The organism is Pedobacter sp. GQ55 (assembly GCF_059758925.1).
This window is the reverse complement of record NZ_JCAXEI010000001.1, coordinates 922,744-979,534: the sequence shown is the minus strand read 5'-3', so window position 1 is coordinate 979,534 and position 56,791 is coordinate 922,744. Positions and strand designations below refer to the sequence as shown.

Genomic DNA, 56,791 nt, shown 5'->3' with positions numbered 1-56,791 from the left:
CTACCAAGATTATTGACCAGAATGTCAAGTCTGCCAAACCGACTCAATACTTCCTCAACCACTTTTTGCGTTCCAGTTGGGGTACTTAGGTCAGCTGCAATAAAATGTAGGTTTTGGTTGGGTTCCTCCGGATCATTTCTTGCACTGATAACAACTGTTGCTCCTGCCCTAAGCAAACGTTCTGCTATAGCTTTACCTGCCCCTTTTGTGCCACCAGTCACCAAGGCGATTTTATCTGACAACTCATTCTCGAAATTAAATTGTTCCATACTTCATTTATTTAGGACAAATTTCAGGTATACAGACAGCCCTTGCAAGTACGGAAAAGCGAATCAGATAGGGATAAATTCATCCCTTATTTGCCATTTTGTTACATAGCGTTACATTTGTCTTATGTACGAAAGGAAAATTGCAATGAACCTCAACTGTGGGCTGGATCTAATTGGGGAGGTACTATATGGAAAATGGAAAATCCGTTTGCTCTGGTTTATCAATGAAGGTTACCAGCGTCCAAGCGAATTACAACGCAAAATCCCTGAAGCTTCAAGAAGGGTTCTGAATGTGCAGTTAAATGAACTTGAGTCTCACGAATTGGTGACAAAGGTTATTTTTCCTGTATTGCCACCAAAGGTTGAGTATAGCCTAACCGAATTTGGTAAAACATTGATTCCTGTTATAGCAGCCTTGGGCAAGTGGGGTGATGACAACGACCATCACCTGCGGGAGGTGATTACGAAAAGGATGGAATCCATGTCTGCTCAGAGGGTTTCAAAGGATAATTCATCATTTACGCATAAGATAGACTAACTATTAAAAAGGTTAAGTTTTAACTTCCCCCCCTATTTCTGCAATCAGTTCTTCTTCTGTAGGTAGATAAGGTATGTATTTAGTAGCGAAGAGTCTGGGATTATCATTGATAACTGAATACGTAACTACTGTTTCACTTTTTTCAGTACAAAGAATAATACCTATTGTTGGATTGTCTACTTCTGGTTTTTTTTAGAATTTGACCCACATGCTGATGGGCAAGTTACCAACTTTTAGATCAATTAAAATGAAAGCCTTCCAAATTCCAATTTAGTGTTCTAATATCTCCTTTAAATTTTGCAGATCCTTTGTCACAGCTTTTGCGTCTTCATTGAATTCACTATCTGTTCTGCCTGGCATCCTAAACAGCATAAAAGTGAACTCGCAACCGCTGTTATTAGCAATGACCCGCATTGGATTGTCGACTGTTTCTCCATTGGGAAATGTGACCTGGTGATCTATAATTCCAAAATCATTTGAGGAGGCAAATTTTATTGTCATGGTGCCAATCTTAGTTTTTGCCAGCCAAAGCTCTCCCTGTTTGTTTATCGAATCAATAAAATCTACCCATTTTGGGAAATTTTCAGGATTTGAAGCAAATTGGTATACCTCCCTGGCGGACTTGTTTATGGAAATGCTAATGATTTTTACCGGATAAGTCATGGTATTTGTATTTATCGTTTGTAACGTTGAAGACTTTATAGGGTTGGACGAATCTTGACAAGCGGTTAAGAGTAAACAGCCCAAAGTTATGATGGTAATTATTCTTTTCATTTTACTTGAATTTAGTGGTTTATTCAGACCAAACCGCCAGTTCATTACCATCAGGATCGATGAAGTGGAAACGCCTTCCACCTGGAAAACTAAAAATATCCTGCGCTATTATACCACCGGCATTCATAACTTTTTCTTTGGTAGTTTCAATATCCTTTGAATAAAGGATAACCAATATGCTTCCCTTTACAGGAATGCCTGAAGTAAAGCCGCCATCAATATAGTCACCTTCAAAAGCTGTGTAATCAGGGCCATAGTCCGTAAAAATCCAATCAAAACATGCGGTATAAAATCTTTTGATCTGCTGAATGTCTTTAGAGAGAAATTCCAGGTATTGGATTTGTTCGTGCTTAAGTTTGTTCTGTGCGGGTGTACTGGTCATGATGTTGTTAGATTATAGCTGCAAATGTAATTGATAATGCTAATCCGGACTTTGGAAAAATGCGACAAAATTTATAGTTCCTTAGGTGTAACTCCCGTATAAGCCTTTATGGCATTGGCCAAATGGGCATGGTCATAATAACCATGTTCAAAAGCAATTTCCAACAGACTTTTCTTTGATGATTGTTTCTCGATAGCAGTATGCACAAACTGAAAGCGGGTTATATTAATAAATTCTTTTGGACTGATCCCAATATGCAGTTTGAAATATCGTTCTAGCTGTCTTACAGTTATGATGGAAAGACCATCACGGACTTTTATAGTAAAGAGGGTCAGAAAAAATATATCATAGATACAAAGCAAAGTGCTGTAATATGGAAAGGCTCTATGCTACTAGGTTCATGGGAAGGTTCTAAGTTTCTTGGTGATGGTTCCGGTACAGGGGACGTCGATATATTAAAAGGAGAATTGTTGATCGAAAGCCGTCGCCTGGTGGAAGGTACAATTGAAGTCGACATGAATACAATTGAACAAAAATTTGATCATCCGGGTCCCCACAATAAATTACCTGCATTTTTTGATGTCAAAAAATTCACTGTTTCTACATTCTCAATTACCAAAGTTGAAACAGTGAATGATGGAAAAACTGAAGGGAGGAACGGGAACATGACCATTGAAGGGATCGCGAAAATAAAAGTTACAGGGAACCTGACCATGGAAGGGATCACGAAGGCAGTTACTTTTCCAGCCAGCATGCTTTTTAAGGAAGGAATGGACGGAACTGTCGTGATGATTGGCACGCTGATCATTGATCGAACAGAATGGGGTATCGATTCTGCATCAGAAAAGCACTTTGACAAGTCTGGTGATGGAACTATTTCGGACGACGTTAAACTCTTTATGAAAATCGTAGCAAAAAAATATAGCAGATAATTTGAGATTCAGGTCTGTAATTAATTCTACATCACTTAAAAAAGTTTCGACATCGCCGCTCGGTCTGTGTTGATTATCTCTATCATGAATTAAAGTTATATAATGTTCCGAGTAATATTCAAATTTAATTTGAATATTACTCGGAACATTATATAAAAATACGAAAAGATACCGCCCATAAGAAATGCATACTCTTCTATTTGTCCAATTTATGTTGAACCTTTTGGAGTAGATCGTGTGGATAGCCCATTTCAATGGCACTAACCTTTTCCAGTCTTTGTAATTGATTTGGAGATAGTATTACCTTTAGTGCTTGAAGACTTTCTTCTAGGTGAGATAGCTTTCTGGCCCCTATTATCGGAAAAGCATTTTTAGTCATGGTCCATGCAAATGCTATCTGGCCTACTGTTGCATTGAGTTCGATTGCAATCAGTTCCAACTCATCAATGATAGCTTTGGTTTTAGGATCTTCTACATATTCGTTAGAGGAACCGATATTCAAGCGTCCAGAAGCTCCCTTACGATATTTTGCAGTCAGCAACCCGCCAGCCAGTGGAGAATAGAGCATTCTGCCCAATCCAAAATGAGCAGATACGTCCATTAGCTCGCGGTCAGCAGTTCGCTGAACTAAATTATATTCCATTTGTAATGCTGTAAGAGAGAAAGTATTGGCAATCGTCGCTACTTTCCACGCAGGAAAATTAGCTAGGCCTGTATATAGAATTTTCCCCGATTTGACCAGGTCTTCCAGGCCACGGACAATTTCATCGATTGGGGTAAGCCCATCATCATAATGCGGCATAAAAATGTCTATGTAATCTGTTTTAAGCCTTTTTAAACTGGCCTCCACACCTTGCCTCATTGCTTTGCGATGATTCCCTGAATTCAATGGTGAGGGCTCGTTTTCTGCGCTTCGGGTATATTTGGTGCTGATGATAAAATTGTGACGCTGAGTTTCAATGAACCTTCCAACAACCTCTTCCGCCTCACCAAGCTGGTATTGATCTGCCACATCAATAAAATTACCGCCAGCATCTGCATAGGTGGTCAAGATTTTTTCAATATCTTTCTGGTCAGCACCGTATCCACGGCGACTACCCAAATTTGCCGCCCCAAGTACAAGTTCACTAGCAGGTAGTCCTGTATATGTTCCAAATAATTTATTCTTCATGTGCTAAAGGTCGAAAAGCCTTATAAAAAAATCAAGTACGGCTAAATTTAGCCATATCGGAAAAGACAAGCTGATGACCTATATTTGCATGATGTATGAAAGAAAGCTACCCATTGATCTTGAATGTGGTCTTCATCTTTTTATGGAGGTAATGAATGGCAAATGGAAGATTGCACTAATCTGGTGCATTCATCTGGGTATTAAAAGGCCCGGTGAATTACATCGCCGCATACCAAAAGCATCACGACGCCTTTTAGATACCCAATTGAAACAGCTAACTACTTTGGGCATAATCTCCAAGACGGTTTTTGATCAGTTACCTTTAAAGGTGGAATATGAACTCACAGCACTGGGTGAAACCTTGATACCTGTAATCGAAACTACGGCGCATTGGGGAGAGAAACATAGGGAAATACTTGAACCCTTCTTTTTAAATCCCACCATAAAATGAGATTTGCCGCCTAATAGAATTCATTTAATAAAGCGATCTTCCAATCCCCCTTAGATGCAAAAGCCTTTAGTAGAAATACGTTGAACAAGGTTAACAAAGACTATTCTAGTTCACCAAAAGGTCACCTAAAAAATAGTCTGCTAGGTCAGATAAATTTCAAACTTAGAGTTTTCACCAAAAGGTAACGAAGAACCACTGTCTCCGAAATACACAGTTGTTAAACTAAAGAGGCCTATCATGGCTACTTTTCCCGAAGCATATACATCGGTAAACTCGATGCGATTGACACGCCCTATTGGGCACCGTGTGTGATTGTTGGTTATATTTGCAGCAGACATTTACCTTAATATAACATGATTGATATCTCTCTTTTAACAGGAACCAGTTCGCAGGATGGACTGGGCATTTATCGTAAACATCATCTGTACGCGGTTTTACTTGAAACACTGGCAGATCGCCAATACTGTTTGCCGGATGACTTTTTTGAAAGAATTGTTCGGCACATGAATGAAGAAATCAAATGGAACGCAACGGCACCGGATATCAGCGCCGCTTTGCTGTACCTGAACTGTATCGGAATGATTGAAGCTCGTGAAGAGGATAATGGTGTACGAATCACGGTCAAAGGAATGCGTGCATTAGAGGATTGCCGATTTCAGCAATTGGCCTCGTCCGCTTTTTTTAACTATAGAGGGATGAAGAACAATGAACTGGGGATTATTTTTGCTTCGTTTTCCCTGATCGTATCCCTGGCAGCTTTCATTGTGAGTGCCTTGAAATAGAAGAGTCGTCTTGGAATGTTTTTTTTCGACAAGAAAATAAAAAAATCCTGCCGAAAATCCAGCAGGATTTTACCCAAAACAGTTATTTCCTGCCATTTACTTTCGTTGTTTTTTAGTTCCTGAACTTCGGTACGGCCTTCGGCTGCCAGGTTCTTGAGATCTAAATAAGCTTTACGCAAGCGTGTGCCAGCGGCTTTGTTATCTTTTATAGAAGATCAGGCAATTGGGGAGACGTTAGCCTCCCTAGCTCAATGGTCAATTCAGAGGATTATTTAAATTTGACGCCCTTTAAAAAATCCTGAAGTACAGCTTCCCCTTGCGCGAGATCTTTCTTTTTAAACTCAATACGTCCTTTTAACCCCTTTTTATTTTTATCCTCAGACATAAAATAGTAAAAATATTCGTCACCCTTGTTGCGTTTGCGAATAAGATATTTTGTGCCGTTGAGCGTTACGATATCTACCTTATCATTGGTCCCAGCTGCAAGTATTTCCTCTCCTTCTCCCAAGATTCGATCCCTACGCTCTTCAAGAGTGGTGTTGTAACCTGCGGGATGTTCAAAGTCTTCGAAGCCTATCAATACGTCTCCTACTTTATAAATGTTTTTTAATCCTTTAATTGCAGCACGTTTAAAGTTCTCTTTCTCATACGATAAGATTACTTCCTTGCTTTTCTTCTCCACATTACCAGGAGCTTTAACAGACGCTACCTTACTTAAAGGTTCCTGTAAATTTATAAGTGCTAGAAAGGAGATTAGGCTGATTATTATAATTGTTTTCATACCTGTATAGTTTAATATTTAATTAATTACGGGCAAGGTATTAACTCTACTGCGCCGCTTGAATTAAGTCTTAATGCTTCATAGTCTGAACTATTTGGGTTAGACTTAAACAAATTTGAAAAGGCACCAAATTTTGTTAAGAATCTAACTCCGGGAGGCTGATTGGTTCCAGTACCCCCAATTGCAAGATAGGAGTTATTATAAGCATCTCGTCCCATATTTTTATAATTAGTATATTCCGCGAGAAATGCTGGCCAGTCTTTCACCGTCGCAACATAATTTCCATATTGAGTTACCCCCGTTATTGATACGTTGTCCTTTTAAAATTAACGCCAGTAATGCCGCTGGCGATTACATCCGGATGAGTAAGATTTTTTGCCATGTCAAATATTTTCTAATTCTATCATTCAAATCGTAAAATATTTCTCCTGAGCAGGCAGCGTCAAAGCCGATCAGTTTCCCATCAAGAGGTAAATTAAAGGTGATTTCGGAATCGAAAAGCTCAAAGCTCGCTATTTTTCCGGAAATGATCCGAACACCTGCGTCTTTTTGCGCAGAAGCGGAATTAAATGTCCCCGAAAATAATGCAATAATAGCAAGAGTAAATATGGCGTTTTTCAATATTCCATAATTAGATAGTTCGCTAGGAATATACAAATTTGTTATTTACAGATAGCTTGCATTCGGTATATATTTCAGTGAAATTCCGAAATATACAAGGCTTAGTACGAAACTTGATAAACCCTGATAGTATTAATTATTGTTTGCCGGAATTTAACCCTGATCGACTTCGGTTCGCTTAAGGTATGCTGTTCTCTCTGCTAGGCATAGCAATTTTAAATTCTGTCCATTCTCCAATAGTTTGCAAAGAAAATTTAAAATTATGATTATAAAGAATCTCTCTTGTTAACATCAGTCCAATACCCTGCCCGTTTTTTGTCGTACTAAAGAATGGGGAGAATAGCTGCCGGCTCACCTCATTTGAGATTCCGGGTCCGGTGTTGGAAATTGAAATCATCTGCTCTGCAAATAACGTTTTGATGCGTATCGTCCCCAACGGGTCTGCGGCCTCAATCGCATTTTTCAGTATATTGATGAAGACTTGTTCTAGTTGCTGGGCATCCGCAAAAGTTTCAAATACAAGTGCATCCAGATCCCATAACCAGTTCAGCTGTTTTTTCTTCGCGCCGGCTTCCATAAGCAAAACGACAGAACGAAGCAAGGAGACCAATTCAACAGTATGCTTAATGGGCTCAGGAACACGGACGACTCTGGCAAAATTCGACATCAGCTCGCTCAAACTGTGGTTGCGGTTAATGGAAGTGTTTAAGGCCGCATCATAATCTTCCTGATCTTCCTCGTTCAGCTGATGCTTGTAATTTAAGCAACTGTTGAGCATTGAATTGATGGCACCGATCGAATTGTTCACCTCATGAGACATCATTTTGATCACCTTCTCGTAAGCATTTTTTTCCTTTAGATAAATCTCACTGGTTAGCTCTTCAATTGTAATAAATGCCCGGGAATATCCCAGGTCAGTAAAGGTCGCGCTGTGGCATTTGTAAGATTTTATCCCATCCAGGTTAATTACTTTGGCTTCATTTGCTTCTAACATTAATAGTTCCTCAGCAAGTCTTCCGCCGATTTGGCCTAATGACTTTCTTAGAACCTCATCTTGCTGCAGGTCAAATATGCTGGCTGCAGCAGGATTTATAGAAGCGATAAGTCGATCAAAATCGAATATGATGATCCCGGAAGGAGATGCCTCAATCAGTTTTCCCAGAAAAGAACTTTTTTCCACCTGCAGTAAGCGCTCATGTCGCAACTGTTGGATCATCAGGTTGTAGACATGGATCAGTTCATCCGTTTCCGGGTGACCAATTTCGCTTAACCGGGCACTGAAATCCTTGTCTTTTAGGCTTTCAATTCCCGAGGAGATGATATCGAAGGTCCGGCTTATCGACTGATAGAGCCAATAAGAAAGCAGCAATGAAACAAAAAGCGCGATTTCCCCGATAAAAAATGCAGTGCGATCTGCCGTATAAAGTTTCGTGAGTAGATAGATAAATACCGCATGAACAGCAATTACTCCCAGTAAGACTTTAGCTTTGAGTTTCATAGGGTATATGGTATTTTTCCAGTTTGCGATACAACGTCCCTCTGCTTAAACCCAGTGCTTTAGCCACCCTGCTGATGTTGTTTTGATGAAAATCCATCGCATTCCTGATCATGGAAAGCTCCATTTCATCAATCGACAATGTCCCCACAGCTGGCAAGGTCATGGAGGTATTTGATAATCGTTGCACTTCCAGGTGCTGTTCAAAATCCTTGATATCGAGGTCATCCCCCTCACTGAGCAATACTGTACGTTCAATCAGGTTTTTAAGTTCGCGGATATTGCCAGGGAGTGAAAGTGATTTCAACCAGTTCGAGGCTTTGTTATCAATTTGCAACCTGGGCCGTTGATAAATTTCCTTAAGATTACGGAGAAAGTAATTGGCTAGAATCGGAATATCCTCTGCACGTTCCCGCAGGGGTGGTAAACGGATAATGATCAGGTTGATGCGGTAGTAAAGGTCTTCTCTAAAATTTCCCGCAACGATCATCTCCCGCAGATCACGGTTGGTCGCACAAACCACACGAAGATCCACCGCCCGGGTCCGGCTGTCCCCCAGCACCTCGTATTTACGATCTTGTAGTACCCGTAATAGCTTTACCTGGCTGTTTAAGTCCAAATCCCCTATTTCATCTAAAAAAATAGTGCCTTTGTCCGCCAGCTCAAAGCGGCCTACCCTATCATTGCGTGCATCGGTAAAAGCACCGCGTTTATGGCCGAACATCTCACTTTCAAACAAGCTGGAAGAAATGCCTCCAAGGTTCACCTTAACAAAGGCCTTATTCCTGCGGGAACTGTTCTGGTGAATGGCTTCAGCGATGAGTTCCTTCCCCGTGCCACTTTCTCCGATAATCAGTACTGATGCGTCAGTGTCGGCAACCCTCGCAATGGTCTGGAGGATCTCTAAAAGCTGCGGATCTTCTCCGACAATGTTTTCAAAACCATATTTATCATTCAGCTTCTTTCGGGTCATTGCACCAGGGCTATCCTGTTCGGTAGATAAATCCAGGGCCGTTCTTAAGGCGCGCATCAGGTGGTCATTGTCCCATGGTTTATTGATGAAATCTGCTGCCCCGAGTTTCATCCCCTCCACCGCCAGTTTGATCGAGCCCCAGCCAGTCATTAAAATGACTGGCAGCAGGGGCCTTGATTTTTTGATCTGCCGCAGCATCGCCAGTCCGTCTTCTCCCGAGGTTTCCATGGAAAAATTCATATCCAGCAAGACAGCAGCTATTGGTTTCTCTTTAAGATGTTCGAGTGCTTCTTCCTTGCCATTTGCCTTGATGGACTTGAATCCGTTCTGTTTCAACAACAGGTTCAATGAAGTACATACCGCAATATCATCATCAATAATCAAAATCATAGGAACAAATTAAAAAGTTTATTCTTCATGTAAAGCATCCGAAGGGTTAAGCCGCGCTGCTTTCAGACTCGGATAGAAAGCACAACTGAGCATCAGCAAATACAAAAATAACGCAGACCCTAAAATACTCAAAGTTCCATAATAGAGGTCTAAGTATTGCATAATTAATAGCTGACCCGCGATCAGTACACCAGGTAAAATACCTAAGGTCGTCAGTACCATGGCTTCCAGGAGAAATTGTTTCAATACATCCCCCGGACTTGCTCCCATGGTCACCCGCAGACCAACTTCGGCTTTACGCTTTGAAAGATTATAGCTAAATACCCCCGAGATTCCCAGAAAGACATTGATCAGCAAAAATGCAAACACCAGTAAAGTGATACTCAACTGAATGTAATCTGTTTTCTGTGCATACTTTTTGACCAGGGTCAAAGAAATGTTCTGCTTGATCAGGATTTGTGAAGCGTCAACCGAGTTGACAGTTTTCCTGATCTGTTCCTCCAGTGGCTGGAAGTTGTTCGTGTTTTTTGATTTCAGCAAATAAGTTGTCGCAGCGGTTTTCAATGGAAGAAAAAATCCTGGACTCAGATCAGCTCCTGTATTTTCTCTGAACGCCTCTGATACGCCGACGATCCTGGCGGATTTGGCACCGACCAAAATCGTCTTTCCAATAGGGCTTCCCTCCTTGAAATCACGTTCAGCGAGATCTTCAGTAATGACAATCGGAATCGCATTTAACACCTCATCTTTAGCTGTAAACCATCGTCCTTCGATTAACTTAATGCCCAGCAGCTTCGAATAATCCTCATCCACTCCAAATCCCAGGGCTTTGCTGGTTTGGCTGTTATAGGTGATCTTTTCTTCATCGCCCCATTGTAGAAAGGGAATTACCTGGGTACCACTTACCAGTTCGATCTCCTTAATGGCCTGTAGCTTTTGCTTAATCAGTGCACTATAGGTCAGTTTCTTTTCCTCCGGCATCTGTTGAAAATCAAGTGAGACTAGCCAGGCATCTTCATACTGATAACCCAGTGGCCTGAAATAGTTACCTAACTTCTTCAAATTCAATCCCAAACACAGAAATAAAGCGGTAAAGGTGACAAACAACTGCAGTAACAGGAAGAAATTCGCTTTTTTCCTGTGCATGATCATTTTAAACAAGTGCAAAATCATAAGCTATTCCCTCCTTTCAGTGCATAGGTGACATCCATTCGGGACATTTTCCAGGCTGGATAAATCCCGGAGACCAGTCCAAGTAACAGGCAACTAAAGAGACAGAAGCCAAATACCCGCCAACTGATGATAAAACTGTCGGTCGGCATTTTGAATAAAGGGTCGAAAGTATTGATAAACTGGACCAATAACTGCGAAGCGTAAATAGATAAACCAAGCCCGATCAATCCACCTATTAGGGTGATGATAATGTTTTCAGTCACCAGTTGACCTACCAGGGTACCGGAAGTCGCCCCAAACGATTTACGGATGCCAATTTCTTCTGCCCGTTCGCCGATTCGGGTAACATTGATGTTCACCAGACTAATTGCGGGGATCAGCAGAAAAAGGATCAGTACGATGCTGATGATGATTGCCGTCTTTCCATACTCGGGTTCATCATCATTAAAAGAGCTGCTTTTAGCAAATTGTTCCAATGCACTGAATGCATGTACCTTTACCGAATCTGCACCGGAAACCGGATTTGCCTTCCTCAGGAGCCCTCTTAACTCCGCACGTACCTTTTTCAGGTCATTCGTTTTTGCCAGCAACATGGCATTATAAGTACCTTCCAATGCTCTATCCGTCCGTTGGATATTGATGTCCGTAGTAAAAGGAACATACACATCCGCATAAATTCTACTGAAAGGCGTTGCAGGCTTCACCACACCGATCACTTGATAAGAAATTCCGTGTATCGGAAATATCTTACCAAGCGCAGTGCCATCCTTAAAGAAATAACTTCTGGTTTTTTCATTGATCACCGCAACCCGTGCACCTTTTTTGACTTCGCTGTTATGAAAAGGTTTTCCCTCCAAAAAATCAAAATCGGTGATCTTCCAGAAATTTGCATCGGAAAACTTGAGCACATGACCGGCAGTCTTTCCATTAAGAAAAGAAATAAACTGCCTGGTGGTAAAATAGGAAATGGCCTCGGTGCTTTCCAAATCGTGTATGTTTTTTTGAAGAAAGCCGATGCTGGGTACCGCATCTGTTTTTTTACCGCCCTTATATACCGATACCTTATCCAGTATCAGGGTCCTTTCCCGGCGGACTTCCGGTGCATTGGCACTGACGATCTGATCGAGAAAGGAGGCAAATACCGTGATTACCATAATGGTCAGGCTAATGCCAATCAGGGTGAGTGCTGTATAATACTTCTTGCGAAGCATCACTTTAAAAGTGAGTTTTATATAATTTTTTAACATGATTTCTAGGTTATACCGGTTAACTGACCTGCTGGCCATCAAAGAAATGAATGATCCGCTGCGTTTTTTTTGCCATGTGCTGATCATGGGTGACCATAACGATCGTTGTCCCATCGGTTTTATTCAGGTGCAGCATTAAATTCATCACCTCTTCTCCCATAGCGCTGTCCAGGTTCCCTGTGGGCTCATCTGCAAGCAGGATTTCCGGATTGCCAATAATGGCGCGAGCAATAGCAACACGCTGACGTTGTCCGCCCGAAAGCTGATTGGGGTAATGCTTGCTACGGGCGCTCAGGCCCACTTTCTCTAAAGCCGCCAGCGCCCTTTTGCGTCTTTCTGCACCGGAAATACCTCTACGGTACAGCAGCGGCAGTTCTACATTGTCAATGACCGAAAGGTCATTGATCAGGTGGTAGCTTTGAAAAACAAATCCCAGTTTAAGATTTCTGAATGCAGCCAGGCCTTTGCGGCTCAGCGAATTCACCGGTTTCTGATCGATCGCGATGGATCCCGCAGTTGGTGTATCCAATAGCCCCATGATATTCAGCAGGGTACTTTTACCACAGCCCGAAGGTCCCATGATGGCCACAAACTCACCTTTATTGATGTTAAGGTTGATCTGATTAAGGGCCGTTGTTTCAATGGTTTTGGTACGGTAAATTTTTTCTATGTTAGATAATTGTATCATTTCAATTTGAGTTAATAGTTGTTATTCTATGATTTTACATTCAGTAATGAGAAATTGAAGTTCCGCTCCTGGTGGTTTAAAAGTTACCATTAATTTTCCATTTTCACCCGTCAAAATGAGCATTGATTTGTCCCTGGGCTCGCCCGGAATTTTGCTACTCAACAGGCTGTAGCTGCTCATACCGTTTTGAATTTCCCTGTCCCATGCGCATGCGGAAATAGAATCAATCGTACTTCCAATCACCCTGTCCTCCCCGTTTACCTTAGAACTGATCAGGATGCTGTCCTGACTAAAGCGGATGATCCCCTCGGTTTTGACAAGAGTACGGCTTCATCCCTGATTTCCGTGACCTGGCTAAATTTCAAAAACAGGTTTTTAGGGCATTGTCCGGCACAAAGGCTACAAGTTAGCGTACTGAGCATTAAAATAATAAAGTGTTTCATATGATTCCGTTTTTTATGTTGTGAGCTGATAGAATGGTAGGTTTATATTTTTTTATTCGTGGCAAAATCATAAAGTGTCAGCAGCCGGAGGTTGAAATAAGCATTCCAGAAGCTTTTTAAGGAATAGATGTAATCACGGCGTGCCTGATCCTTTTCCTGCAGTGCAATATTCAGGTCGGTGATGCTCAGATCGTTCAGAAAGTACCTCTTTTTTGCGATTTCATAACGTTCATTTGCGGTGACATCTGCTTCCGCATTGGTTTGCATTTGTTCCTTGATCATGGAAAACTGTCTCAGGGTGGTAAAGATCTCCTGCTCAAAATTTATTTGTGCCTGCTTAATGGTAGCGGTTATCAGTTTGCGGTTGGACTGTGCTGTTTTGACCCTTGAGGCGGATCGGCCCCAGTCCAGAATGGGAATCTGAAAACCAAGCCGTATTTCCTGCTGGTCTTTGGCATTGCTATAAATTCCCGGAAGCTGATCTGCGACATTGGTCAATCCAAAAGTACCGAACAGGTTTACTTTTAAGCCATTTTCGCCCTTTGCCTTAGCCACCTCCCGATCTGCTTCTAGCAGGGCCCTTTTAAACTCTATCACTTTCTGGCGGTTCTCTTTTGCCTGCGCAATGGCAACTGCACCATCGACCTTGAAAGTCAATAAGTTTTCAGGAAGGAGGAGCTGGATCTGATTGGTAGCAGACAAGCCGATAAAAGATTTCAATTGCAGGTCAGCGGTTTCTGCATCTACATTTGCCTGTGCTACCGCTTTCCTGCCATTCAATACTCCCAGCTTCAAGCGAAGTAATTCATCTTTTGATAATTTTCCCAGGGCAGCCTTCCCCTCGCCAATTTTATAAATGGTCTCGTTGTTCGACAGGTTCTTAGCTGCAATATCCTTGTTAATCTGCGCGATCAGTAGACCGAAGAAGAGTTCTGAGGCGTCCCGGCCCACCACTTCCATATCTTCCCTGTACTTTTTCTGAGATTCTTCATACCGCAGCGGCTCAATCTTCTGATCCCAGGACAGCGAGTTGAATGCAAACAATGGCTGGTTCAGCCCTATGATCAGTGGATTCCCATTGTAACGGGTTTGCTTGCGGTCAAAATCTGAGAACCTCAATACATTGGAACCCAGGAATACCTGTCCGCCAGTCAGGCCGATATTTTGTGTCAGCCCCAGATTGAGTTGTGAATTATCGTTAATCACCGGTTTAAATTCTACCGTTCCATCCGGCTGGATCACCGGGATATTCGTTTTACTGAACTGAGGCAATGTTCCGTCGAGCGTTAACTGTGGATTATAATTTGATTTGAACGTTCGATATTGCCAGTATTGGTTCTCCCGAATGGTTACTGCCTGCACTGCCGCAGTGGAATGCACCTTTGCAATCCCGATCACTTCAGTCAGGTTTAGTTTTAGCGTATCACTGATGCCCTGGCTTTTTCCAGGTATAGTGATGAGGAATCCCGCAAGTAATAAGATGGGCTTGAACATAGACTTGTAGCTTATTTAAGTTTAATTACTTGATCTTTATTTTGTCAAGGTGGATAAAGTCCTGCATCTCTGAGATAATGACTTTTTCTCCTACTTTTATGCCCGAAAGGATCTCGATATAGTCGGTACTGCTTTCCCCCACTTTCACTTTACGGGACAGCGCATGATCACCTTCAACCACAAACACCTTTTGTTCTTCCGACCCGGTAAATGCAGCACCATTCGTTACCCTTAACGCATGTTCTTTATAGGAAGTGACCACGAAAACATCGGCTTTTAAATTGGCGCGGAGTAGCTTTGAGTTTTTGTCGCTTAAATTGATGGCAAATTTTACCGTTCCGTCCTCCACTGCCGGCTGTACATTGCTGATCGTACCACGCAGGTCACTTTTATCGATCCTAACCAAGGCGGTCCTGCCCGATTTGACCTGGTCTGCATACGTATCAGAAATGCTCGCTTCCACTTTAAAACTGGTTAAGTCGGCAATACGTACCAGTTCTTCCCCTTCATTGATTTCTGAACCGATCTTGCTGTTGACCCAGGTGATTACCCCATTTCGGGGCGAGGAGATGGAGGCATTTTTCAGTTTATCACTGATCCCTTTAATGTCCTTTTCACGGATGTTTATTTCATAGCCCAGGCTCCTCAGGTCTGCCTGCATCGTGGCCTTCTGGTTATCCATCTGTTTTTTGATTTGCTGTAGTTCCAGTTTCGCTACATTTAAAGTCAAACGAGCCTGTTTGACATTTTCATCTGTACTTCCACCAATCGCTAAAAGCGATTGTTCATGCTCCAATGCTGTTTCCAGGCTACTGATTTTCATCCGCTTAATGGCATACTGTGTCTTCAGTTCATCAAGACTCTTCTCCAGACCCAGGGACAATTGGTTTATTTTATTACGGTTGACATGCTGTTCCTCGTTCAGTTTTTCAAAGGCCAGCAAGGAAGCTTCCTTGTTCAGGCGCAGAATCGACTGCCCAGTTAAGACCTTTTCACCAGCGTTAAAAAGTACCTGTTCAATTCTCGCATTAACCGGAGAACTGATGGAGAATTCATATTCCGGTGTGATGACGCCCGATGCGGGCACCGTTGCTTCCATCCTACCTGTTTCCGCAATTGACGTAGTCAGGGAGCTGAGTTTCACCGCCGGTTCAAGTATATTTTTAAATTGAATAAATCCGAAAGCGATTGCCACAACGACAATGGTAACGACAACGTATATCCTGGTTCTTCTCCAGGCTTGTTCTTTGGATGAAATTTCACGGTCCATATTTACAATAATTTGAACCCAGTATTCCAATAGAAATGCCAGAGACAAACACATGTAAATGAAATAGTTACAGTAACTAAACAAAACTTAACTGTCTCATTGTGGACAGTGTGTCTTAAAGTGAACAGGAAACCTAAAGGATATTTTTTTCAGAAAGGAACCGTTAAGTATAACTTTAACTCACGATAGTTGGAAGAACAAGGGAAGCTGTTCCAATTGTTCTACTCTAAAATCCCGAATAGTAGTCCCAAATAATTGAGCGATCGCCTTAAATGCATTGTTTTTTAGTTCTCCAAGGTTCATTTGTTTTTTTTGCAAAAAATAGTTAAACATTTAGGCATAGCAAAAATAAAATATTAGCTATTTAAATCTACCAACCCCCATAGCAACATAATATATTATCTCCTCCTTATTGGCTCATTTAGCGTGTCCAGTTTTGGCGATACCGCTTGATTCCTTAACTTCAAGATATGAAAGTCAAGGAATCAAGCGCTTATGTAAAAGCTAGATGTAAGCTTTTATCTGTTTACTTTGCAAAACGCGGATGGGGCATGTCTGATGGAAAGAATAATAATATACTAATTTACGTTTCTTCAGAGCAACCTTTCTTGTACACCACTAACCAATTTGCAAATATTACTGCTAAAGCTGATTTGCATATTGAGCCGACTGGGCTTAAAATGAGCAGCGTCACCTATTTATTCTATCATCAAGGAGAGCTTGTCAATGAGGTTATGGTTTGGCCTTGTATTGAGTTTGACAATTAATCACCCAAAATAGAACTGTATATAATACTGTATTATTGAAAAAATAAAAGCCAATAAGTATTTAATTTATAAGCTTTTATAAAAATCGTACTCCTAAATTCTTATTTAACGAACAGTTTCATTGAAGACATGAAGAAAATCAGGGATATTCATAAGTTCCAGACCTACTGGTAAACTGGCAAGGATTCAAATATCGTATCGATCATTTTTAATTATTTTTTTGGTATATTTACTTAATGGAAAATAACGAACTCAACAATAAGCAATTCAATTTATCTAAACCACTTTCTCTTATTGGACTATTGGTATTTCATCTTTTACTTTATTACATGATTTTTAACTAACATGATTGAGATAAATAAATACTTTGACCGCAAAGCAAGAAGCAAGGTCTACAGGTTATTAAGCCTTATTACACTTCTCAATTTGGTAGGTGCAGTGGTATATGTAATTATCACGGGATAAGGTTTGGTTTGATTACACCGCTCCCTCCTCAAATAATGACAATCCTCTGTCTACAGGCTGAAAAAATTGTTGAAGCTAAAATCAAAAACAGATTGTATCGGACTAAAAATCATCTCGCAACTTTCGTATTTGTTCAAGTGCGGCTACGTCAATCTGATCTTTTGGGCGATTAACAATCTTCTTATTCTCAATTAGTTGATTAATGTGCGAAAAAGGAACATTTACGTTGTCAATATCCGCAATAGAGGCCATTTCCAAACATTCGTCAAAGGTATATCCCTCAAGCCCCTTCATTTCAATGAGTATATCCAAACGGAGACCATTGTTAAGGTGAAAATCGGTCCAGTCAAGTATAAATTGCATGGTTTCGATTAGTGGATAATCTCCCATATTACATTTTACAAATGCTTTTCTCAACTGCTTTCTATTTTCTAAGGTGTCTTTTAACCAGATAGCTAAGTCACCTGTAAAACGTTGGTAGCCGTGTAAATTGGTCACCTAACCACCGACCATAATATATTGCACATTATACTCTTGAAATGCTCTCCAAAAATTGAGTATCTCTTCATCAAAGATGTCCACAAATTATTTACTGATAAATGGTTTATGTGATATAGAGGCCTTACCCATGGTCTGTTGTATTTTATACAAACGCGTAGCCATTTCAAAACGGTCTTTATAGCTTCGTTTGAGGCCTTCTTTTAAAAGTTCCAATTCGGCCTGATCAAATGTTTGTTTCCTTGTGTCCATGAAATGTTGACCTTAAAATTATATCAAGTTTACATAAAATGCTTGTCATTAACAAGGGGGGCTGCAGATTATGTTTGCAGCCCCCCTTTAATAATTCTCAGAAGAAACTTTAACACCATGCTAACACAGTGTTAAAAATATGTACTCGTCGAAAACCTTCTGTCACATAGTTTCTTGAAGGATATGGAACGTTTAGCCAACATTGCAGGTGGCCATTTTGCAGAACCCCTTAGTAGTGATTTCAAGAAAAAACACCAATGTAGATTTACCCAAAAAGAAGGCCAGATCTTCCATTATCAAAGATTTATGAATTATATGGGTGTGGTTACCTGAACAAGAAGGGACCGAAAAAATAACCAAAAAGTCAACATGTGTGTATGTTTTGGTGTGTATATTTTCACCAAAACATACACACTAGTGATTTATTAAACAACTCACCTGACTACTAGACAAATGTGTGTTTCCTAGCGGTGATATCGATCAGTGGTCCAATAGAGAGCTGAAGTCCGATATCTTTTTTAAGCGTCTGTAATTGAAAATTGGATAAATCGTATGCAACAATAGCGTACAGCCCTTGTCTAATAAACAAAAAGAAGATGCACATGAAGAAAATGAACTTGAATTTGGAATTTTATATACCTCGTAATCCTATATTAAAGCGGTATATTGAAGGCTACTATTTTATGTACGAAAATAGTACAGAGGGGACCGAACGATATTGGACCTTTCCTAATAATTATTGCATCGTTACCGTAAATTTTCAATCCTCTGTAATGCTCAGCGAGCATAAAATTGCTATTGTGCCTTCAACAGAACAGAACATTCATGCCAGTACGGTACATCATTATAATCAACCAATTGAAGTATATTATGAAAAACCCATTCATGAGATAACCATTTATTTTAAGCCACTTGGCATAAGCCATTTCGTGAGTGATCCTGAAATTATATTTAAGCAAAACAAAATGACGGAATTCACTCCACCTCATCTGGATTTCGGGAGATGCTATGAAAAAATCTTTGCTATCAAGAACAGAGAACTACAGAGAGAAGCACTGGAAGCCTATTGGCTATCCAAGCTGATCGTTAAAGATCTAACATTCGTAGAAGAGATTTTAACAGAGATTGAATCTGGTAACAAAATAGAGCACATTGCGAAAAGACATCAGATCTCCAGAAAACACCTGAACAAAGTGATACTGAAGCATCTTGGCAAATCACCAAGCGAATACCGTAAAATATACCGGTTTAGAAGTGCAATCAACAACGGGGAGTTAAAAAAACTTACACAGTTAACCTACGAAAATCTATTCTATGACCAATCCCACTTCATTAAAGATTTTAAAACGCTAACGAACGTCAACCCCAAAACCTTTTTTAAAAAGGTAAATACGAATGATTCAACTGTCTGGCTTTTTATTTAACTGGTAACAATTTTACAATTTTTCTGGATTTCTTTGCCATTCCTTTGTCTCAGGTATTTACCTATTTAACAAAAGTCATTATGAAGAAAATAATAACCTCTTTATCGTTCAACATGCTGCTCGCGTGCATCGCCATAGCAAGTTCAGCTCAAATTTCTCCGCGTAAAATTGACTCACTAATGAAAGATGCACTGACAAAGTTCAACGTTGCCGGAGCCGCCATTGCTGTGGTTAAAGACGGAAAGGTAATTCACCAAAGTGGCTATGGATTAACTTCCATAGAAGAAAAAGTACCTGTTAATGAGCTAACCAACTTTCAAATCGCATCCAATACCAAGGCTTTCACAACGGCAGCGCTTTCTATTTTAGTAGATGAGGAAAAGTTAAAGTGGGAAGACAAGGTGAAGGAACATATTCCAGAATTCAAGATGTACAATGAATATGTAACCGACAACTTCAATATCATAGATCTTGTAACCCACAGAAGTGGGCTTAGCCTGGGAGCCGGAGATTTGATGTTTATCCCTGACAGTTCGGATTTTACGATTAAGGATGTATTAAATGCCTTCCAATATTTCAAGCCCGGCTCTGCCTTCCGGACAAAATACGATTATGATAATTTGCTTTACATTGTTGCGGGTGAAATCATCGCAAGAGTTAGTCACATGAGCTATGATTCATTCATTCAAAAACGCATCTTCGATCCGTTACAGATGAGCAATTCATCAGTTGGAAGCACAAAAGGTAAAAATAATTATGCGGTACCGCATTCCAATACCTCGGGTACGATAAAGAAAATCGACCTGTTCGATATCGGGATGATTAGTGCAGCAGGTGGAATTTATTCGAATGTATCGGATATGTCTAAATGGATGATGATGCAGCTCAATAGGGGCAAGTACGGTAGCGGATTGACATCCACATTGTTCTCTGCACGGAACAGTGGGGAGATGTGGAAGATACATACGGTTTTGCCCAATTACCTATCCGAGCGATACAATACGCATTTTAATGGCTATGGCCTGGGGTGGATTCTAAATGATATGAAGGGAAATTTAGTGGCGTCACATACGGGCGGCTTGCCCGGAATGCTCTCGCAAGTTACACTGGTGACTGATCTCAATTTGGGAATAGTTATTTTAACAAATACAGAAAGCGGTGGGGGTAATCTTACTTTTGCAGTTACCAGAGCAATTATGGACGCCTATCTAGGGCTGGATGATGCCGGATGGATAGATATTGCATTTGAGAGAACTAAAAAAAATGCAGGGTATGTAGATGAGATTACTAAAAAAGTCTGGGAAAAGGTTGATTCCGCTAAAAACGTTAAAATAGAAGCCAAGAATTTTACAGGCACCTATGAAGATAAATGGTTTGGAAAAATGGAAGTGTTTTTAAAAGATAAGCAGCTTTACATTAAAAGCTTACGATCTCCGAAATTGAATGGTCAAATGTATTTTTATAACGCAAATACATTTGCTGTAAAATGGAAATATCAGGATGTGAATTGTGATGCCTTTGCAATGTTTTCTTTGGGTGAATCCGGTAAAGCTATTTCCATAAAAATGAAAGGTATCTCCCCTAGTATTGATTTTAGTTTCGATTTTCATGACCTGGATCTTAAAAGGATAAAATGAAATAGCGACGGTCAACGGTTAACGCGGGATCTTTGAACTTCGGGATCATATAGGGGATAGCAAAAACAAAGGAAAAAATTCTTGGCAAACCATCTGCCCTGACCAGGCCCGGGCTGTACATTATTGAACAATGCGCTGTCCAATAACGAACATCAAAATCACGCAAACCGCATGGCCAAAGCAATTACAAGCACTTTTTTTCTGGCATATTGTTAGACATATATGGAAAAAAGAGCACTATGTATACGATTAGTTTAAAAATTGCTTTAAGGAATCTTTGGAGAAACAAGAGCTTTTCCTTGATCAACATTGGTGGGCTGGCTATTGGGCTAACCTGCTGTCTGCTCCTGCTCCTATATGTAAGCTATGAATGGAGTTATAATAAGCAGTTTAAAGACATTGATAAGATCTATTATACCAAGCTAAACATTAAGTTAAATAATGAGCTGGTTACGTTTGATGCTTCGCCAAATATACTGGCTCCGACAGCCTTGCGTACCTTACCGGGTATATCCCACGCGGCCAGGTTTACTACCGAGCAAATTAACCTGTTCAACTATCGTGAAAATGCGTCTAAGGAACGGGTGATTTATGCCGACCCTTCCTTTCTAAAAATATTCAATTATCAGTTCCTTAGAGGGAATGCTGCTACCGCACTGACTACTCCCCAGAGTGTGTTGATTACGGCAAGTACCGCCAAAAGATTTTTCGGAGACAGTGATCCGATTGGTAAGAGTATCAAATGGGATAACCGAAAATGGTTAAAAGTCTCGGCCGTCATTGAAGATATCCCCCAAAATCAAAGCAATAAATTTGACGTATTAATGCCCTGGGCATTTTTCGAACAAGAAAATCCTGACGTAAAAAATAGCAGCTGGGGCAGTGTAAATACCCTTACTGTAATTAGTTTAGTGAGCAAGGAAAGCTTTGCAGCGGCTGATGCCGGCTTAAGAAAGCTGATTGCTGCAAATGCTCCGGGCAGTATCATGGAAGCCTTCCTGTTTCCTTACAGCAAGGTTTACTTATACGACGATTTCAAAAACGGGGGCTCCGTGGGCGGAAAAATTGATCAGGTAAGGCTGTTCCTTTTTATGGCTTTTTGCGTCTTACTTATCGCATGTATCAACTACATGAACCTTTCTACGGCAAGATCAGAGAAACGGGCAAGAGAGGTTGGAATAAGAAAGACCTTGGGATCTTCCAGAACATCAATAGCGAGACAATTTCTTTTTGAGTCGTTTTTAATCTCTCTTTTCGCGATCATTATTGCATTTGTACTCACCGAGCTATGCTTAGCCAAACTAAACCAACTGCTGCAAATCCAGATGGTAATGGATTATAACTCTTATACCTTCTGGACTGCTTTGATTTCGCTGGTAGTGATCACCGGATTAATGGCAGGAAGCTATCCGGCTTTCTATCTTTCCTCTTTTATTCCGATCAAGATTTTGAAAGGTTTCAAAGGTTCCGGACATAGCTCACTATCGGTTCGCAAGATTTTGGTTGTGATGCAATTCAGCCTTTCTATTTGTATGATCATTTGCGCTATTGTCATTTACAATCAGATCAGATTTATCCAAAACAAACCCCTGGGCTTTCAAAAAGACAACCTGGCACAGCTAGCAATTGAAGGAGAACTGGTGAAACCTGGAAAATTAGCATTGCTTAAAAAGGAATTACACGCTGCAGGTGCAATCACTTACGCGACTGAGTATGCCAACTCTTTTGCAGCAAATGGGGGATCGGTCACCGGTGAGGTTTATTGGCCTGGCAAGCCCGCAAACACCAGCATTTCATTCAATCACCGGAGCATAGGATATGATTTCACCAAAACAGTAGGCGCAAAACTGCTTGAAGGGAGGGATTTTTCGTCAAAATTCGCCGCAGACAGCTCAAGCTCAGTGATCCTAAACGAATCTGCGGTAAAGACCATGCAGCTTAAAAATCCAGTAGGTACCGTGATCAAATGGGAAGGCAGGGTGCTTACTGTAATTGGTGTGCTTAAAAATTACAGCAATTCTTCCATGATATCAGCGCCCCAGCCAACCCTCTTTTACTACGGGATTAAGCCAAGTACCATGCTGTTGTTACGTTTAAACCCCTCGCAAAATTTAAGCAGATCCACACAGATCATTAAAGACCTGACCATGCGCCTTAATCCCTCCTATCCGATCAATTTGCAATTTATCGATCAGGAAATGGTTGATAAACTTAAAAATGAAAAGCTGTTAAGTACCCTTTCGAGCTTATTTGGCTGCTTTGCCATCTTTATTTCCTGCCTTGGCCTTCTGGGATTGGCTTTTTACATGGCAGAACAACGTAACAAAGAAATTAGCATTCGTAAGGTATTGGGTGCTAATTTAAGGAGCATACTTATTTTATTGAATAAAGATTTTATAAAATTAGTGGTGCTGTCAAATATAATTGCCATTCCGATAGCCTATATCCTAATTAACAGGTGGCTGCAGAAATACGATTATAAAGTCGATATTGATGCCTGGCCCTTTTTAATCGCTATGCTGCTATCCATATTCATAGCGGTGCTAACTGTAAGTTTTCAAACGTTTAAAGTAGCCCGTGCGAATGCAGTTGATGCTTTGAAGTATGAGTAGGGTACATCGATCCATATAGTCTATGGACTGGCAGGCTTCATTGTCCTTGTATCGATCAGTTCCGGTACAATATATCTGAACCTGATACCCCAGTTAGTTATACTGTCTTGGGATCTGCCCATACAGCGCACGGCGATGATTAGAATAAACGTATTCATGTTTAGATTGAACTATGCAAAAGTGAACATTCCATAAAGCCAGAAATTCGTCAAAAAAGAAACATTGTAAGCCAAAATGACGTTTGGGGTTTAAAGTAGCAACAAGTGTTCTAAACTAATCTGCTCTTCCCCCTATACCAGATTGAACCATTAGCAGGAGTACTTAGAACAACGCTGAAGTAGCTAAAAGCAAACTATTTACAATACGAAAGCGTGCTTATATGAACTATAAAGTCACAGTTCATTTAAAATATTTTTTAAGAAAAATTGCAGACCACTAACTATCGTTTTTTCATCCAAAGCATACTGCTTTTCGCCAGGTGTGATTACAAATGCCTTCCCGATCTGCAAATCATCCAATACATTATAGAAGCCTTTAGAAAGAGTCGGAACTGTGGCGTATTTAATTTCAATAGCAACAACAGGTTTAAGCCCATCTACCAATATAACATCACATTCGGCTCCATGTTGCGTGCGGTAATAATACATCTCCAGATGCCTCGGTTTCAGCTGATAAATCTGCTCAATGACATAACCTTCCCAGGAAGCGCCGACAATCAGGTTTAAGGGAAGTTCAGCACTGCTTTTGATTCGGTTTAACTGATGTAGTAAGCCACTATCCCGAATATAAACTTTGGGTGCTTTTACTACTCGTTTTCCCACGTTGATATACCATGCGGGTAATTGCCTAACCATGAAAGCCCCCTCCATAAAATCCAGATATCTCTTAATTGTTGTGCTACTCACACCCAATGCCCTGGCATAATTTTCTGCGGTCCAAATGCTTCCGGTATTTGCAGCCAACATATACCAAAAATTACGGATAAGTACCTCGGAAAGGTTGACTCCAAAAAGCAGGCTAAGATCACGCTCTATATATGCCCTGATAAAGTTTTCTGCCCATAAAGAAAATTGCTGATCGGTAGTACTTGTTAGTGCAGTAGGAAAGCCTCCCCTAAACCAATGCTGCTCTTGCGAAATGCCACTACCAATCGCTTCCAATAGATTCACCGGTGACATTTCAGCAAAAGCAATACGACCAGCCAAAGATTCAGAAACCCCTTTAACCAATGCTGGTGATGCTGAACCAGTAAGTATAAACCTTCCGGCCATTCTATTCTGATCAATAATAGGCCTTAATTGTCGGAATAGATCTGGTACACGTTGAATTTCATCAAGAACTATACAAGCATCTTTATATTGTTCAAATAAGAATGCAGGATTCTCCATACGCGCAATGTCATCATCATTTTCAAGATCAAAATATATCACTTCCTGCAGACTGTTTTTTAACAATTCACGGGTGAGCGTAGTTTTCCCTACTTGTCTTGGACCTAGCAAAGCGACAGCTGGAAATGTCTTAAGCAACATATCCAGTTCTTGTTGTATTCTACGTTCGATCATAAATCAAAGATAAGCAATATACCGAGTAATATTCAAATTTAATTTGAATATTACTCGGTATATTGCTTATGTATTGCTTCTATAAATATTAGCAGTAGATTTTCACATTCAATACTGTTTAGAAACAATATGGTCCCAAGTCAATTCGCTACACACTGTGGAGCAAATCTTATCATCACGCCTCCTTGCGCATTGGCAAAACCACGTATCCATTTCAGGTATTCATCCCTCCAGGATTGCTTATATTCTATATTCTGCTTTTCTGACATGCTGTTATTATTGACACAAAGTTAGGCAATGTTATGGTCATAAAAAATGTAGAAAGCCAGATTCAACCAATGTGCCTCCTTCCTTCATCAAAGTTCAAACATTCAGTTCTTTTCAGCCACTTCGCTTAAATAAAACCCTTTTCGACCTCATTTTCAACCCTCATAATTAACCTGTTATGGCTCCATTTCAATTTTCTACACAGTGTGTAGAATTTGTGTTGCTCAGGGTAGGTAAGGTAAGAGTGCTTGAGTATGAAATGTATGGGTGATAAGAAATGTAATATACGTCGCGGAAGGTATGCTATGAAGTAATATGTTCGAAAAAAAAGATTAGATGCCTACCAGATTAAAATAGTTCTAAGCTAATCTCCTCTTACCCCATTACCAGACTGGACCGTTAGCAGGAATACTTTGAACAATGCTGAGGTAGTTGAAAACAATGATTTTGAACTAAAAAACCGGACTTTGAAGAGCTCAAAGTCCGGCTGTACCGATCAGCAGGAATACTTTGAACATTTAAATCGCTTTTTATTGCTTATTGAACCTATAATCGAGGATTTGGAAAGAAAAAAATTCATTTAATCTGGTGTCAAAAATCAAGGTGATTTTCGACTAGATCACCTTGACCAGATTATAATAGAACAAAAAAGTTGGCAAATGCCGTTAATGGTATTTCGTACTCCTTCAGTTGCCCTAAATGCTAAATCACTTTATTTATTCTCTCTCGGTTCTACTTCAATGCAACATCCCTCTTGTCTAAAAATTCACCAATAGCCTCCCTAATGTCAATCCCAGAACGCTCTGCCAGCACAATCAGCCACCAAATGCTTTCGCCAAGTTTATGTTCCAATTCTGCTTCAGAACCAGCTTTGGGCCAACGTTTTTGTTGCGACATAATGTTACGTCCGACCAATCCCGCATCGGTTAAATAAGCTAGAGCATCTTCTTCTACAGTCCATTCACTCCCATGGTGTAACAGCTCCAGTTCATGGTATTTTTTTCTAATTTCCACAGAGCGACGAATGATTTGGTCAAAATTATCTATATCCATATTCTTATTGTTTTCATTATTGAATTAAATCTGCTCTTACAAAAGCTATCTTGCCTTCCTTGAATTTAAAATCAAACGTACCTCCAATTTTACCTTCAGGAAAATTTCCTGTAAACTGAACTTCAAGATGCGTATTTTCTTCATCAATTACCTTAAGCTTTACCTGCTTGGTAAGTGTATTGTATCCGATAAAGTAGCTATCAAAATATTGTTTAATTCCCTTATGCCCTTCAAATTTCCGGCCTACCGATGGATCATCTAAAACAGCTTCGCGCTGATAAAAGCTAAGATATTTTTCAATATCGAATGCATTGCTGGCAGCAATCCAATTTTCGATAAATGTTTCAATATTCATATTATTACTATTGTTTTGCCCACATTGGATTTGTTTTTAATATAGCCATATGTACTGGGCAGGATGGAGAATGAGCTCCGGGAAAATAGCCAATGCTCATTAGGAATTCATTTACGATTTCACCACCCGTAAAACGGAATGTTTTTTTGAACAGTTTTACCCATTCTTCTTTGGTTTTTGGGTGATGGTGCTCCAGCCATTTTTCAAAACTGCCATATTCATTTTGCAATAGTAAAATGGTTTTTGCGTTTTCAATCGCTGCATTAACCTTAAGCTTGTTACGGATAATTCCAGGGTCGTTCAGTAATCGTTCACGGTCTTTCTCGATATAGGCTGCCACTTTCTTGATGTCAAAACTATCATAGGCTTTACGTAAGTTTTCCTCTTTTTTAAGGATAGTTTCCCAGCTCAGCCCCGCTTGATTTATTTCCATAATCAAGCGACCGAAAAGCTCATTGTCATCATGAATAGGAAATCCGTAATGATTGTCATGATAATTCTGGTGAAGGCTTCGGCCTGGTTCCTTCATCATAGGTATATAGTCGCAGTAACTCATTGTTATTAATTTATGTTAATACAAGGATGAACTAAACTGTGAGGTTTAAGTTCGTTAAAACGGAAGGTTTCGTTGCCATTTTGACGAACATTTTATCTATGCTTTCAAACAGTTTACTTCCCTCTGTTTTCGATTGTCTGAGGGTCGATGGTATTTGGTGCTGCGTGGTGTGAAAGATCTCCTGCCAACGTGATGATGAGTTCCCTGACCGAAAATTCCCATCGTCCATCCACACGCTTAAAGGTATCATGGTAACGCCCCACGGCAATTGGTTGTAAAGAAAGTCCTCTTTCGGCATCAGCTTGTAAAATGGAAAGATAGGATACCGCCGTAGCCTCATTTGCATCTTCCTGAATATCCAAAACCGTGTTGGTAGTCAGGTGCGCCGTTCGAAGAGTCCCGTCAGCATAGACCTGCAAATTTTTGCTCAATTGGCTAACCACCTCATCTTTACCTTCCATCATATTACCTGGGGATATGATTTTCCCGTTGGCAAATAAGTCTCCAACCTTATCGAATTTGGCTTGATCTACATAATGCGTGTACCGGGCAATTAAGTTTTGGATCTGTTGTTCGCTGCTCATCTTTAAATTTGATTTTTTTGTTAGACATTATTCTCGATTAAATAAGTATCAGGAATATCTTTAATGATATCCTCACCATATGCCGAGCCAGGTGATTGATAGCCTACTTTAAAGTCGCCATTTAAGATACGATGCACTACAGCTACTACCGAAAGCGGTGTAAGGTCATATCCCGAAGGGGCATCTACATAAGCTTTTACTACTTCCCCGTCTTTGCCTGTAAGCTCAGCTGAAATTCCATTTCTCCCTGCTGCACGTTCTTCCTTGGTCGGTCCATCGGGCAGGTTTTCGGAAGTTAAATCCTGAAGTTCTGTGGCGGGCAGTTTCAAGGAAAAAAACTCTTCGATATTTGGAATTCCCGTGGATTTATAACTCAGGATAATTCCTCCCAGGGGCGTTGGCATACATTCAACGTCCTCTTGACCAAATGAAAATATTTTCGACTGTGGGTCAGGATTATCAATAATTTCACCATTTCTACGAATCAATATGCCCAGGTCAGCGATGTTCTTACTGCTTAAAACTGACCCTCTGGAAAAACCGCCGTAATGTCGGAAACCCACTTTCAGATATTGAGGTTCTGCCACTAATTTTGAAAGATGCACCACCAAGGCGTCATAGCTTACAAAAAGTCCCGCACCTGATATCAACTGTACTCCAGCTTCCCGAGCTTCTCCGTCCAGCGATTGCGCCAATCGGTAGGTCTCCAACTCCGCACTGATATCCAGATAGTGAACGCCAGCTTTCAGGCAGGCTTTCATCGCCTGTTCGGCAGTAAATTTAAATGGGCCAGCTGCATTGATTAAAGCCTGTTTACCTTCTAATGCTTTTTTCCAAGCGTACTGGGTATCTACATCAAAAATGTGATAGCCAACCGCTAATTCTTCTGCCAATTTTCGGGTTTTATCGGGTTCCCGCCCTGCAATCTCAAAATCAATATTTAACTCCTTTGCTCTCGCTGCAATGATTTTTCCAGTATATCCGGTTGCACCATAAATCAGAAGCTTATTTTTCTTTTTGTCCATATTCTTATATTATTTAGGGTTTAAGCATTATAATGATGGATTTGATCCTCCGTCAATAATGTAATTTACCCCTGTGATATAGGATGCTTTTGGAGAGACCAAAAAGCCAACCAGTTCTGCTATTTCCTCCGGCAGAGCCATCCTTCCCAAAGGAATACCGCCGAGGCTATCCATCAAATTTTGTGTTACCTGTGCTACGTTCAAACCTGATGTTTCGGCCAGTGATTGAAGGTAGCCATCCATGGTATCTGTCTTTACCATTCCCGGAGAGACCGTGGCGACCCTTATCCCTTTTGAGCTAAACTCTTTCGACAAACTTTTGCTGTAATTGTTCAGGGCAGCTTTGGCTACGGCATAACCGCCCAATGATTGATATACCGGAAGGGTGCCTGTGACTGAAGAAATATGGACGATGACACCGCTTTTCTTTTCCACCATCTGCGGCAATATTGCCCTGTCTATGCGTACGGCAGATTGAAGGTTTAATTGCAGGTCACTCTCCCAATGTTCATCGGTAAGGGCTCCAAACCCACCCGAAGGACTGGTAGAACCACCCATATTATTGACAAGAATATCGATTGATCCAAATTTTTCATTGACCTCATTAACAACCTTGTCGGTTTCACCAGCAATAGTCAGATCTGCGGCGATGAAATGATGTTTTGTTTGCGTTTCTATAGGGCGGGTTCTTGCCGTTACAATTACGATTGCACCAGCATTCGACAACCTTTCGGCGATTGCCCTGCCTATGCCCTTTGTTCCGCCAGTTACCAGGGCCACTTTGCCTATAAGTTCTTTTTCCATTTTATCTTTTTTAAATTGAATGACCTGTCGAAACCAATGTTCCCGATCTTATTATTTTTTTCTATTGTTAAACTACCCGGTAATTAAACAGCTGGAAATGTCCCGCCATCAACAAGCATATTGGCTCCCGTGATATAACTGGCGCCATCGGATACCAAAAAAGCAACCATATTCGCAATTTCTTCTGGTTCGGCCAAACGGTTCATCGGCACCCCGCCCAGGCTATCCATAAGCTGTTGTGAAGCTTCTGCTACGGTTTTGTTAATGGTCTTTGCATAGCTTTCCAAAAAAGTTTCCATAGCTGTTGTTTTGACCATGCCCGGGGAAACTGTATTTACCCGAACACCGTGTTTGGCAACTTCATTGGCAAGGGTTTTACTGTAAGCATTTAAAGCCGATTTCATTATACCATAAGAGAAATTGGACTGGTACAAGGGTATCTTGCCATTCAGTGAGGAAATATGGATTACTACTCCCGAGTTCTTTTCGATCATCTTTGGAACCATAGCTTTATCAAGCCGTATAGAAGCTAAAAGATTGAGTTCGATATCACTGTTCCAGTCGTCGTCGCTGAGCATCTGGAAACCTCCTGCCGGAGAGGAAGTACCGCCCACATTGTTGATCAGGATATCCACCGTTCCGTATTTTTCGATGATTTTACCTGTCAGTTCCGCTATATTGCTACTGTGGGTCAGATCGGCCGCTATAAAATGATGTCCGCTTTCTTCTTCGGATGGTTTTCGTGCCGTTACCACAACTGTTGCCCCATTGGCTGCCAGCTTATCTGCTATGGCTTTTCCAATTCCTTTTGTTCCACCTGTAACCAGGGCTATCTTGCCCGATAACTCATTATTTGATTTTCCCATTATTGATTGTAATTATTGAAACATTTGTTTCAGATTTATTTAAAAAATTTAGTGTTGTTTTGTCACCGGGTCACGCAGGATGGTCTGCAGATGCGCCTGATTTTGTCCCAATTCAAAGTGGGTCAAGTGGATTTCGTGGTGCATTCCAGATTTTTTAAATCCATTCTCCGTAGCAAATTTTTGGAGTATGGGCAGCGTTTGCAATTCTCCGGAAAAAGGACCCTTGTGCAAAAGCTGTACACAGGTTCCTGCCGTGTAGGTAAAGTGTTCAAAGTCTTTTGCGAAAGGGAGCTCGCTTGTTTGCCCAATCTCTTGAATGGCTTCCGCTTTTACAAAGTCAGGAATACGGATCGCAATACGGTACTTCAGCAAATCTAAATCTACCGTTGTATAGAAATTTCCGATATCTACATATCCCACTTCTTCCTCATCAAACCAGTAGAATATTTCTACCACGCTGCTCGAAAATGCCAAATCTATTGCGGCATAATGTTGCTCTAATACAGCAACAAATTCTTTGACAGCAGCTTTCTTTTTATAGAAAAGAGCCGTTCCGGGGCTTCCTTCTCCAAGAATAGCGACATAGTTTGCTTCGCCTATTTCCACTACTTCTGGTTTTTCATTTGCCCAGAAATACTCTTTGTACTCTTTTAATATATTCATAATTTTAAAACGTTTGTTTCAGATTTTGGCAAAAAAATTATTGGTTGATTTGTTTGATCAGGAACGCCGCCATATTCTTGATGCGAGTTTTGTCTTTATGGATGATAAAAAATTCGTGCCAGCCACTAAAGTGATTGATGATATAGTCCGTCAGCATAGCTGCGTCCTGGCTTACCGTTATTTCTCCTTTTTGGATTGCTTTTTCCACCAAACCGTTCAAAAGATTATAGGTAAAATCATTATCGACCTTGATGATTTTTTGCACCTGCTCGTCGGTAGCAGCTACCTCAAAAGTAGTTTTAATGGCCAAACAACTATTGGGTTCGTTCGTAATAACATAAACCGAGGATTGGATAAACTTTTCGATCGCCTTTATTGGAGATTTGATAGGCTCCAGTTGCTTTAAGGCTTCTTTCATTCTGGTCTCGGTATAATGCTTTATACTGCGGATAAAAAGTTCGTGCTTGTCGCCAATGGTATTATAAAGGCTGCTGCTATTGATGCCCATAGCCTCGGTCAGATCACGCATTGTGGTGCCATTATAGCCTTTCCTCCAAAAGACATCCATTGCCTTGGAAACCGCCAACTGTTCGTCAAATTCAACATTTCTCGCCATGATTCAGGTGCAAAGATAAAAATTATCTGAAACATTCATTTCAGAATTTGTCTGGTTTAGATCATTTTCTCCAAAAACTAATGCTGATCCTTTTGAATATACCTTTGTCAAGCTAAGCAAACAATTTTATAAATTAATTTTGCAAGCTCTTCTTATAGTCTGAAGGGGAGAACGAAGTTTTACTTTTAAAGAGTTTATTGAAGGATTGCGGATGTTCAAATCCCAAATGATATGCAATTTCAGCAATGGTCAGTTCATCCTTAGCCAGATATTCCTTTGCCTTTTCTATCACTTTTTCGTGGATTAAGTGCTGGGTATTCAACCCGATAAGATTCCGTAATAGATCGCTCAGGTAACGTGGCGTAACATTAAGATTTTCTGCTACTGAATTTACGGTCGGCAGTCCCTTAATGAGTAGTTTATTATCTATAAAATAGTTTTTCAAAAGTTCTTCCAATCTGGAAAGAATATCATTGTTTACAGCCTTTCGGGTTAGGAATTGCCGATCATAAAAGCGGTTGGAATAATTGAGCAGAAGTTCAATTTGTGAAATGATTACATCCTGACTGAATTTATCAATGCGTTCGCTCAGCTCCTCCTGAATAAATCTGTAAATACTCAGAATGGTTGCTTTTTCCTTCTCGGAAAGATAAAGAGCTTCGGCTGCTGAGTAGCCGAAAAAACCATATTGTTTGATCTGTGTATTTAATGAATAATGTCGAATAAAATCGGGATGGATGTGAAGTGCCATCCCATTATAATCTGCCTCTTCGTCTTGCATTTTCAATAGCTGTCCGGGGCCTATCAGACCGTAACCGGCATTGTTCAGCACAACATCCACAGCATGGGATTGTAAAATAGTCGAAACTGTTTTTTGAATTGCCGCACCATCAATAACATCCAATTTCACCAAGGTTACGTTTGGAAGCTCTTTTAATTCGTTTTCCTTTTCAGGATTTCGCATCGTTGCAATAACGTTCCAGCCTTTTGCCTGAAATAATTTAACTGTTGCCTTGCCCAGCCCAGATGAGGCCCCAGTGATAAAAATTGTCTTTTGCATAATTTCTTTTTTAATTAACTATGCAAATCTGGGCATTCCGTAAAGCGTGGAATTAATCGAAATCGAAATATAGTAAGTCAAAATGACGTTTGGGGCTTGAAGCCGCAACAAGTGTTCTAAGCTAATCTCCTCTTCCCCCTCTACCAGACTGACCATGAGCAGGAATACTTTGAACAAGGCTGAGATAGCTTTTAAGGCCGATTTTACACAAAAAAACCGGACTTTTTATGTTCAAAGTCCGGTTTATACCCTAAGCATGCATACTTAGAACAGTACCCGGGAGCAGATTCGAACTGCCACGCCGTTGCCAGCACCAGCCCCTCAAGCTGGCGCGTCTACCAATTTCGCCACCCGGGTATCTTGCTGCAAATATATATTTATTCGCAATATAATGTTAACCCATCGTAGGCTAATTTAATATTATCTGGCAATTCTTTTTCAACAACCTCATGAAGTCCCATATTATGGCTTATATGCGTAAAATACGTCTCCTCCGCCCCTATCTTCTGTGCAAAAGCAATTGCTTCATCTAATGTGAAATGTGATATATGCTGTTCCTTCTGCAAAGCATTTACAACGAGTATCTTAGCACCTTCTATTTTAGCAATTGTTTCTTCAGAAATAGTTTTTGCATCTGTGATATAAACAAAATCATTTATCCTGAATCCCAATATCGGAAGCTTATAATGCATTATATCCAGAGGTACTATTGTTGTCTCGCCAACAGGAAAAGCCTCGTAAGCTATGGTATTTAAATCAATTTGTGGTAAACCGGGATAGTGTGCTTCAGCAAAAATGTAAGAAAATTCCTTTTTTAAAGTATGCTGAACACGTTCTGTTGCATATATCTCGATATTCTTTTTCAGCAAATAATTAAATGGCCTGATGTCATCCAAGCCTGCAACATGATCTTTATGCTCATGAGTAAACAAAATAGCATCCAGATCTTTTACATTTGCCCTAAGCATCTGGTATCTGAAATCTGGTCCGCTATCAATAACAATGGTCCTATCGCCTGTTTCTATCAGTACAGATACCCTTAAACGCTTATCTTTATGATCGGCAGACCGACAAACTATGCAATTACATGCGATAACAGGAATACCTTGCGAAGTGCCTGTTCCTAAAATCGTGATCTTCAAAATAGAGGAGTTACTGTCATAACACCAAACTTAGAAAAAATTGTTAAAAAAATACAATCTTACCTCAAGTCAACCACCTCTACACCCGGATACTTCTTAGCATCAAAAGCAAATGTAGATTCAGGAACCTTAACATTAGGCACAAAAGATTTTATAGAATAGGCATACTTGTTTCCGTTCTTATCAAAGATCAGTACATTAGAAATCTGTTTTGCTACCTTATCAATACTTAAACGAATCTTGAAAAAAGATTTTTTAGTATCTATCGGCGATAAGTCAATCATTTGATAAACCTTTCCACCAACCTTACTATCTCCTGTATACAAATATTTGTACCCCTTTTCATAAAGTGTAAAAATCTTTGCAGGGTTTATTACATCATCGCTGTTGTCAACATTTGTAAGTTGTACTTCTTTATCATCTTTCAAATAAGTCCACTGGCTTTTTCCATCACTTATTAAATCCTGATTGGTCATGGCAACCTTGTATTTATTGGCCCTAGCCTTAGCATACAAGGTACCTTGCTGCGTTTCTTTAATTTTTGCTTGTTGATTATCTACTGTAAAAGTGAAATCGGCTTTAACAACATCGTATAAACGGTATTTTTTACTAACCTCTGCTAATATGGCTTTTGCCTTGGCATCGGTTTGAGCGTAAGAGGACAAGGTAACTCCCAACACAAACATCAACAACACTATCTTCTTCATCATGTTCTTTAATTATTTATTAAGCTCATTCAAGAACTGTTCCAAAGCGTAATCATCGGGTATTAAAACTTCCCTTGCCTTACTTCCTTCAAATGGGCCAACCACTCCTGCAGCTTCAAGTTGATCTATAATACGGCCTGCTCTATTATAGCCAAGTTTCAATTTTCTTTGTATTAAAGATGTAGAACCTTGCTGATGCATAACAATTAACCTGGCGGCATCTTCGAACATAGAATCTCTGTCGTTCGGATCAAAATCAAGCTTCGCTGACTCTGCTGCTTCATCAATATATTCTGGCAGCTGATAAGCTTCCGGATAACCACGCTGAACGCCAATAAATTCAGAGATCCTATCAACCTCCGGTGTATCAACAAATGCGCACTGCAGCCTGATCAGGTCATTTCCTGTAGACAATAGCATATCCCCCCTACCAATTAACTGATCAGCACCACCGCTATCCAAAATAGTTCTTGAATCTATCTTAGACAATACCCTGAATGCCAAACGTGCCGGAAAATTTGCCTTTATAGTACCCGTTATTATATTTACTGAAGGACGTTGGGTTGCAAGCACAAGGTGAATACCAACCGCGCGTGCAAGTTGTGCCAATCGGGCAATAGGCGTTTCCACTTCTTTACCTGCAGTCATCATCAAATCTGCAAACTCATCAACAATCAGCACTATATACGGCAAAAATCTATGCGAGTTATTCGGATTTAATTTTCTTTTAATGAATTTCTCATTGTATTCCTTCAAATTCCTAACCTGTGCATCTTTTAACAGATCATAACGCTGATCCATTTCAATACAAAGAGAATTTAAGGTATTAATTACCTTTTTGGTATCCGTAATAATGGCATCAGCTTCTCCTGGTAGCTTTGCCAAAAAGTGACGCTCAATTTTATTAAACAAGGTTAACTCAACCTTTTTAGGATCAACCAACACAAATTTAAGTTGCGAAGGATGTTTTTTATAAAGTAACGAGACCAAAATAGAGTTAATACCTACTGATTTACCCTGACCGGTAGCCCCGGCAACAAGTAAGTGAGGCATTTTAGAGAGGTCAGCAATATAAACCTCATTAGAAATGGTTTTACCAAGTGCAATAGGTAAATCCATCGTAGTTTGCTGAAACTTCTCTGTAGCCAGAATACTTCTCATCGAAACCATTTCCGGATGCATATTAGGCACCTCAATTCCAATAGTACCTTTACCAGGCATTGGTGCAATAATACGTATGCCTAAAGCAGCTAAACTTAAAGCAATATCATCCTCCAGATTTTTGATCTTCGAAATACGGACACCAGGTGCCGGAATAATTTCATAAAGCGTAACCGTTGGTCCTATCGTAGCCTTAATCTTATCAATCTCGATGTTATAATGATTTAAGGTTTCAACAATCTTATTCTTATTGGCTTCCAACTCATCTGCATTAACAGATATTTTATTGGAACCATAGTTTTCCAGCAAGTCCAGATGAGGATATTTATAACTGGCCAGATCCAGCGTCGGATCATAATTGCCAAATTGCTCCACAAGCTCTTCCGATTTCTTATCTTCTTCAGTTTTTTCAATAGTCAATTCCGGCTCAACCTTAGGAACCTCCAGAATAGGAGATTTAGGTCGCTCATCAGCCGCTGGCGAAAGCACTACTGGTGGATGCATAACGTTTACTGCCTGCGTAAATACTGGGGGTTTTTCCTCCTCAACTTCTCTTTCTTCAAATCTTGATGGGGTAACAACGATGTTCTGTTCTTTTTTACGCTGGTTACCTAGTTTATCATTCAGTGTAAACTCAACCGGCTCAGAGGGCATTTCGTTTTCGAGCTCAATATTATCAGGTGTTTCAGGAACAATTCCCCCATCCTGTTTACGCAGAGGTAGTTTAAAGTCTATGTTATAGGCAATTATTAAAATCGTTAACCCTAAAAAGGCAATTAGCACTCCTACTCCTGCAGTCCCAATCTGGGCAGTCAGCAATTTATTAGTCCAGTAGCCAAACTCACCCTCTAAAAAATGAGGGGCATTAGAAAAGAAAGCGTGACAAAACCCAAAGGTTAAAGAGATAAACAACAAAAAGAAAAGACTATAACCCAATGTTTTTTCAAGGGCGAATATTTTTACCTTAAACAGCAATCTGTATCCAATAACAAAGAATACAAATACAAAAAGAAAAGAGGCCAGGCCAAACCATTCGTAAATAAATTGATGGGATAACAACGCACCTATCTTGCCAAGCCAGTTCTGCACTACCGGAGGAATATTTACCTGCTGCAGTTCCTCGTAAGTTTTAAACAAATTACTCCAGCCACCATTTGCATCTATTACATAACTGTGATCTTCTTGCCAGGTAAATAAGTATGAAGTAAAAGCAATAAGAAAGTATAGTGAAAGAATGACAAAAAACAAGCCTACGATCTTAACCGCCCGCCCATTCTGAAAATCCAAACGGGGTAATATTTCTGATCTCTCCCTGAATTTCTTTGTGCCTTGCGATCTGGAGCCCTGCTTATCAGCTTGATCATTTTTAAAAGAATTGGACTTAAATTGGTTTCCCCTTACCGACATTTTTCTTACGAATATTAATAATCAACAAACTTAAATAATATTATTGCCATCTATGCTAAGATATTACAAATACCGCTAAACATCGCCTAATTCAATAAATTTATTCAAGGTAAAAACGTTTATTTCTTCAAAAACTTTTAGACAATATGCATCTTCTCAAAATAAATTCCTAAGGTATTTTAAACCTTCTCACTTAATTAAAGTCATAGATACAAAGCGTTTAAGTTTTGATTTTTTAGATATAGTTTTGTTTTAGGGTAATCCCGTTTAGTGTTTCACTAGGCGGGATTTTTTTTAGATAAAACATTTTTAGCTAAGTTTGTTAATTTTATTAAGCATTTTTAATTTAAATTTAACAATGGACATTGCTCATCTTGAAAGTTTAATCGAAGCCGATAAGAAACAAGAGATATCAGATCTTTTAACCAAACAGCCGCAGCTTGCCAGTCAAAAAACAAGCCACGGGATATCTCCGGCGTTATTGGCATGCTATTACAGAAAACCTGGAGTTGCTTTATTAATTGCAAGTTTTGTAGCAAACCTCACCATATTTGAAGCCTGCGCATTGGGCAAATATGAGCTTACTACCCAATTGGTCGCTCAAAACCCAGATTCAGTAAACGCTTTGTCGGCTGATGGCTTTACGCCCTTGGGCCTGGCTACTTATTTTGCCAATGAGGAGATCTGTAAATTTCTTATAGAAAGCGGAGCAGATGTAAATATACCTGCAAACAATGGTTTTAATGTATATCCCATTCACTCGGCAGTAGCTATTAAAAGCTACAACATCACCAAAATGCTGATCGATGCCGGGGCAATAATAAATGTAAAACAACAAGCGGGTTTTACGCCTCTGCATGCGGCTGCCCAACAAGGGGATATTGAAATAATTATTCTATTGCTAGAGCATAATGCTGAAGTAAATAGCAGAATGGAAGGAGGCAAACTGCCTGCCGATCTGGCTGAGGAAAAGGGTTTCTCTGAAATCGCAGAAATTCTGCGAGTTTAGCTTTAAAAAGTTAAAATCATTTATACATCCCAAATACGCAGGCGAATCCTTTTGATATAGTGTCTTACATCAAGAACAAGTGCTGCCAGAATATAAAACACAATCGGAAAACCTACCGCTAAAAAGGAAGAGTAGATAAAGAACAGCCGGATTTTACTAATCGACATATTTAAACGCTCTGCAAGGTAGGTACACACCCCGAAACTTTGCTTTTCAAAAAAGGTAACAATGCGCTGGAACATATTATTTCTTTTAAAATTTTAATTCCTATACCACAATTTAAGCATTTTTTTTGAGTACAGTAATATTTATTTAGTTGTAACAACGCTTGAGACATAAAAGCATTGTGTGCTTTTGTCCCCGAATCTAAATATTTAGTGATTATTATATTGTCCTCAGCAGGAACCCGATCTAAAAAATCAAGTACCCTATCCATAAACTGGGGCTGATCTGTATACTTACCATAAGCGAAGAAAAACACACAAATGGTGTTTATGAATATGCTTTGAATAGATTTTCGTCCGGGCTGAACATTTACATGCTCAGTGCTTTTGTTAACCTAAACTATCCACCCACACTTTGTGATGGGATGGGCTTTAGACATCAATAATGTACAGTACAACTATACATCCCGCATCTTTCGGGCAGATTTACAACAGCACCAAGCAAGCAAAGCAATGTTTTGAGCGGAATTAAAGTCCGCATCCATCACATCAACTTTGCAATTCAAAAACACTCACTTAAACAAGTACTAACTTATATTTTTTGCTTTTTATAATTTGTGATGAACACACCCAGGATAATCAGGACTGTAGCAATAATGATGTCAAACGTAACAATTTCATCAAGAATCAACCAACCTAAAAACAATGCAATAACGGTATTAAAATAAGAAAGTACAGATACTTCGGTAGCAGTAACCTTTTTTAAAGCATAATGATAACAGAAATACCCAACAACAGATCCAAAAATTGCCAGATAACCTACCGCCATTAAACTCCTTAAACTCCATGAAGCTATATGTGTATCTCCAGAGAAACCAAAAGCAAGTCCAAGCTGAATTACAGCGGAGAATGCAAATTGATAGAACAGATCAAGAAAAATATTATCTGTTTTAAGGGTGTATTTTTTAGTGTAAATAGTTCCAGAGGCCCAGCCCGTAACGGCAAAACATAAAAACATAATCCCCGTTTTATAATTAGGATCTAACAGATCGCCTAAACCCGCTCTAAAAATAAAAGCTACTCCCAAAAAGCCAATAATTACACCTACAAAACCTTTTAAGCTGGGCCTTTGTAAACCGAACAGTACGCTTCCCAAAAAAACAACCAGAGGACTTAGTGCATTAATCAGCGATGTTAATCCACTAGGTATGGTTTCTTCTGCTACAGTAGTCATTCCGTTAGCAACAACAATCATTAAAACAGACACCAGCAACTGCCTTCTCAAATAAGGCCAGTTTTTCCATTTCAATTCATTTTTACTCAGCAGTATCCCCATCAAAATTAAGGATGCAAAGCCTTGTCTTATTGCGGCTACAAACCATGCAGGAATGGTTTCTACTGCAATACGAATCCCCAGGTATGTTGTCCCCCAAACAACAGCAACACCTATTAATGCAAATATTAATTTAAAGTCAGTTTTAGCGGTCATATCAATTTCGCAGAGAGTAAGATCTGCTCCATCTCTTTTTGTACGCTTAAAGCTTCTTCCCTTGCCTTATCAGCAAAGTCCTCGCCTTTGCTCGCATAAATGATGGCTCTTGCAGAATTCACGAGTAAGCCACATTCTTTATTTAAGCCATAATTACAAACATCGGCAAGGCTACCACCCTGTGCGCCAATACCCGGCACCAATAAGAAATTATCGGGAGCCAATCTTCTTATATTTTCAAACTCAGAACCTCGCGTAGCACCTACGACGTACATCAATTGCTCACTACTTGCCCACTGAGAAGAAATTCGAATCACTTCTTCATACAATTTACCATCCGGCGTTTCATGTAACTGGAAGTCGCTATGACCTGCATTTGAGGTTAAAGCCAAAAGGATTACCCATTTATCTTTATATTCCAGAAACGGACCAACAGAATCCTTTCCCATATAAGGAGCAACAGTTATAGAATCAAAACTCATATCGGACTTGGCTTCATTAAAAAAAGCATCTGCATACATGGCCGAAGTGTTCCCGATATCTCCTCTTTTTGCATCGGCAATTGTAAAAATATCTTTAGGAATATATTGCCATGTTTTAATTAAAGTTCCCCAACCCTTTAATCCCATCGACTCATAAAAAGCAGTGTTAGGTTTGTAAGCTACACACAGATCTTTAGTTGCGTCAATTATCTGCTTATTAAATTCCAACACAGGGTTTTCGTATTTTAATAAGTGTTTTGGAATATTTTCCAGAACCGGATCAAGGCCAACACATAAAAAAGATTTCTTACTTTTGATTTGTTCAAATAACTGCTTCTTATTCATCAGAGGGTAAATTTTGTGTGCAAAGATGCCAAATTTAACAGTGATTTAATGCCTATTTAAAAACTTTTGAATGAAATTATTTTAAACAATTTTAAGTTTTTCTTGGAGATTAGTTTACAAATACATACAATTGCAACATAATTCTCTAAAAGTTTATCTGATCATTCCAGAAAATCCAATAAAATTTTGTCTTCTACTATCTTTTATAGCCGTATTTTCTGCTCTGTTCAATTGGTAAATTCTATTTTTAAAAATTTCTCTACACCCATATAATGTTTAATAAAACAGAATTAAATGAAAAACTCACAGCCGAATTGCGTGAGATTGCAAAAACTCAAGGCATACTAAATGCCGATGAGTTACGTAAGGCTGAACTGGTTGAAATTATTGCACAAATAACAGAACAAGAAACAGGCGCTCCTGCAGCTGAAGTGACTGAGGTAGCAGCACCAGCTAAAATCAGTAAAGCGAAAACTGTAAAAGATACTGGTACTGCTGAAAAACCAACCCGTAAAAGAATCCGAATCCCTGCAAAGGAAGAAGAAGGCCCAACAACTAAACCTTTCAACAGGGCATCGTTGTTTGATCCGCTTCCTGGATCGGAACAACGATACGCAGAAGAAGCCGCTGAAGAAGTAGCCATACCGGAGGCTGAGCCTCAGATTGAAGCTACTGAAACACCTTCAGAAGTTACAGAAACTGCTCAGTCAGCCCCTGTAGCTGCACCTACTCAAAACGTTCCTTCAGGTGAAAACAAAAAAGGCAATAAGCCTCAAAGAGACGAAAACAGGCCTAAAGGCCCTAACGTTGGTGGTCATCAAAAACAAAACGAGAATAGCTATTCAAATCTTGATTTTGATAATACCATCACCAACGAAGGTGTTTTGGAAATCATGCCTGATGGCTATGGCTTCCTTAGATCTGCTGATTACAATTACCTTTCCTCTCCGGATGACATTTATGTGTCTCAGTCGCAAATCAAACTATTTGGTTTAAAAACAGGTGATACAGTAAAAGGAAGTATCCGCCCTCCAAAGGAAGGCGAAAAGTATTTCCCTCTGGTAAGGGTGGAAACTATTAACGGACGGTTACCAGCTGATGTTAGGGACCGTGTTCCATTTGACTACCTTACTCCTTTGTTTCCTACTGAAAGGTTAAATCTTTTCACAGAAACCAACAACTATTCTACCAGGATCATTGACCTGTTTACCCCGATAGGTAAAGGGCAACGTGGTTTAATTGTAGCGCAGCCTAAAACAGGTAAAACCAATTTACTTAAAGAGGTAGCCAATGCAATTGCTAAAAATCACCCTGAGGTTTATCTGATCATATTACTGATAGACGAGCGCCCGGAAGAGGTAACTGATATGGCAAGAAGTGTAAGAGCTGAAGTTATCGCTTCAACTTTTGATGAGCCTGCAGAGCGTCACGTTAAAATTGCCAACATCGTTCTTGAAAAAGCAAAACGTCTTGTAGAATGCGGTCATGATGTAGTAATCTTGCTAGATTCTATCACCAGATTAGCCAGAGCTTACAACACAACTGCTCCTGCATCAGGTAAAATCCTTTCTGGTGGTGTGGATGCAAATGCATTACACAAACCGAAACGTTTCTTTGGTGCTGCACGTAACATAGAAAAAGGTGGCTCTTTAACCATCCTTGCAACTGCGTTAACAGATACCGGTTCTAAAATGGATGAGGTGATCTTCGAAGAATTTAAAGGTACTGGTAACATGGAACTACAGTTAGATCGTAAACTATCTAACAAACGTATCTTCCCTGCTATCGATATTACTGCATCGAGCACGCGTAGAGACGATCTGTTACATGACAGAGACACTTTACAACGTGTATGGATCTTACGTAACCACCTGGCTGATATGAATGCACAGGAAGCTATGGAATTTGTACAGGCACAGATAAAAGGCACAAAATCGAACGAAGAGTTTTTAATTTCGATGAATAGCTAATAAATGATTAAGAAGCATATCCCTAATGCAATTACCTGTGCAAATCTGTTCTCAGGTTGCATCGGAATAGTTTATGCTTTTAACGGAGCTCTGGAGACAGCAGCATACTTTGTGCTGCTGTCCGGAATCTTTGATTTCTTTGATGGCTTTGCTGCCAGATTACTAAGCGTAAAATCAAACATCGGAAAGGATCTGGATTCTTTGGCCGACATGGTGAGCTTCGGTTTCCTGCCGGGAGTGGTAATGTATCAACTACTTTCGCAAAGTGACTACGCATCACCCTACCTGCCTTATCTGGCCTTTATTATTACGGTATTCTCTGCACTAAGATTAGCGAAATTTAATAACGACACCAGGCAAACGGAAGATTTCATCGGTTTAAATACTCCAATGAATACCTTGTTTATAGTTTCTCTGCCATTTATTCAAAAAGACTATCCCTCGGTTATCAATTCTACCTTGCTTCTTATTGGATTAACGGCACTATTAAGCTGGTTACTGGTAAGTGAGATTAGAATCTTCTCTTTAAAATTCAGTTCAACAAGCTGGGCTCAGAATAAAATAAAGTATATTTTTCTGATCATATCAGCACTGCTGCTGCCTTTTCTAAAATTTGCAGCGGTTCCTTTTATACTGGTGTTGTATATCGGATTGTCAATTTTACATTTCAGGCGTATCCCTGCAGCTTAAAGATCTTTTTCAAGATCTGCTTTTGCACGATCTAACTGTTTGTATAAGATGGGCACAAACTCAGCAATTTCAGCAAATGCCTGAGGCAATGCTTCCACATCAATAAGCTCGCGGGCATTATGTTCAATCATCTGCATGTGCAGTTTAGCATCTTCCCTTCCAATATAAGCAAAGGTAGGTTTCATTCTATGCGCACAGGTTGATACCAATGGCCAGTTTCTATCAGCTACGGCACTTTCAAGCTCAGAAAGATATACTGGTGTTTGAACTTTAAAAAGATCTATCATCTCTATGATAAACTCCGCATTATCTGCAGACATCTCTCTTAAGTAAGAAAGATCTAAAGGCTCATCATTTTTATTTACGTTAATCATTGGAACAAAAATATAATTAAATTTTAGATACAGATAAATTATCACGTAATCTTTCTAATATTTCGCGAACAGTCATTTTTAAAACCGGATGCACATAATCAGGCGCTATCTCGGCCAAAGGCTCTAAAACAAACTTTCTGAATTGCATCTGCGGGTGAGGTATTTGTAATTCGGCCGCCATATCTACCACAATGTCATCATAAAAAATAAGATCAATATCGATTAAGCGAGAACCCCATTTTTCATGCCTGATTCTTCCCAGTTCCAATTCAATTTCCAGGGCCTTATTTAGCACCTCAGTGGGTGTGAGTTTAGTTTCAACACCTAATGCAGTATTCAAAAAAGAAGGCTGATCTTCATTGCCCCAGGCCTCAGTCTCGTAAACTGACGATCTTATAAACACCTCTCCTATTTCATTAGCAATTTGTTTAATGGCATCTTCAATCAACTGTTCCCTATCGCCAAGGTTGCTACCCAGTAACAAATAAACTTTTTTAGTATCCAATATCATATAAAAGCCTCAGGCTATTTTTTTACTTATATTTACAAAATAAATATTAAACCACCACATGAGAGAATTTTTCAAGTATGTTTTTGCAACCGTTGTTGGAGTCATCATTTCACTTGTCCTTTTTACCCTGTTATTTGTAGTAGTTATTGTTGGTGTTGTTTCGTCTCTCGAGAGTGATAAAACTGTTAGCGTAAGCAGCAATTCTGTACTTTATTTAAATATGGATCAGGCAATTAAAGAGCGAACTCCAGATGATACTTTTTCAAATCTACCAATTGTAGGGGGCGATGGCGAGAAAAGTATAGGATTTAATGATATCCTTAAATCTCTTAAAAAAGCAAAAACAGACGATGATATCAAATGCATTTATCTGAATGTTACCTCTCCAAATGCGGGCTTTGCAACATTGCGCGAGGTAAGAAATGCTTTAATAGATTTCAAAACCAGTAAAAAGAAAATTATAGCTTATAGCGAGGTTTATACTCAGAGTGCTTATTACCTGGCCTCTGTGGCCGATAAAGTTTATCTGAACCCTGAAGGTGCCCTTGAATTTAAAGGTTTAAGCTCTCAGGTCATGTTCTTTAAAGGAGCACTGGATAAATTAGGTATCGAGGCACAAATTATAAGAGTAGGTTCTTATAAGAGTGCAATTGAGCCATTTATTACCGACAAAATGAGTGATAAAAACCGTGAACAGGTTACTGCTTATTTAACCGGAATGTACAATACATTTCTTGACGGAATCGCAGAAAGCAGACACATCAGTACCCCAACCTTACATCAGATTGCGGATGATTATAAAATTCAGCAGCCAAAAGATGCACTTGCTTATAAGCTGATTGATGGGCTTAAATTTAAAGATGAAATTCTTGATGAGCTTAAGTCTTTAAGTGGTAAAGACAAGAAAAGCAATATCAGCAGCATAACTATAAACGATTATGCCAAAAATATAAACGCTGATAAAAGTGAAAGCGGCAAAAACAAAGTAGCTGTAATTTATGCTGACGGAGATATTGTTGGTGGAGAAGGTTCTAATGCACAGATTGGTTCTGAGCGCCTTTCCAGAACCATTAGAAAGGCCAGATTAGATTCGAGCATCAAAGCTATAGTATTGAGAGTAAACTCGCCAGGCGGCAGCGCACTTGCCTCTGATGTGATCTGGAGGGAAATTATTCTTACCAAAAAAGTTAAACCGGTAATTGCTTCATTTGGTGATGTGGCAGCATCCGGAGGTTATTATATTGCTTGTGCAGCAGATTCAATTTTTGTACAGCCGAACACAATCACGGGTTCTATTGGCGTATTTGGGGTAATCCCTAATTTCCAGAAATTACTGAACTCCAAACTAGGGATTACATTTGACGGTGTTAAAACCGGAAAGTATGCCGATATCATGAGTACAAACCGCCCTCTAACTGATGGCGAAAGATTAATTATCCAAACTGATGTAAACAGAGTCTACGATACCTTTATTACTCATGTATCCGAAGGACGTAAAAAGTCTAAAGCATATATTGATAGTATTGGAGGTGGTCGTGTTTGGATAGGTACAGATGCGGTAAAAATAGGACTTGCAGATAGAACCGGAAGCTTTAATGATGCAATTGTTTCTGCAGCAAAAAAAGCAAAAGTGAAAGAGTACAGAGTAGTCGAATATCCTGAAATGATAAGCCCATTGAAGTCATTTATGGAAAGCAGCACAGATAAAGTAAAAACATATTATGCTAAGCAAGAGCTTGGCGATAGCTATCCAATTTATCAGCAAATAAAATCAGCTATTTCAAAATCAGGCGTACAAACACGTATGCCATTTGAAATAAAAGTAAATTAAAAGATCTTTACTTTTATTATTTAGAACACGCCGCCATACTTTAGAATACACCGTCATCTCTCGACAATAGGAGATGACGGCAGCTTTAAACAATCTGTCATTGATAATTCGTTTCATAATGACGATCAAAAAATCACTGAACCTTATTCCAACCCGGATGTATCGTTAAATATGTACTATTTACTGGTACTTTTTTAGGGTGTACTGTAATAGCTGTAGTAAAAAAATGATCTCCTTTATTCCTTACATCAAAAGCAATTCCTTCATCCTCTGCATCATAAACAATCAAAGTATCTTTCTTAACAGTACTCACATAAACTTCTGCCTTTTTTACATTTGGGAAAACTGCCTTTATCTCATCCAGAGATACTCCAATCCTTAAACCCTTATCAGTCCTGTAATTCGAAGCACTCACCACAATCTGCTTTACATCTTTGGTAACCATCGTGCTATCCTTGTAAGAAGAATAAACAGACAACGCCCCTTTTTTGGCATCAGTTGAATCTCTAAGATACCAGATCCCCCACGCCTTTCCCATCGCAGCATCACCATCATTTGGGTTCCCTAAAATCTTAAAAACCTCCTGCATGTCCTGCCCTAAAAACACTTTGTCGATCGACTTACCCGGAACAATCATCAGATCTCCCGAATATTCAGGAAATGCACCGGCAGGAAGACGGGCCTCTTTGTCCTCTTCTGTCGCCTTTTTATTCGGTCCATTGCAGCCCAAAACCAGCGCCAGCAAAAAAACACTTAAAATATTGAATTGTCTCATAGCTACATAAGGTAAAAAAACCATGCCAATAATAGATTAATCAAAAAACCGAGCGTTTTTATTTAATTTAGCAACGATGGAATCATCCTAAAAATAGCTCAATGGAAAACAAAACTATCGCCCGTACCCTCCGTCTCCTGTCTCAATTGATGGAACTACATAATGAAAACCCGTTTAAAATAAAATCAGTAGCTAATGCTGCTTTTAAAGTAGATAAACTACCATTTGCCATTAAAGATAAAACACTCGAAGAAATTGCACTCATAGATGGCCTTGGCAAAAGTATATCGGCAAAAGTATGGGAGTTGCTGCAGACAGGATCTATGGTTGAACTTCAGACTATCCTGACCGAAACACCCGAAGGAATTGTAGAAATGCTTGGCATTAAAGGTATTGGCCCTAAAAAAATATCAGTTATCTGGAAAGATCTCGCTATCGAAAACATTGGTGAGCTTTATTACGCTTGTAATGAAAACCGACTTATTGAAGCAAAAGGCTTTGGTCTGAAAACACAGGAAGAGATCAAGAAAGTAATTGAATTTCAGATGGCAGCGCATGGCAAGTTCCTGTATGCCCAGGCAGAAGGATTTGTTAACACAGTATTTGCAGACCTTGCCATCTGGCTTAGAAGCATCAGTGGAGAGCCCCTTTTAGGCGTTGCCGGAGCATACCGCCGCTGTCTGGAAATTATCGAAGAAATAGAACTCGTAATTGGTGCCGAGCACATCGATGAAATAGTGACAAGAATATCAGAATTTGAACCTTTACAATTTGAAGCGCAGGACGATGATGCACTTATAGCACACAGCCCTACAGGTCTTAAAATCAAACTTTACGTGGTAGCCAAACACGATTTCTACCTCAACTGGTTTAAATTAACCGGCAATGAAAAACACGTTGCCGATGTTTTAGCTTTAGCAGGTAACGGTCCCTTTGATGATGAACAATCTATTTATCAAAAAGCTGGTTTAGCATTTGTGGAACCGGAACTTAGGGAGGGATTAAATGAAATAGAATTGGCAAAGGCAAACAAACTGCCTCAGTTAATTACCTACAATGACCTAAAAGGAAGTTTACATAACCACTCTACCTGGAGTGATGGAGTGCATACCCTGGAACAGATGGCGCTTTATTGTAAAGACAACCTGCAATTAGAATACCTGGGAATTTGCGATCACTCAAAATCTGCATTTTATGCCAATGGCTTAAACGAACAACGCGTTTATGCACAGCATCAGGAAATTGATGCACTAAATGCCAAACTTGCTCCATTTAAAATATTTAAAGGAATAGAAAGCGACATCCTTTTTGATGGTTCATTGGATTATAGCGACGACATCCTTAAAACTTTTGATTTTGTAGTCGCATCTGTACACAGCATCCTGCGTATGGACGAAGAAAAAGCTACTTCAAGATTAATAAAAGCGATAGAAAACCCATATACTACCATATTAGGACACCCTACCGGCAGACTATTGCTTAGCAGAAAAGGTTACCCAATAGATTATGCCAAAGTAATTGATGCATGTGCTGCAAATAAGGTAGTTATAGAAATCAACGCAAACCCATTGCGCTTAGATCTGGATTGGCGCTGGCATCGCTATGCGCTTGAAAAAGGCGTTATTTTGTCTATAAATCCGGATGCCCACAGAACAGAGGGTTTCCATGACATGAAGTACGGCGTGTTAGTTGGCAGAAAAGGAGGCCTGGAGGCTAAACAATGCTTAAATAGTTATTCTGTAAATGAAATAGCAGATCATTTTAAAAACAGGATCAACAATATTTAATCATTATAAAAGCCATTATGCTTACCTTTGACCTATAATAGAGCATGCTAAAAGAAAAACTACATAATGCACATCACAATAATCCCGTTCCGGATATATTAGTTATAGGCGATCTCATGTTAGATCACTACATCTTCGGATCGGCCACCAGATTATCACCGGAAGCACCAGTACCAATTCTAAATGCCCATAGAGAATCAAAAATTATTGGTGGTGCAGCAAACGTCGCCAGCAACCTGATTGATCTTGGCGCTAAAGTTCATCTTGCCGGAATTGTTGGCAATGATCTGTTTGCGGCCGATGTAATAGAGATTTTAACAACAAAAGGCATAGATATTCGATTGATTTTAAAAGATGACAGCAGGGTAACTACCGTAAAAACACGGGTTATTGCTGGCAATCATCAAATTGTGAGAATAGACAAAGAGGATATCCACAACATCTCTGTTGAACTGGAAGAATCTTTTTTTGCTTTCATTACCCCCTATATTGAAAAAGCAGACATTGTAGTCCTTTCAGATTACAATAAGGGCTTACTTACCCCAACCCTATCCTTAAGAATCATTGATTACTGCCAGTCGCTTGGTAAAAAGACCCTTGTAGATCCAAAAGGAATGGATTATAGTAAATATGAAGGTGCTTTTCTTATTAAGCCGAACAAGAAGGAACTGGCAGAAGCCGCCAAAGCCGAAAAGATCAATTCTGATGAGGATTTAATTAAAGCAGCCCATGTGATTCTGGATGCCACAAAGGCGACCTATCTGATTGTAACACTTTCGGAAGCAGGAATTGCGATTATCACTAAAGAAGATTATAAAATCATACCTGTTGCCGCCACCGAAGTTTATGATGTAACCGGAGCCGGCGATACCGTAATAGCCACTTTAGCGTATTGCCTTTCATTAGGCTTTAGTGTTGAAGAAGCGGCAACTATTGCCAATTACGCGGCATCAATTGTGATCAAACATATTGGCAGTGCAACTACCAGCATTGAAGAAATCATTGCATCTTTAAAAACCAATTAACATTCATGGTATTAGACGAATTAAATCATCATAAGCTAACCATTGAGAAAGTCATTTCGAACCTTGTACCTCAAATAGAGAGCAGCTGTAAACTAATTACCGAGACCCTGCTTTCGGGTGCTAAAGTACTGTTGGCAGGAAATGGGGGAAGCGCTGCCGATGCACAGCATATTGCTGCAGAACTTACCGGTAGGTTTGTTAAAGAGCGTAAGGCACTACCTGCAATTGCGCTTACAGTTGATACTTCGGCACTAACCGCAATAAGCAATGATTATGGTTACCATAGCGTATTTGAACGCCAGTTGCACGCGCTAGCCCATCCTTCAGATTTATTTATTGCGATATCTACAAGTGGCAACAGCGCAAACATTATAAACGCCTTAAAAGCAGCAAAAGAAATTGGTTGTAAAACACTAGGCCTCTCTGGCAGAGACGGTGGCCAGATGAATGGACTTTGCGATATAAATATTGTAATCCCTGAAGACAATACTGCCAGAATACAGGAAATGCATATCCTGATTGGGCACATTCTTTGCACCGCAGTAGATCAATCCTATTAATTATGGCAAAAGATTCAAAACAGGTTCTTGTACAAAAAATAGTATCCAGAAATGCGCTAATTGATAAGTCCCGTAAGTGGAAAGCTGAAGGTAAAAAAATAGTATTTACAAATGGTTGTTTTGATATCATACACCCTGGTCATATCGCTTACCTTGGCGAAGCTGCCGATTTGGGAGATGTACTTGTTGTTGGTTTAAATACCGATAATTCTGTATGCAAGCTGAAAGGCGAGAACAGGCCAATAAATAATGAGTTTAGTCGCACGCAACTTATTGCATCTATGTTTTTTGTTGATGCTGTTGTCCTTTTCAGTGAAGACACCCCACTTGCTTTAATTAATGCAGTTCAACCTGATGTATTGGTTAAAGGTGGAGATTACAACCTCGATAATATTGTGGGTGCAAAAGAAACAATTGCTAACGGAGGCGAGGTTAAAGTACTTAACTTCCTGCCTGGTTATTCATCAACAAGTATTATAGAAAAAATAAAAGGTTCACAATAAGCAATTATTGATTTGAAAACACCTAAAAAGATTATTGTAATAAGGTTTAGTTCCATGGGGGATATCATTTACACAACCCCGATAGTGAGGTGCCTTAAAGAACAATTACCTGATTGCGAAATACATTTCCTTACCAAATCCGCATTCAAATACATTTACCAGAACAACCCCTATTTAACTAAGCTTCATACGCTTAAACCAAAGCTATCTGATACCATTAAAGATATTAAAGCCGAGAATTTTGACCTGATAATAGACCTGCACAATAACCTGCGTACTTCTATTATCAAATTCAAAACCGGACTGCCCTGTTCTACTTATAAAAAAGATAGAATAAGCAAATGGCTGGCATTAAAATTCAAATGGAATAAACTCATTTCTGGAAAACATCTGGTAGACAGATACCTTGAAACCGTGAAGTTTCTTGGTGTTAAAAATGATGATAAACCTATTGATTATTATATCTCTAAAGCATATCATCTGTCGGAATTTCTACCTCCATCTCACCAGGAAAAATTCATTGCATTTGTTATCGGAGCGACTCATTTTACCAAAAGGTTGCCTAATGATAAGATCATAGAAATATGCAATCAAATAAATCTTCCGGTGGTTTTATTGGGAGGTAATGATGTAAAAGAGAATGCCGATATCATTAAGGAGGCTACCGGCGATAATGTATACAGTACATGTGGGATTACAAATCTGGATCAATCTGTTTTTCTGATCTCTAAGGCCCATAAAGTAATTGGATTTGATACCGGGCTAACACATATTTCAGAAGCCTTTGACAAACCATTGGCATCTGTATGGGGTGGTACCACACCTGATCTGCTAGGGGTGCATCCTTATAAAATATCACAATCATTAATTGTCGGAGAAGACCTGGCCTGTAGGCCGTGTTCAAAGTTTGGTTTAGAGAAATGTCCATTGGGACATTTTAAATGTATGAAAAACATTCATACCGATAAGATTGTTAGTTTTATAAACTCATAAGAACGCTTATATGAAGCAATTGCTATTAGTAAGACACGGTAAATCAGACTGGGCTAATTCCCATCTTTCAGATTTCGACAGGCCATTAAATCCAAGGGGACACAGAAACGCACCAGAAATGGCGGCAAGAATACTTCAAAAAGACCTTGTTCCGCAATTATTGGTAAGCAGCCCTGCTTTAAGAGCAATTACTACCGCTAAACATTTCTCGCAGGTTTGGCATAAATCTCCTGATCAGATAAAAGAAGAAACTGCTATTTATGAGGCTGATGTAAACACCCTTTTAAAGGTAGTAAACAAGCTTAATAATAAATATAACAGAGTAGCCATATTTGGGCACAACCCGGGATTTACAGATTTTGCAAACTACTTAAGTGATGCGAGTATCTATAATATCCCTACCTGTGGAATTGTAATGATAGAATTTCCTACAGATAACTGGGCTGAAGTCAGTCACTTTGGCGGAACGCTGATTGAATTCGATTCGCCCAAAAGTGCTGATGGTGACTAAAAATGAAGGTGCTTAACTGTAAGCCCGTTATTAATTAGTTGCATTAGCGAATCCACCCCTATTCTTAAATGAGTCTCCACGTAATTGGTGGTTACACTGCTGTCGCTTTCGGCAGTTTTTACGCCTTCAGGAATCATTGGCTGATCTGACACCAGTAGTAAAGCTCCGGTAGGTATTTTATTGGCAAATCCTGTGGTAAAAATAGTTGCCGTTTCCATATCTACTGCCATGGCACGTAGACCTTTCAGGTATTTTTTAAAGTTCTTGTCGTGCTCCCAAACCCTGCGGTTGGTGGTATAGCAAGTTCCTGTCCAATAATCTCTTGAGTGATCTCTTATTGTTGTTGATATTGCTTTCTGCAAAGCGAAGGCAGGTAATGCCGGTACTTCTGCAGGCAGGTAATCGTTTGATGTCCCCTCGCCTCTTATAGCCGCTATAGGTAAAATTAAATCACCAAGTTGGTTTTTCTTTTTTAACCCTCCGCATTTGCCTAAAAACAAAACAGCTTTAGGAGAAATTGCGGTGAGCAAATCCATCATAGTGGCCGCCATTGGGCTTCCCATACCAAAGTTGATGATGGTAATACCATTTGCAGTTACACTTTGCATCGGCTTGTCTAATCCTAAAATAGGGGCATTGCCGTTCCACTCAGAGAACATTTGCACATATTTACTAAAATTGGTTAGCAGTATATATTCTCCAAATTCTTCTAATGGCCTGCCGGTATATCTTGGCAACCAATTCTTAACAATCTCTGATTTAGATTTTAAACCACCTTTTACAGGAGATTCAACTTCTTTAGTTTTTTTTGCTTTCGCTACTACTTTTTCATCTTTTTTTACGTCTTTTTCTTCGTTCATATATTTATCCTTTCTTTATTATTCTTTTTTGAGCTTTATGCTAAACTTCTGCTATTCATTTAAGTCCAAGCTGGTCATCATCCTTCGTGCTCCGTCTTCCTGAATCTTGTAACCGTTTCGTCACCTCTCCTGATGTCGAGACGACGAATTCACGACTACCTCATTACTATCTCTTTGCATTTCCAATGCTCAAATCCTGGTATAACAAGCCGCTTACCTAAATAACAAGTTAAAAAAAAATCCCCGGTAAAACCGGGGATTTGAATTTCTAAGCAGCTTTTAACTTTTTAAAGTCGGCTTTCTCAAATTTCTCCACGGCGTAGTCGAGTGAAATACTCAATTCCTGGACGCTCGCGTCCGATGGTATTTCAAACATCGCATCAAGCATAATCGCTTCGCAAATGGAGCGTAGGCCCCTTGCACCAAGTTTATACTCCATTGCCTTATCCACAATGAAATCTAAAACCTCATCTTCAAATACGAGCTTTACATTCTCATATTCAAACAGTTTCACATACTGACGCAACAATGAGTTCTTAGGCTCGGTAAGTATGTTGCGTAAAGCCTGCTTATCTAATGGGTTAAGGTGTGTTAAAACCGGCACACGACCAATCAGCTCTGGTATTAATCCAAACGATTTTAAATCCTGAGGAGTGATATATTTGTACAGGTTTTTAAGATCCAACTCTTCGTCATCCTTTTTAACCTTATAACCTACAGCTTGCGTACGCAATCTGTTTGCTATTTTACGTTCAATACCGTCAAATGCACCCCCGCAAATAAACAAGATGTTATTCGTGTTTACAGGGATCATCTTCTGATCAGGGTGCTTACGACCACCCTGAGGCGGAACGTTTACTACAGTTCCTTCTAAAATTTTTAACAGGGCCTGCTGTACACCTTCTCCAGATACATCTCTGGTGATTGAAGGGTTATCACTTTTACGTGCCACCTTATCAACCTCATCGATATAAACGATACCACGTTCTGCCGAAGCCACATCATAATCAGCAGCCTGCAATAAACGTGTTAATATACTTTCAACATCCTCTCCCACATAACCAGCCTCGGTTAGCACCGTTGCATCACATATACAAAAAGGCACATGCAATATTTTTGCAATGGTTTTAGCCAGTAAAGTTTTACCTGTCCCGGTTTCACCTACCAGCATGATGTTGGATTTTTCAATCTCAATCTCGTCGGCTTTATCAATCTTCTGACTCAACCTTTTATAGTGGTTATACACTGCCACAGAAAGTACTTTTTTTGCATCATCCTGACCAATAACATATTGATCAATATGTGCTTTAATTTCCTGTGGTTTTAATAAGGTGATCGAAGGATCTAAAGCTTTACCTTTTTTGCTGCCCAACTCCTGCACCAGAAGCTGATTCGCCTGAGCAACACATTTATCACAAATGTATGCATCAAGTCCTTCGATAAGCATTAAAGTATCCTGCTTACCTGAGCCACAAAAAGAGCAACGTGATTCTTTATTTTGTTTAGCCATTTTTAATCTTTCTTACTACTGGCAACCAGCACTTCATCAATCATTCCAAAACCTTTTGCTTCCTCAGCTTTCATCCAGTAATCACGGTCAGAAGCTTTTTCTACCCACTCATAAGATTGTCCGGAATGATTAGAAATGATATCGTACAGTTCCTTTTTTAATTTTAGCATCTCCCTAAGGTTGATCTCCATATCAGAAGCCACACCCTGAGCACCACCAGAAGGCTGGTGAATCATTACACGTGAGTGAGGTAATGCCGCACGTTTCCCTTTAGCTCCTGCTACCAATAAAACCGCTCCCATTGAAGCCGCCATACCGGTACAAATTGTAGCCACATCAGGTGTGATGTACTGCATGGTATCATATATACCTAAACCGGCATAAACTGAACCACCTGGTGAATTGATATAAATTTGAATATCTCTGTTGTTATCTGTCGACTGTAAAAACAACAATTGAGCTTGTATAATGTTTGCATTTCCGTCATAAATAGCATCACCTAAAAAGATAATCCTATCCATCATCAAACGAGAGAAAACGTCCATTTGCGCTACATTAAGCTGGCGTTCTTCGATGATATAAGGTGTCATGCTTTTTGGAGAGTTGTTTGTTGCTCCAATAAAACGATCAACATTTAAACCGTTTATACGGTGATGTTTAACTGCATATTTTCTAAACTCGTCTTTATCTATTTTCATAAGTTCTTATTTTTCTTTTTATCAGTTATGAAGCTTCCTCAGGAGGTTCCATAAGTTCTTATTTTCTAATATTTGCCACCAAAGTAGCTAAACTAAATTGTTAATTTATTGTGGCATTGTAAAATTTGAATATCTTTTATATAAATAAGGCGGCCTTAATAAAGCCGCCTTATTTTTAAAACTATAAAATTAATTGTGTTTACTGTTACCAGCCTTTCTTATTTTAATTCTATAAATTTATTATAAGCTATTTCTTTTTGGTCTAAAGTAGCAACTGATTGAATGTGTTCGAAAACTTTAATCGCTTTTACTTCGTCAAAAATACGGTTAGCGTTGTCTTTCTCTTTAAGGAAAGTAGCAGTGTACTGAGCCAATTGATCTTCCGGCATCGGAGCTGGGCTGTACATTCTAAATTGTGCGTCTAAACGTTGTTTTGCTGTTTGGAAAACATCTTCGTATTTAATCTCGATGTTATTGTCTTTAATCAATTTGTTTTCGATTAAAGTCCATTTCAAGTTTTTAGCGAAATCATCATAACCTTCAGCTAATTCTTCGTCAGTTAGTTTTTCGTTAGTAGCTTTTAACCATTTACGTAAAAACTCATCTGGCAAATCAATTTTAACACTGTCAGTAAGTTTAGTATACATATCGTTTTGTAATTTACGATCTGCATCTTGCTTAAACATGCTTTCGATTTCTTCTGTAATTCTGGCAGTAAAACCAGCCTCATCAGTTACTTCACCTGCACCAAATAATTTATCAAAGAACTCTTGATTTAAATCAGCTTCCTCTAAACGGTTTACATTTTTAACCGTTGCCTGGAATTTAGATTGTAGTTCTTTGGCATCTTCTTCGCTGATGTTTAACAATTTGGCTATAATAACCTCATTTTTATCAAAAGCTTTTTGAACGTCAAGTGTAACTACATCATCCTTTTTTAAACCAATTAAAGATTTTAAAATCTTTTTATCAGTAACCTGATCTAAACGAATAGACCCTGTTTGTATAATGCCACCTTCAAAAACTGAACCATCAGCAGAAAGTTGTGCTAATTCGGCATAAAGTACGTCTTCTTCTGCCGAAACTTCAGGGTTTGTCATTTTGCCATAGCTCTTGCGGATGTTTTTGATACGCGCAGCTAAAGTTTCTTCGTCGGCCTTAACGACATATTGAGTAAACTTATCTTTAGAAGAAAGGTTTAAATCAATAGCTGGTGCTAATCCTAATTCATAATCAAATTCAAACTCGTCCGTATAATCCCATTTGAATTCTTTAGAATCGTCCATCACAGGTAAAGGCTGACCAAGAATTTCCACCTTATTATCAGTTAAGTGTTTGTTTAAAGTT

Annotated in this window: 61 protein-coding genes, 1 tRNA gene and 2 pseudogenes (2 of these 64 running past the window's edge); 18 read left to right on the top strand and 46 right to left on the bottom strand. The window is 39.5% G+C overall.

Annotation, left to right across the window (positions count from 1 at the left end):
- Window positions 1–269, bottom strand: the 5' end (the start) of a protein-coding gene (locus AC6CH7_RS04105; protein WP_498261468.1) for an SDR family oxidoreductase. The gene continues 523 nt to the left of window position 1, outside the view; 269 of the gene's 792 nt are visible here — the first part of the coding sequence; its start codon is at window positions 267–269; its stop codon lies beyond the left edge, outside the window.
- 124 nt (window positions 270–393) lie between these two features.
- On the opposite strand from AC6CH7_RS04105, the gene AC6CH7_RS04100 reads away from it, so the two are divergent.
- On the top strand, window positions 394–807 hold the full coding sequence (locus tag AC6CH7_RS04100; RefSeq protein ID WP_498261467.1) for a winged helix-turn-helix transcriptional regulator: 414 nt from the start codon (window positions 394–396) through the stop codon (window positions 805–807).
- A gap of 12 nt (window positions 808–819) precedes the next feature.
- Here AC6CH7_RS04100 and AC6CH7_RS04095 read toward each other — a convergent pair.
- From AC6CH7_RS04095 to AC6CH7_RS04080, 4 genes and pseudogenes are all read right to left on the bottom strand, one after another.
- Window positions 820–981: pseudogene (locus AC6CH7_RS04095) on the bottom strand (PDDEXK nuclease domain-containing protein); the annotation flags it as partial.
- Between the two features lie 96 nt (window positions 982–1,077).
- Window positions 1,078–1,581, bottom strand: a complete 504-nt coding sequence (locus AC6CH7_RS04090) for a hypothetical protein (RefSeq protein ID WP_498261466.1) — start codon at window positions 1,579–1,581, stop codon at window positions 1,078–1,080.
- Window positions 1,582–1,600: 19 nt separating this feature from the next.
- A complete protein-coding gene (locus AC6CH7_RS04085; RefSeq protein WP_498261465.1) occupies window positions 1,601–1,963 on the bottom strand; it encodes a VOC family protein in 363 nt (120 codons plus the stop codon).
- Window positions 1,964–2,034: 71 nt separating this feature from the next.
- A complete protein-coding gene (locus tag AC6CH7_RS04080) occupies window positions 2,035–2,325 on the bottom strand; it encodes a helix-turn-helix domain-containing protein (RefSeq protein WP_498261464.1) in 291 nt (96 codons plus the stop codon).
- Between AC6CH7_RS04080 and AC6CH7_RS04075 the strand changes: the two genes are divergently transcribed.
- Window positions 2,242–2,895: a YceI family protein gene (locus AC6CH7_RS04075; RefSeq protein WP_498261558.1), complete on the top strand. Its 654-nt coding sequence runs from the start codon at window positions 2,242–2,244 to the stop codon at window positions 2,893–2,895. The genes AC6CH7_RS04080 and AC6CH7_RS04075 overlap by 84 nt on opposite strands.
- A gap of 196 nt (window positions 2,896–3,091) precedes the next feature.
- On the opposite strand, the gene AC6CH7_RS04070 is transcribed toward AC6CH7_RS04075, so the two are convergent.
- Entirely contained in the window at window positions 3,092–4,066 is a 975-nt protein-coding gene (locus AC6CH7_RS04070) for an aldo/keto reductase (protein WP_498261463.1), read from the bottom strand.
- Window positions 4,067–4,154: 88 nt separating this feature from the next.
- Here AC6CH7_RS04070 and AC6CH7_RS04065 point away from each other — a divergent pair, with 88 nt between their 5' ends.
- Entirely contained in the window at window positions 4,155–4,517 is a 363-nt protein-coding gene (locus AC6CH7_RS04065) for a winged helix-turn-helix transcriptional regulator (RefSeq protein ID WP_498261462.1), read from the top strand.
- 140 nt (window positions 4,518–4,657) lie between these two features.
- Here AC6CH7_RS04065 and AC6CH7_RS04060 read toward each other — a convergent pair whose 3' ends face one another.
- Window positions 4,658–4,855: a hypothetical protein gene (locus tag AC6CH7_RS04060; protein WP_498261461.1), complete on the bottom strand. Its 198-nt coding sequence runs from the start codon at window positions 4,853–4,855 to the stop codon at window positions 4,658–4,660.
- Between the two features lie 15 nt (window positions 4,856–4,870).
- Between AC6CH7_RS04060 and AC6CH7_RS04055 the strand changes: the two genes are divergently transcribed.
- A complete protein-coding gene (locus AC6CH7_RS04055; protein ID WP_498261460.1) occupies window positions 4,871–5,299 on the top strand; it encodes a hypothetical protein in 429 nt (142 codons plus the stop codon).
- Here the strand turns inward: AC6CH7_RS04055 and AC6CH7_RS04050 are convergent.
- From AC6CH7_RS04050 to AC6CH7_RS04005, 10 genes are all read right to left on the bottom strand, one after another.
- A complete protein-coding gene (locus tag AC6CH7_RS04050; protein ID WP_498261557.1) occupies window positions 5,203–5,508 on the bottom strand; it encodes an Hc1-related histone H1-like protein in 306 nt (101 codons plus the stop codon). The two genes, AC6CH7_RS04055 and AC6CH7_RS04050, sit on opposite strands and share 97 nt — an antisense overlap.
- Before the next feature lie 59 nt (window positions 5,509–5,567).
- Window positions 5,568–6,080: a hypothetical protein gene (locus AC6CH7_RS04045; RefSeq protein ID WP_498261459.1), complete on the bottom strand. Its 513-nt coding sequence runs from the start codon at window positions 6,078–6,080 to the stop codon at window positions 5,568–5,570.
- A 351-nt stretch (window positions 6,081–6,431) separates the two neighbouring features.
- The gene (locus tag AC6CH7_RS04040) at window positions 6,432–6,701 is read right to left on the bottom strand and encodes a hypothetical protein (protein WP_498261458.1); all 270 of its coding nucleotides are present in this window, start codon (window positions 6,699–6,701) and stop codon (window positions 6,432–6,434) included.
- A gap of 178 nt (window positions 6,702–6,879) precedes the next feature.
- Window positions 6,880–8,199, bottom strand: coding sequence for a sensor histidine kinase (locus AC6CH7_RS04035; protein WP_498261457.1), 1,320 nt, complete (start codon window positions 8,197–8,199; stop codon window positions 6,880–6,882).
- Window positions 8,183–9,559, bottom strand: coding sequence for a sigma-54-dependent transcriptional regulator (locus AC6CH7_RS04030; protein WP_498261456.1), 1,377 nt, complete (start codon window positions 9,557–9,559; stop codon window positions 8,183–8,185). Before AC6CH7_RS04030 ends, AC6CH7_RS04035 begins: the two co-directional genes overlap by 17 nt.
- Before the next feature lie 18 nt (window positions 9,560–9,577).
- Complete coding sequence (locus AC6CH7_RS04025; RefSeq protein WP_498261455.1) at window positions 9,578–10,705, bottom strand: ABC transporter permease; 1,128 nt, start codon at window positions 10,703–10,705, stop codon at window positions 9,578–9,580.
- 23 nt (window positions 10,706–10,728) lie between these two features.
- Window positions 10,729–11,979: an ABC transporter permease gene (locus AC6CH7_RS04020; protein WP_498261454.1), complete on the bottom strand. Its 1,251-nt coding sequence runs from the start codon at window positions 11,977–11,979 to the stop codon at window positions 10,729–10,731.
- A gap of 19 nt (window positions 11,980–11,998) precedes the next feature.
- The gene (locus tag AC6CH7_RS04015) at window positions 11,999–12,667 is read right to left on the bottom strand and encodes an ABC transporter ATP-binding protein (protein WP_498261453.1); all 669 of its coding nucleotides are present in this window, start codon (window positions 12,665–12,667) and stop codon (window positions 11,999–12,001) included.
- Window positions 12,668–13,152: 485 nt separating this feature from the next.
- Complete coding sequence (locus AC6CH7_RS04010; protein ID WP_498261452.1) at window positions 13,153–14,604, bottom strand: TolC family protein; 1,452 nt, start codon at window positions 14,602–14,604, stop codon at window positions 13,153–13,155.
- A 25-nt stretch (window positions 14,605–14,629) separates the two neighbouring features.
- Window positions 14,630–15,874: an efflux RND transporter periplasmic adaptor subunit gene (locus tag AC6CH7_RS04005; RefSeq protein ID WP_498261451.1), complete on the bottom strand. Its 1,245-nt coding sequence runs from the start codon at window positions 15,872–15,874 to the stop codon at window positions 14,630–14,632.
- A gap of 470 nt (window positions 15,875–16,344) precedes the next feature.
- On the opposite strand from AC6CH7_RS04005, the gene AC6CH7_RS04000 reads away from it, so the two are divergent.
- Window positions 16,345–16,641 (top strand): hypothetical protein, encoded by a 297-nt coding sequence (locus tag AC6CH7_RS04000; protein WP_498261450.1) that lies wholly within the window; start codon window positions 16,345–16,347, stop codon window positions 16,639–16,641.
- A gap of 567 nt (window positions 16,642–17,208) precedes the next feature.
- Here AC6CH7_RS04000 and AC6CH7_RS03995 read toward each other — a convergent pair.
- Together AC6CH7_RS03995 and AC6CH7_RS03990 are read right to left on the bottom strand one after the other, a co-directional pair.
- Entirely contained in the window at window positions 17,209–17,604 is a 396-nt protein-coding gene (locus tag AC6CH7_RS03995; RefSeq protein ID WP_498261449.1) for a hypothetical protein, read from the bottom strand.
- Between the two features lie 87 nt (window positions 17,605–17,691).
- Entirely contained in the window at window positions 17,692–17,856 is a 165-nt protein-coding gene (locus tag AC6CH7_RS03990) for a hypothetical protein (protein WP_498261448.1), read from the bottom strand.
- Window positions 17,857–18,458: 602 nt separating this feature from the next.
- On the opposite strand from AC6CH7_RS03990, the gene AC6CH7_RS03985 reads away from it, so the two are divergent.
- From AC6CH7_RS03985 to AC6CH7_RS03975, 3 genes are all read left to right on the top strand, one after another.
- On the top strand, window positions 18,459–19,280 hold the full coding sequence (locus AC6CH7_RS03985) for a helix-turn-helix domain-containing protein (protein WP_498261447.1): 822 nt from the start codon (window positions 18,459–18,461) through the stop codon (window positions 19,278–19,280).
- An 80-nt stretch (window positions 19,281–19,360) separates the two neighbouring features.
- Window positions 19,361–20,917: a serine hydrolase gene (locus AC6CH7_RS03980; RefSeq protein ID WP_498261446.1), complete on the top strand. Its 1,557-nt coding sequence runs from the start codon at window positions 19,361–19,363 to the stop codon at window positions 20,915–20,917.
- A 239-nt stretch (window positions 20,918–21,156) separates the two neighbouring features.
- Window positions 21,157–23,529, top strand: a complete 2,373-nt coding sequence (locus AC6CH7_RS03975) for an ABC transporter permease (protein WP_498261445.1) — start codon at window positions 21,157–21,159, stop codon at window positions 23,527–23,529.
- Window positions 23,530–23,921: 392 nt separating this feature from the next.
- Here the strand turns inward: AC6CH7_RS03975 and AC6CH7_RS03970 are convergent, their stop codons facing one another.
- The 16 genes from AC6CH7_RS03970 to AC6CH7_RS03895 form a co-directional block, all read right to left on the bottom strand.
- Complete coding sequence (locus AC6CH7_RS03970) at window positions 23,922–25,091, bottom strand: ATP-binding protein (RefSeq protein WP_498261444.1); 1,170 nt, start codon at window positions 25,089–25,091, stop codon at window positions 23,922–23,924.
- Window positions 25,092–25,231: 140 nt separating this feature from the next.
- Window positions 25,232–25,360: an AlbA family DNA-binding domain-containing protein gene (locus AC6CH7_RS03965; RefSeq protein WP_498261443.1), complete on the bottom strand. Its 129-nt coding sequence runs from the start codon at window positions 25,358–25,360 to the stop codon at window positions 25,232–25,234.
- Between the two features lie 730 nt (window positions 25,361–26,090).
- Entirely contained in the window at window positions 26,091–26,411 is a 321-nt protein-coding gene (locus AC6CH7_RS03960; protein ID WP_498261442.1) for a MazG-like protein, read from the bottom strand.
- A gap of 16 nt (window positions 26,412–26,427) precedes the next feature.
- Window positions 26,428–26,766, bottom strand: coding sequence for a nuclear transport factor 2 family protein (locus AC6CH7_RS03955; protein WP_498261441.1), 339 nt, complete (start codon window positions 26,764–26,766; stop codon window positions 26,428–26,430).
- A 7-nt stretch (window positions 26,767–26,773) separates the two neighbouring features.
- Window positions 26,774–27,322, bottom strand: a complete 549-nt coding sequence (locus AC6CH7_RS03950; RefSeq protein WP_498261440.1) for a DNA-3-methyladenine glycosylase I — start codon at window positions 27,320–27,322, stop codon at window positions 26,774–26,776.
- A 113-nt stretch (window positions 27,323–27,435) separates the two neighbouring features.
- Complete coding sequence (locus AC6CH7_RS03945) at window positions 27,436–27,906, bottom strand: nuclear transport factor 2 family protein (RefSeq protein ID WP_498261439.1); 471 nt, start codon at window positions 27,904–27,906, stop codon at window positions 27,436–27,438.
- 20 nt (window positions 27,907–27,926) lie between these two features.
- Complete coding sequence (locus tag AC6CH7_RS03940; RefSeq protein WP_498261438.1) at window positions 27,927–28,931, bottom strand: saccharopine dehydrogenase family protein; 1,005 nt, start codon at window positions 28,929–28,931, stop codon at window positions 27,927–27,929.
- 27 nt (window positions 28,932–28,958) lie between these two features.
- Entirely contained in the window at window positions 28,959–29,735 is a 777-nt protein-coding gene (locus AC6CH7_RS03935; protein WP_498261437.1) for an SDR family oxidoreductase, read from the bottom strand.
- Window positions 29,736–29,818: 83 nt separating this feature from the next.
- Entirely contained in the window at window positions 29,819–30,601 is a 783-nt protein-coding gene (locus tag AC6CH7_RS03930) for an SDR family oxidoreductase (protein WP_498261436.1), read from the bottom strand.
- A gap of 48 nt (window positions 30,602–30,649) precedes the next feature.
- Window positions 30,650–31,264, bottom strand: coding sequence for a hypothetical protein (locus AC6CH7_RS03925; RefSeq protein ID WP_498261435.1), 615 nt, complete (start codon window positions 31,262–31,264; stop codon window positions 30,650–30,652).
- 37 nt (window positions 31,265–31,301) lie between these two features.
- Window positions 31,302–31,880, bottom strand: a complete 579-nt coding sequence (locus tag AC6CH7_RS03920; RefSeq protein WP_498261434.1) for a TetR/AcrR family transcriptional regulator — start codon at window positions 31,878–31,880, stop codon at window positions 31,302–31,304.
- Window positions 31,881–32,013: 133 nt separating this feature from the next.
- Entirely contained in the window at window positions 32,014–32,940 is a 927-nt protein-coding gene (locus AC6CH7_RS03915) for a helix-turn-helix domain-containing protein (RefSeq protein ID WP_498261433.1), read from the bottom strand.
- A gap of 273 nt (window positions 32,941–33,213) precedes the next feature.
- A tRNA-Leu gene (locus tag AC6CH7_RS03910) sits at window positions 33,214–33,297 on the bottom strand.
- 20 nt (window positions 33,298–33,317) lie between these two features.
- On the bottom strand, window positions 33,318–34,082 hold the full coding sequence (locus tag AC6CH7_RS03905; protein ID WP_498261432.1) for an MBL fold metallo-hydrolase: 765 nt from the start codon (window positions 34,080–34,082) through the stop codon (window positions 33,318–33,320).
- 59 nt (window positions 34,083–34,141) lie between these two features.
- Window positions 34,142–34,792: an outer membrane lipoprotein periplasmic chaperone LolA1 gene (gene lolA1 / locus AC6CH7_RS03900; protein WP_498261431.1), complete on the bottom strand. Its 651-nt coding sequence runs from the start codon at window positions 34,790–34,792 to the stop codon at window positions 34,142–34,144.
- A gap of 9 nt (window positions 34,793–34,801) precedes the next feature.
- Window positions 34,802–37,357 carry an FtsK/SpoIIIE family DNA translocase gene (locus AC6CH7_RS03895; RefSeq protein ID WP_498261430.1) on the bottom strand — a complete coding sequence of 852 codons (2,556 nt, stop codon included), beginning with the start codon at window positions 37,355–37,357 and terminating at the stop codon, window positions 34,802–34,804.
- 358 nt (window positions 37,358–37,715) lie between these two features.
- On the opposite strand from AC6CH7_RS03895, the gene AC6CH7_RS03890 reads away from it, so the two are divergent.
- Entirely contained in the window at window positions 37,716–38,366 is a 651-nt protein-coding gene (locus AC6CH7_RS03890; protein ID WP_498261429.1) for an ankyrin repeat domain-containing protein, read from the top strand.
- A 20-nt stretch (window positions 38,367–38,386) separates the two neighbouring features.
- Here AC6CH7_RS03890 and AC6CH7_RS03885 read toward each other — a convergent pair whose 3' ends face one another.
- From AC6CH7_RS03885 to pyrF, 4 genes and pseudogenes are all read right to left on the bottom strand, one after another.
- A complete protein-coding gene (locus AC6CH7_RS03885; protein ID WP_048904402.1) occupies window positions 38,387–38,608 on the bottom strand; it encodes a PspC domain-containing protein in 222 nt (73 codons plus the stop codon).
- Window positions 38,536–38,910 (bottom strand): annotated as a pseudogene (locus AC6CH7_RS03880) (DUF2851 family protein); the annotation flags it as partial. The gene AC6CH7_RS03885 and the pseudogene AC6CH7_RS03880, both read right to left, overlap by 73 nt.
- Before the next feature lie 212 nt (window positions 38,911–39,122).
- On the bottom strand, window positions 39,123–40,019 hold the full coding sequence (locus AC6CH7_RS03875) for a DMT family transporter (RefSeq protein ID WP_498261428.1): 897 nt from the start codon (window positions 40,017–40,019) through the stop codon (window positions 39,123–39,125).
- Window positions 40,016–40,846 (bottom strand): orotidine-5'-phosphate decarboxylase, encoded by an 831-nt coding sequence (pyrF, locus tag AC6CH7_RS03870; protein ID WP_498261427.1) that lies wholly within the window; start codon window positions 40,844–40,846, stop codon window positions 40,016–40,018. Before pyrF ends, AC6CH7_RS03875 begins: the two co-directional genes overlap by 4 nt.
- A 272-nt stretch (window positions 40,847–41,118) precedes the next feature.
- On the opposite strand from pyrF, the gene rho reads away from it, so the two are divergent.
- A complete protein-coding gene (gene rho / locus AC6CH7_RS03865; RefSeq protein ID WP_498261426.1) occupies window positions 41,119–42,816 on the top strand; it encodes a transcription termination factor Rho in 1,698 nt (565 codons plus the stop codon).
- A gap of 3 nt (window positions 42,817–42,819) precedes the next feature.
- On the top strand, window positions 42,820–43,506 hold the full coding sequence (gene pssA / locus AC6CH7_RS03860; protein WP_498261425.1) for a CDP-diacylglycerol--serine O-phosphatidyltransferase: 687 nt from the start codon (window positions 42,820–42,822) through the stop codon (window positions 43,504–43,506).
- Here the strand turns inward: pssA and AC6CH7_RS03855 are convergent.
- Together AC6CH7_RS03855 and folK are read right to left on the bottom strand one after the other, a co-directional pair.
- On the bottom strand, window positions 43,503–43,880 hold the full coding sequence (locus tag AC6CH7_RS03855; RefSeq protein WP_498261424.1) for an Hpt domain-containing protein: 378 nt from the start codon (window positions 43,878–43,880) through the stop codon (window positions 43,503–43,505). The genes pssA and AC6CH7_RS03855 overlap by 4 nt on opposite strands.
- Before the next feature lie 16 nt (window positions 43,881–43,896).
- Window positions 43,897–44,391 carry a 2-amino-4-hydroxy-6-hydroxymethyldihydropteridine diphosphokinase gene (gene folK, locus AC6CH7_RS03850; RefSeq protein WP_498261423.1) on the bottom strand — a complete coding sequence of 165 codons (495 nt, stop codon included), beginning with the start codon at window positions 44,389–44,391 and terminating at the stop codon, window positions 43,897–43,899.
- Window positions 44,392–44,449: 58 nt separating this feature from the next.
- Here folK and sppA point away from each other — a divergent pair, with 58 nt between their 5' ends.
- Window positions 44,450–46,222, top strand: coding sequence for a signal peptide peptidase SppA (gene sppA, locus AC6CH7_RS03845; protein WP_498261422.1), 1,773 nt, complete (start codon window positions 44,450–44,452; stop codon window positions 46,220–46,222).
- Between the two features lie 133 nt (window positions 46,223–46,355).
- On the opposite strand, the gene AC6CH7_RS03840 is transcribed toward sppA, so the two are convergent.
- Complete coding sequence (locus AC6CH7_RS03840) at window positions 46,356–46,997, bottom strand: hypothetical protein (protein ID WP_498261421.1); 642 nt, start codon at window positions 46,995–46,997, stop codon at window positions 46,356–46,358.
- A 101-nt stretch (window positions 46,998–47,098) separates the two neighbouring features.
- On the opposite strand from AC6CH7_RS03840, the gene AC6CH7_RS03835 reads away from it, so the two are divergent.
- The 6 genes from AC6CH7_RS03835 to AC6CH7_RS03810 are packed head-to-tail and all read left to right on the top strand — an operon-like array spanning window position 47,099 to window position 52,376.
- On the top strand, window positions 47,099–48,784 hold the full coding sequence (locus AC6CH7_RS03835; RefSeq protein WP_498261420.1) for a DNA polymerase/3'-5' exonuclease PolX: 1,686 nt from the start codon (window positions 47,099–47,101) through the stop codon (window positions 48,782–48,784).
- Window positions 48,785–48,828: 44 nt separating this feature from the next.
- Complete coding sequence (rfaE1, locus tag AC6CH7_RS03830; protein ID WP_498261419.1) at window positions 48,829–49,809, top strand: D-glycero-beta-D-manno-heptose-7-phosphate kinase; 981 nt, start codon at window positions 48,829–48,831, stop codon at window positions 49,807–49,809.
- A gap of 5 nt (window positions 49,810–49,814) precedes the next feature.
- The gene (locus AC6CH7_RS03825) at window positions 49,815–50,369 is read left to right on the top strand and encodes a D-sedoheptulose 7-phosphate isomerase (protein WP_498261418.1); all 555 of its coding nucleotides are present in this window, start codon (window positions 49,815–49,817) and stop codon (window positions 50,367–50,369) included.
- 2 nt (window positions 50,370–50,371) lie between these two features.
- Window positions 50,372–50,872, top strand: a complete 501-nt coding sequence (gene rfaE2, locus AC6CH7_RS03820; RefSeq protein WP_498261417.1) for a D-glycero-beta-D-manno-heptose 1-phosphate adenylyltransferase — start codon at window positions 50,372–50,374, stop codon at window positions 50,870–50,872.
- A 12-nt stretch (window positions 50,873–50,884) separates the two neighbouring features.
- Window positions 50,885–51,865 carry a glycosyltransferase family 9 protein gene (locus tag AC6CH7_RS03815; RefSeq protein ID WP_498261416.1) on the top strand — a complete coding sequence of 327 codons (981 nt, stop codon included), beginning with the start codon at window positions 50,885–50,887 and terminating at the stop codon, window positions 51,863–51,865.
- 10 nt (window positions 51,866–51,875) lie between these two features.
- A complete protein-coding gene (locus tag AC6CH7_RS03810; RefSeq protein WP_294874169.1) occupies window positions 51,876–52,376 on the top strand; it encodes a SixA phosphatase family protein in 501 nt (166 codons plus the stop codon).
- On the opposite strand, the gene AC6CH7_RS03805 is transcribed toward AC6CH7_RS03810, so the two are convergent.
- From AC6CH7_RS03805 to tig, 4 genes are all read right to left on the bottom strand, one after another.
- Complete coding sequence (locus AC6CH7_RS03805) at window positions 52,373–53,236, bottom strand: AMP nucleosidase (protein WP_498261415.1); 864 nt, start codon at window positions 53,234–53,236, stop codon at window positions 52,373–52,375. The genes AC6CH7_RS03810 and AC6CH7_RS03805 overlap by 4 nt on opposite strands.
- A gap of 268 nt (window positions 53,237–53,504) precedes the next feature.
- Complete coding sequence (gene clpX / locus AC6CH7_RS03800; RefSeq protein WP_172660614.1) at window positions 53,505–54,746, bottom strand: ATP-dependent Clp protease ATP-binding subunit ClpX; 1,242 nt, start codon at window positions 54,744–54,746, stop codon at window positions 53,505–53,507.
- Between the two features lie 2 nt (window positions 54,747–54,748).
- Window positions 54,749–55,444 carry an ATP-dependent Clp endopeptidase proteolytic subunit ClpP gene (clpP, locus tag AC6CH7_RS03795; RefSeq protein ID WP_068890234.1) on the bottom strand — a complete coding sequence of 232 codons (696 nt, stop codon included), beginning with the start codon at window positions 55,442–55,444 and terminating at the stop codon, window positions 54,749–54,751.
- Between the two features lie 218 nt (window positions 55,445–55,662).
- On the bottom strand, window positions 55,663–56,791 hold the 3' portion of the coding sequence (tig, locus tag AC6CH7_RS03790; protein ID WP_498261414.1) for a trigger factor. The gene runs 218 nt beyond the window's last position; 1,129 of the gene's 1,347 nt are visible here — the last part of the coding sequence; the start codon falls outside the window, past its right edge — the gene reads right to left on this strand; the stop codon is at window positions 55,663–55,665.

Excerpts from the sequence above, each read along its gene's own strand:
- rfaE2 (WP_498261417.1), top strand. The coding sequence starts at position 50,372 with ATGGCAAAAGATTCAAAACAGGTTCTTGTACAAAAAATAGTATCCAGA.
- AC6CH7_RS04020 (WP_498261454.1), bottom strand. The coding sequence starts at position 11,979 with ATGTTAAAAAATTATATAAAACTCACTTTTAAAGTGATGCTTCGCAAG.
- AC6CH7_RS04015 (WP_498261453.1), bottom strand. The coding sequence starts at position 12,667 with ATGATACAATTATCTAACATAGAAAAAATTTACCGTACCAAAACCATT.
- AC6CH7_RS04000 (WP_498261450.1), top strand. The coding sequence starts at position 16,345 with ATGAAAGTCAAGGAATCAAGCGCTTATGTAAAAGCTAGATGTAAGCTT.
- AC6CH7_RS03855 (WP_498261424.1), bottom strand. The coding sequence starts at position 43,880 with ATGATTAACGTAAATAAAAATGATGAGCCTTTAGATCTTTCTTACTTA.
- AC6CH7_RS04025 (WP_498261455.1), bottom strand. The coding sequence starts at position 10,705 with ATGCACAGGAAAAAAGCGAATTTCTTCCTGTTACTGCAGTTGTTTGTC.
- rfaE1 (WP_498261419.1), top strand. The coding sequence starts at position 48,829 with ATGCTAAAAGAAAAACTACATAATGCACATCACAATAATCCCGTTCCG.
- clpX (WP_172660614.1), bottom strand. The coding sequence starts at position 54,746 with ATGGCTAAACAAAATAAAGAATCACGTTGCTCTTTTTGTGGCTCAGGT.
- AC6CH7_RS03965 (WP_498261443.1), bottom strand. The coding sequence starts at position 25,360 with ATGTCAGAAAAGCAGAATATAGAATATAAGCAATCCTGGAGGGATGAA.
- lolA1 (WP_498261431.1), bottom strand. The coding sequence starts at position 34,792 with ATGATGAAGAAGATAGTGTTGTTGATGTTTGTGTTGGGAGTTACCTTG.
- pssA (WP_498261425.1), top strand. The coding sequence starts at position 42,820 with ATGATTAAGAAGCATATCCCTAATGCAATTACCTGTGCAAATCTGTTC.
- AC6CH7_RS03805 (WP_498261415.1), bottom strand. The coding sequence starts at position 53,236 with ATGAACGAAGAAAAAGACGTAAAAAAAGATGAAAAAGTAGTAGCGAAA.
- AC6CH7_RS04030 (WP_498261456.1), bottom strand. The coding sequence starts at position 9,559 with ATGATTTTGATTATTGATGATGATATTGCGGTATGTACTTCATTGAAC.
- AC6CH7_RS04085 (WP_498261465.1), bottom strand. The coding sequence starts at position 1,963 with ATGACCAGTACACCCGCACAGAACAAACTTAAGCACGAACAAATCCAA.
- rho (WP_498261426.1), top strand. The coding sequence starts at position 41,119 with ATGTTTAATAAAACAGAATTAAATGAAAAACTCACAGCCGAATTGCGT.
- AC6CH7_RS03980 (WP_498261446.1), top strand. The coding sequence starts at position 19,361 with ATGAAGAAAATAATAACCTCTTTATCGTTCAACATGCTGCTCGCGTGC.
- AC6CH7_RS03975 (WP_498261445.1), top strand. The coding sequence starts at position 21,157 with ATGTATACGATTAGTTTAAAAATTGCTTTAAGGAATCTTTGGAGAAAC.
- AC6CH7_RS03945 (WP_498261439.1), bottom strand. The coding sequence starts at position 27,906 with ATGAGCAGCGAACAACAGATCCAAAACTTAATTGCCCGGTACACGCAT.
- AC6CH7_RS03960 (WP_498261442.1), bottom strand. The coding sequence starts at position 26,411 with ATGGATATAGATAATTTTGACCAAATCATTCGTCGCTCTGTGGAAATT.
- AC6CH7_RS03950 (WP_498261440.1), bottom strand. The coding sequence starts at position 27,322 with ATGAGTTACTGCGACTATATACCTATGATGAAGGAACCAGGCCGAAGC.
- AC6CH7_RS03990 (WP_498261448.1), bottom strand. The coding sequence starts at position 17,856 with ATGGACACAAGGAAACAAACATTTGATCAGGCCGAATTGGAACTTTTA.
- AC6CH7_RS04045 (WP_498261459.1), bottom strand. The coding sequence starts at position 6,080 with ATGAAAACAATTATAATAATCAGCCTAATCTCCTTTCTAGCACTTATA.
- AC6CH7_RS03930 (WP_498261436.1), bottom strand. The coding sequence starts at position 30,601 with ATGGGAAAATCAAATAATGAGTTATCGGGCAAGATAGCCCTGGTTACA.
- AC6CH7_RS03985 (WP_498261447.1), top strand. The coding sequence starts at position 18,459 with ATGAAGAAAATGAACTTGAATTTGGAATTTTATATACCTCGTAATCCT.
- AC6CH7_RS03885 (WP_048904402.1), bottom strand. The coding sequence starts at position 38,608 with ATGTTCCAGCGCATTGTTACCTTTTTTGAAAAGCAAAGTTTCGGGGTG.
- folK (WP_498261423.1), bottom strand. The coding sequence starts at position 44,391 with ATGATATTGGATACTAAAAAAGTTTATTTGTTACTGGGTAGCAACCTT.
- AC6CH7_RS03825 (WP_498261418.1), top strand. The coding sequence starts at position 49,815 with ATGGTATTAGACGAATTAAATCATCATAAGCTAACCATTGAGAAAGTC.
- AC6CH7_RS03925 (WP_498261435.1), bottom strand. The coding sequence starts at position 31,264 with ATGAATATATTAAAAGAGTACAAAGAGTATTTCTGGGCAAATGAAAAA.
- AC6CH7_RS03940 (WP_498261438.1), bottom strand. The coding sequence starts at position 28,931 with ATGGACAAAAAGAAAAATAAGCTTCTGATTTATGGTGCAACCGGATAT.
- AC6CH7_RS04065 (WP_498261462.1), top strand. The coding sequence starts at position 4,155 with ATGATGTATGAAAGAAAGCTACCCATTGATCTTGAATGTGGTCTTCAT.
- AC6CH7_RS03920 (WP_498261434.1), bottom strand. The coding sequence starts at position 31,880 with ATGGCGAGAAATGTTGAATTTGACGAACAGTTGGCGGTTTCCAAGGCA.
- AC6CH7_RS03890 (WP_498261429.1), top strand. The coding sequence starts at position 37,716 with ATGGACATTGCTCATCTTGAAAGTTTAATCGAAGCCGATAAGAAACAA.
- AC6CH7_RS03810 (WP_294874169.1), top strand. The coding sequence starts at position 51,876 with ATGAAGCAATTGCTATTAGTAAGACACGGTAAATCAGACTGGGCTAAT.
- AC6CH7_RS04055 (WP_498261460.1), top strand. The coding sequence starts at position 4,871 with ATGATTGATATCTCTCTTTTAACAGGAACCAGTTCGCAGGATGGACTG.
- clpP (WP_068890234.1), bottom strand. The coding sequence starts at position 55,444 with ATGAAAATAGATAAAGACGAGTTTAGAAAATATGCAGTTAAACATCAC.
- AC6CH7_RS04005 (WP_498261451.1), bottom strand. The coding sequence starts at position 15,874 with ATGGACCGTGAAATTTCATCCAAAGAACAAGCCTGGAGAAGAACCAGG.
- AC6CH7_RS03970 (WP_498261444.1), bottom strand. The coding sequence starts at position 25,091 with ATGATCGAACGTAGAATACAACAAGAACTGGATATGTTGCTTAAGACA.
- AC6CH7_RS04060 (WP_498261461.1), bottom strand. The coding sequence starts at position 4,855 with ATGTCTGCTGCAAATATAACCAACAATCACACACGGTGCCCAATAGGG.
- pyrF (WP_498261427.1), bottom strand. The coding sequence starts at position 40,846 with ATGAATAAGAAGCAGTTATTTGAACAAATCAAAAGTAAGAAATCTTTT.
- AC6CH7_RS03875 (WP_498261428.1), bottom strand. The coding sequence starts at position 40,019 with ATGACCGCTAAAACTGACTTTAAATTAATATTTGCATTAATAGGTGTT.
- AC6CH7_RS04090 (WP_498261466.1), bottom strand. The coding sequence starts at position 1,581 with ATGAAAAGAATAATTACCATCATAACTTTGGGCTGTTTACTCTTAACC.
- AC6CH7_RS03840 (WP_498261421.1), bottom strand. The coding sequence starts at position 46,997 with ATGAGACAATTCAATATTTTAAGTGTTTTTTTGCTGGCGCTGGTTTTG.
- AC6CH7_RS04100 (WP_498261467.1), top strand. The coding sequence starts at position 394 with ATGTACGAAAGGAAAATTGCAATGAACCTCAACTGTGGGCTGGATCTA.
- AC6CH7_RS03935 (WP_498261437.1), bottom strand. The coding sequence starts at position 29,735 with ATGGAAAAAGAACTTATAGGCAAAGTGGCCCTGGTAACTGGCGGAACA.
- AC6CH7_RS04070 (WP_498261463.1), bottom strand. The coding sequence starts at position 4,066 with ATGAAGAATAAATTATTTGGAACATATACAGGACTACCTGCTAGTGAA.
- AC6CH7_RS03835 (WP_498261420.1), top strand. The coding sequence starts at position 47,099 with ATGGAAAACAAAACTATCGCCCGTACCCTCCGTCTCCTGTCTCAATTG.
- AC6CH7_RS03955 (WP_498261441.1), bottom strand. The coding sequence starts at position 26,766 with ATGAATATTGAAACATTTATCGAAAATTGGATTGCTGCCAGCAATGCA.
- AC6CH7_RS04010 (WP_498261452.1), bottom strand. The coding sequence starts at position 14,604 with ATGTTCAAGCCCATCTTATTACTTGCGGGATTCCTCATCACTATACCT.
- AC6CH7_RS03895 (WP_498261430.1), bottom strand. The coding sequence starts at position 37,357 with ATGTCGGTAAGGGGAAACCAATTTAAGTCCAATTCTTTTAAAAATGAT.
- AC6CH7_RS04035 (WP_498261457.1), bottom strand. The coding sequence starts at position 8,199 with ATGAAACTCAAAGCTAAAGTCTTACTGGGAGTAATTGCTGTTCATGCG.
- AC6CH7_RS03915 (WP_498261433.1), bottom strand. The coding sequence starts at position 32,940 with ATGCAAAAGACAATTTTTATCACTGGGGCCTCATCTGGGCTGGGCAAG.
- sppA (WP_498261422.1), top strand. The coding sequence starts at position 44,450 with ATGAGAGAATTTTTCAAGTATGTTTTTGCAACCGTTGTTGGAGTCATC.